37 protein-coding genes and 4 pseudogenes (1 of these 41 cut by a window edge) are annotated in these 45,354 nt (G+C 44.1%); 16 read left to right on the top strand and 25 right to left on the bottom strand.

Annotated elements, in window-relative coordinates:
* From BLO31_RS14275 to BLO31_RS14245, 7 genes are all read right to left on the bottom strand, one after another.
* Nucleotides 1-2,239 (bottom strand): RHS repeat domain-containing protein (locus BLO31_RS14275; protein WP_139159013.1); only part of this gene is annotated, 2,239 nt, incomplete at its 3' end.
* Nucleotides 2,236-3,948 (bottom strand): RHS repeat domain-containing protein, encoded by a 1,713-nt coding sequence (locus BLO31_RS14270; protein ID WP_070967917.1) that lies wholly within the window; start codon nt 3,946-3,948, stop codon nt 2,236-2,238. The genes BLO31_RS14270 and BLO31_RS14275, both read right to left, overlap by 4 nt.
* Nucleotides 3,942-6,344: a SpvB/TcaC N-terminal domain-containing protein gene (locus BLO31_RS14265; protein ID WP_070967914.1), complete on the bottom strand. Its 2,403-nt coding sequence runs from the start codon at nt 6,342-6,344 to the stop codon at nt 3,942-3,944. The genes BLO31_RS14270 and BLO31_RS14265 overlap by 7 nt, the downstream gene beginning before the upstream one ends.
* Nucleotides 6,341-6,883, bottom strand: a complete 543-nt coding sequence (locus tag BLO31_RS14260; protein WP_070967911.1) for a hypothetical protein — start codon at nt 6,881-6,883, stop codon at nt 6,341-6,343. The genes BLO31_RS14265 and BLO31_RS14260 overlap by 4 nt, the downstream gene beginning before the upstream one ends.
* The gene (gene lnt / locus BLO31_RS14255) at nt 6,876-8,420 is read right to left on the bottom strand and encodes an apolipoprotein N-acyltransferase (protein ID WP_070967908.1); all 1,545 of its coding nucleotides are present in this window, start codon (nt 8,418-8,420) and stop codon (nt 6,876-6,878) included. Before lnt ends, BLO31_RS14260 begins: the two co-directional genes overlap by 8 nt.
* 194 nt (nt 8,421-8,614) lie before the next feature.
* Complete coding sequence (locus BLO31_RS14250) at nt 8,615-9,052, bottom strand: DUF3859 domain-containing protein (RefSeq protein WP_070967905.1); 438 nt, start codon at nt 9,050-9,052, stop codon at nt 8,615-8,617.
* Complete coding sequence (locus tag BLO31_RS14245) at nt 9,028-9,423, bottom strand: ATP-binding protein (RefSeq protein ID WP_070967902.1); 396 nt, start codon at nt 9,421-9,423, stop codon at nt 9,028-9,030. Before BLO31_RS14245 ends, BLO31_RS14250 begins: the two co-directional genes overlap by 25 nt.
* A 249-nt stretch (nt 9,424-9,672) precedes the next feature.
* Here BLO31_RS14245 and metA point away from each other — a divergent pair, with 249 nt between their 5' ends.
* Nucleotides 9,673-10,614 (top strand): homoserine O-acetyltransferase MetA, encoded by a 942-nt coding sequence (gene metA, locus BLO31_RS14240; protein WP_070967898.1) that lies wholly within the window; start codon nt 9,673-9,675, stop codon nt 10,612-10,614.
* A 188-nt stretch (nt 10,615-10,802) separates the two neighbouring features.
* On the top strand, nt 10,803-11,528 hold the full coding sequence (locus BLO31_RS14235; RefSeq protein WP_070967895.1) for a hypothetical protein: 726 nt from the start codon (nt 10,803-10,805) through the stop codon (nt 11,526-11,528).
* Nucleotides 11,529-11,724: 196 nt separating this feature from the next.
* On the opposite strand, the pseudogene rlmF reads toward BLO31_RS14235, so the two are convergent.
* Both rlmF and BLO31_RS14225 read right to left on the bottom strand, forming a co-directional pair.
* Nucleotides 11,725-12,710, bottom strand: a pseudogene (gene rlmF, locus BLO31_RS14230) (23S rRNA (adenine(1618)-N(6))-methyltransferase RlmF).
* A 47-nt stretch (nt 12,711-12,757) separates the two neighbouring features.
* A complete protein-coding gene (locus BLO31_RS14225) occupies nt 12,758-13,264 on the bottom strand; it encodes a M48 metallopeptidase family protein (RefSeq protein ID WP_070967934.1) in 507 nt (168 codons plus the stop codon).
* 118 nt (nt 13,265-13,382) lie between these two features.
* Between BLO31_RS14225 and BLO31_RS14220 the strand changes: the two genes are divergently transcribed.
* Nucleotides 13,383-13,613: a glutaredoxin family protein gene (locus tag BLO31_RS14220; RefSeq protein ID WP_070967892.1), complete on the top strand. Its 231-nt coding sequence runs from the start codon at nt 13,383-13,385 to the stop codon at nt 13,611-13,613.
* Here the strand turns inward: BLO31_RS14220 and BLO31_RS14215 are convergent.
* Nucleotides 13,610-14,497: a LysR family transcriptional regulator gene (locus tag BLO31_RS14215; protein ID WP_070967888.1), complete on the bottom strand. Its 888-nt coding sequence runs from the start codon at nt 14,495-14,497 to the stop codon at nt 13,610-13,612. The genes BLO31_RS14220 and BLO31_RS14215 overlap by 4 nt on opposite strands.
* 98 nt (nt 14,498-14,595) lie before the next feature.
* Between BLO31_RS14215 and BLO31_RS14210 the strand changes: the two genes are divergently transcribed.
* Both BLO31_RS14210 and BLO31_RS14205 read left to right on the top strand, forming a co-directional pair.
* Complete coding sequence (locus BLO31_RS14210) at nt 14,596-15,819, top strand: MFS transporter (RefSeq protein WP_070967885.1); 1,224 nt, start codon at nt 14,596-14,598, stop codon at nt 15,817-15,819.
* Between the two features lie 51 nt (nt 15,820-15,870).
* A complete protein-coding gene (locus tag BLO31_RS14205; protein ID WP_070967882.1) occupies nt 15,871-16,425 on the top strand; it encodes a DUF1415 domain-containing protein in 555 nt (184 codons plus the stop codon).
* Nucleotides 16,426-16,470: 45 nt separating this feature from the next.
* Here the strand turns inward: BLO31_RS14205 and BLO31_RS14200 are convergent, their stop codons facing one another.
* The 3 genes from BLO31_RS14200 to BLO31_RS14190 form a co-directional block, all read right to left on the bottom strand.
* Nucleotides 16,471-16,860, bottom strand: coding sequence for a hypothetical protein (locus BLO31_RS14200; RefSeq protein ID WP_245688499.1), 390 nt, complete (start codon nt 16,858-16,860; stop codon nt 16,471-16,473).
* Nucleotides 16,844-18,475, bottom strand: a complete 1,632-nt coding sequence (locus tag BLO31_RS14195; protein ID WP_070967879.1) for a S41 family peptidase — start codon at nt 18,473-18,475, stop codon at nt 16,844-16,846. The genes BLO31_RS14200 and BLO31_RS14195 overlap by 17 nt, the downstream gene beginning before the upstream one ends.
* A 217-nt stretch (nt 18,476-18,692) precedes the next feature.
* On the bottom strand, nt 18,693-19,748 hold the full coding sequence (locus tag BLO31_RS14190) for a sensor domain-containing diguanylate cyclase (RefSeq protein WP_070967876.1): 1,056 nt from the start codon (nt 19,746-19,748) through the stop codon (nt 18,693-18,695).
* Between the two features lie 232 nt (nt 19,749-19,980).
* Here BLO31_RS14190 and BLO31_RS14185 point away from each other — a divergent pair, with 232 nt between their 5' ends.
* Nucleotides 19,981-20,556: a nucleoside triphosphate pyrophosphohydrolase family protein gene (locus BLO31_RS14185; RefSeq protein WP_070967873.1), complete on the top strand. Its 576-nt coding sequence runs from the start codon at nt 19,981-19,983 to the stop codon at nt 20,554-20,556.
* A gap of 361 nt (nt 20,557-20,917) precedes the next feature.
* Here the strand turns inward: BLO31_RS14185 and btuD are convergent.
* The 9 genes and pseudogenes from btuD to BLO31_RS14140 all read right to left on the bottom strand — a co-directional run bounded on the left by btuD (nt 20,918) and on the right by BLO31_RS14140 (nt 29,354).
* Nucleotides 20,918-21,672, bottom strand: a pseudogene (gene btuD / locus BLO31_RS14180) (vitamin B12 ABC transporter ATP-binding protein BtuD).
* On the bottom strand, nt 21,659-22,654 hold the full coding sequence (gene btuC / locus BLO31_RS14175) for a vitamin B12 ABC transporter permease BtuC (RefSeq protein ID WP_070967870.1): 996 nt from the start codon (nt 22,652-22,654) through the stop codon (nt 21,659-21,661). Before btuC ends, btuD begins: the two are co-directional and overlap by 14 nt.
* Before the next feature lie 101 nt (nt 22,655-22,755).
* A complete protein-coding gene (locus BLO31_RS14170) occupies nt 22,756-23,784 on the bottom strand; it encodes a succinylglutamate desuccinylase (protein WP_070967866.1) in 1,029 nt (342 codons plus the stop codon).
* Nucleotides 23,785-23,997: 213 nt separating this feature from the next.
* Nucleotides 23,998-25,794 carry a M3 family oligoendopeptidase gene (locus BLO31_RS14165; RefSeq protein WP_070967863.1) on the bottom strand — a complete coding sequence of 599 codons (1,797 nt, stop codon included), beginning with the start codon at nt 25,792-25,794 and terminating at the stop codon, nt 23,998-24,000.
* The gene (locus BLO31_RS14160; RefSeq protein ID WP_070967860.1) at nt 25,794-26,408 is read right to left on the bottom strand and encodes a histidine phosphatase family protein; all 615 of its coding nucleotides are present in this window, start codon (nt 26,406-26,408) and stop codon (nt 25,794-25,796) included. Before BLO31_RS14160 ends, BLO31_RS14165 begins: the two co-directional genes overlap by 1 nt.
* Nucleotides 26,401-26,940: a bifunctional adenosylcobinamide kinase/adenosylcobinamide-phosphate guanylyltransferase gene (gene cobU / locus BLO31_RS14155; protein WP_070967856.1), complete on the bottom strand. Its 540-nt coding sequence runs from the start codon at nt 26,938-26,940 to the stop codon at nt 26,401-26,403. The genes BLO31_RS14160 and cobU overlap by 8 nt, the downstream gene beginning before the upstream one ends.
* Nucleotides 26,937-27,713, bottom strand: a complete 777-nt coding sequence (locus BLO31_RS14150) for an adenosylcobinamide-GDP ribazoletransferase (protein ID WP_070967853.1) — start codon at nt 27,711-27,713, stop codon at nt 26,937-26,939. Before BLO31_RS14150 ends, cobU begins: the two co-directional genes overlap by 4 nt.
* A complete protein-coding gene (gene cobT / locus BLO31_RS14145; protein WP_070967849.1) occupies nt 27,713-28,741 on the bottom strand; it encodes a nicotinate-nucleotide--dimethylbenzimidazole phosphoribosyltransferase in 1,029 nt (342 codons plus the stop codon). The genes BLO31_RS14150 and cobT overlap by 1 nt, the downstream gene beginning before the upstream one ends.
* Before the next feature lies 1 nt (nt 28,742).
* A complete protein-coding gene (locus BLO31_RS14140) occupies nt 28,743-29,354 on the bottom strand; it encodes a flavin reductase family protein (protein WP_070967846.1) in 612 nt (203 codons plus the stop codon).
* A 418-nt stretch (nt 29,355-29,772) separates the two neighbouring features.
* Here BLO31_RS14140 and BLO31_RS14135 point away from each other — a divergent pair, with 418 nt between their 5' ends.
* From BLO31_RS14135 to BLO31_RS14120, 4 genes and pseudogenes are all read left to right on the top strand, one after another.
* On the top strand, nt 29,773-30,462 hold the full coding sequence (locus BLO31_RS14135) for an NAD(P)H-binding protein (protein ID WP_070967843.1): 690 nt from the start codon (nt 29,773-29,775) through the stop codon (nt 30,460-30,462).
* A gap of 186 nt (nt 30,463-30,648) precedes the next feature.
* Nucleotides 30,649-32,102, top strand: a pseudogene (locus BLO31_RS14130) (DUF3360 family protein).
* Between the two features lie 271 nt (nt 32,103-32,373).
* Nucleotides 32,374-33,459, top strand: a complete 1,086-nt coding sequence (locus tag BLO31_RS14125) for an iron-containing alcohol dehydrogenase family protein (RefSeq protein WP_070967840.1) — start codon at nt 32,374-32,376, stop codon at nt 33,457-33,459.
* A gap of 213 nt (nt 33,460-33,672) precedes the next feature.
* Entirely contained in the window at nt 33,673-34,452 is a 780-nt protein-coding gene (locus tag BLO31_RS14120) for an L-threonylcarbamoyladenylate synthase (protein WP_070967837.1), read from the top strand.
* Nucleotides 34,453-34,468: 16 nt separating this feature from the next.
* Here the strand turns inward: BLO31_RS14120 and BLO31_RS14115 are convergent, their stop codons facing one another.
* Nucleotides 34,469-35,377 (bottom strand): LysR family transcriptional regulator, encoded by a 909-nt coding sequence (locus BLO31_RS14115; RefSeq protein ID WP_070967832.1) that lies wholly within the window; start codon nt 35,375-35,377, stop codon nt 34,469-34,471.
* A 449-nt stretch (nt 35,378-35,826) separates the two neighbouring features.
* On the opposite strand from BLO31_RS14115, the gene BLO31_RS14110 reads away from it, so the two are divergent.
* Both BLO31_RS14110 and BLO31_RS14105 read left to right on the top strand, forming a co-directional pair.
* A complete protein-coding gene (locus BLO31_RS14110) occupies nt 35,827-37,194 on the top strand; it encodes an L-cystine transporter (protein WP_070967829.1) in 1,368 nt (455 codons plus the stop codon).
* Between the two features lie 244 nt (nt 37,195-37,438).
* Nucleotides 37,439-37,912 carry an ASCH domain-containing protein gene (locus BLO31_RS14105; RefSeq protein ID WP_070967826.1) on the top strand — a complete coding sequence of 158 codons (474 nt, stop codon included), beginning with the start codon at nt 37,439-37,441 and terminating at the stop codon, nt 37,910-37,912.
* Nucleotides 37,913-38,045: 133 nt separating this feature from the next.
* Here BLO31_RS14105 and BLO31_RS25215 read toward each other — a convergent pair.
* Nucleotides 38,046-39,460, bottom strand: a pseudogene (locus BLO31_RS25215) (putative bifunctional diguanylate cyclase/phosphodiesterase).
* A 1,247-nt stretch (nt 39,461-40,707) separates the two neighbouring features.
* Between BLO31_RS25215 and sbcB the strand changes: the two are divergent.
* The 4 genes from sbcB (at nt 40,708) to cdd (ending at nt 44,242) form a co-directional block, all read left to right on the top strand.
* Nucleotides 40,708-42,132, top strand: coding sequence for an exodeoxyribonuclease I (gene sbcB, locus BLO31_RS14090; protein ID WP_070967816.1), 1,425 nt, complete (start codon nt 40,708-40,710; stop codon nt 42,130-42,132).
* Between the two features lie 16 nt (nt 42,133-42,148).
* The gene (locus BLO31_RS14085; protein ID WP_070967813.1) at nt 42,149-42,514 is read left to right on the top strand and encodes a CidA/LrgA family protein; all 366 of its coding nucleotides are present in this window, start codon (nt 42,149-42,151) and stop codon (nt 42,512-42,514) included.
* Entirely contained in the window at nt 42,514-43,191 is a 678-nt protein-coding gene (locus tag BLO31_RS14080) for a CidB/LrgB family autolysis modulator (RefSeq protein WP_070967810.1), read from the top strand. Before BLO31_RS14085 ends, BLO31_RS14080 begins: the two co-directional genes overlap by 1 nt.
* 163 nt (nt 43,192-43,354) lie before the next feature.
* Nucleotides 43,355-44,242 carry a cytidine deaminase gene (gene cdd, locus BLO31_RS14075; protein ID WP_070967806.1) on the top strand — a complete coding sequence of 296 codons (888 nt, stop codon included), beginning with the start codon at nt 43,355-43,357 and terminating at the stop codon, nt 44,240-44,242.
* Between the two features lie 28 nt (nt 44,243-44,270).
* On the opposite strand, the gene BLO31_RS14070 is transcribed toward cdd, so the two are convergent.
* Nucleotides 44,271-45,354: the 3' portion of a cyclic di-GMP phosphodiesterase gene (locus BLO31_RS14070; RefSeq protein WP_070967927.1), read on the bottom strand. Its footprint extends 131 nt past the window's final position; only the last 1,084 of its 1,215 coding nucleotides appear in the window; its start codon lies beyond the right edge, outside the window; it ends in the stop codon at nt 44,271-44,273.

Genomic DNA, 45,354 nt, shown 5'->3' with positions numbered 1-45,354 from the left:
CCGCCGCTCCTCCTATGGCGGCAGCTTCCATCGCTTCACCTAAGTCTCCAGTAGCAATATATCCGGTACTAAATGATGTGGTCGCCCCGCTGGCGATTACTGAGCCCATTTCCCCTAAACTGCTAAACCAGCTCGTTGCGGCATTACCCATCAATAACCCTCCAATAACCATACCTGCCATTTGTATGTAAGGGTTCTCAAACGTTTGGCTGAAGATGGCAACGGCGGCACCAATTAGGAACCAAAAATGTCCTGTTGGGTCGGTGTACTTCACTGGATTATTTAACACATAAGAGTAGCGGTTAAAGCTCTGGCTTAAGCTTGGATCGGGGACTAAAGAGTCCGCACTTAGGAAGCGCCCTATTACTGGATCGTACAATCGAGCATTCATATTAATTAAACCGCTTCCGCCACCGACAGTTTCATGGCCTGTAAACCCGCGCATACTGGCACTAGTAAACAGTGGATTAGTTTGTAGTTCTGCGGCTGCCAGTTCTTCACCAAATGGCGTGTAACTTCGTTCAATTTGCGCTTGACCGTTTTGATCGGTGATATAGGTGGCAGTCCCTAATGCATCCCGATGCAAAAATGCCGTTTTGTCGACCTGTTTGTCATTGCCTATCAGAGTTTTTACATGCTCGGCAACGGCCTGATTATCCACTATAAAGCGGTGACGCATGGTCATCACACTTTCACCGTCACTGTTCACCGAACGTTCTAATTGATAATCAGGACTCACGTAGTATATGGTTTTTCCGTCGGCGACCTGTTTTACACGCTCGCGTTCTGCACCATATTCATACTGAACGACATTACCATTATCATTAATACTTCGAGCTTTGTTAAAGCTGTTCCAAGCAATGGTTCTGCCTCGTCCGGTAAGCATGTTGCCGTTAGCGTCATAACTGTATCCGGCACTTTGTAATTGGCCATTGCTAGCTACATCAAAACTGCCTTGTCCAGTCTTATAGGTAAGGTTGCCATAGACATCATATTGATAATCACGCTGAATCGTCGCTACAGTTTGATTATTTGATTGCGTCCAGTGCGTTAAGCGATCTAGCCCATCGTATTGATAGTATTCTTCTCGGTTGAGCACTTGGTTGATTTTACTGGTAACGTTGTTGCGTTGATCGTATTGATAGCGCACATCTCTGCGAAGGTTGGCACCAGTTCCTGTTGTTATACGAGTTACCGCACCCGTTGCACGATCGATTTCTCGTCGCGTTAACAACCCATTACCAAACAACTCCCCTCCAACTCGACCAAATTGGTCACGACTGGTTGCCATCCAAACGACTTGTGCTGTTTCATCATTTAATCTCTCGTCAAATATGCGTTCAATCTCATCATGAGCAGCAACTTGGTCTTCTAGTTCATCGGTGACATTTTCTAATAGGTCGGTTTGTTGACGGGCAAGTGAAGCGTATTTCTGAGCGAAGGTGGTCATTTGTCTAGCTCTCGCCTCCGCGTTATCAGCGAATCGCTGATAATCGTCTGACTTAGCACTATAGGCTGTCGCTGACGAAAAGGTAACATTGGCAATTTGCTGGTAGTAATTTGCCCAGTACATGGCAAGATTATGAATATTGATTGAATTTTTTGGTCCTGTGCTACAGGTTTGATAAATGTTCGATGAGCAGTTGTAAACATTCGAAATCATCCAATATGGGATTGGTTCTAAATATGTTTCTCGGTGTTTACAGCCCTTTATATTACTGCTAACACATCGGTCATATCGATAATAGGCATAACCATTTTGTATATGAGCAAGCGCAAATACCCGTCCCTGATAATGGTTCCAGAACCTCAGAGCCTCCGATCTCATATGATTAGCGTACGCAAGATGCGAGTTATATAGGCTTAGATACCATTCAGAAATGCGGTTAAACCTAGCCGCGTAAGTATCCAACCTTTGCGCATTTTGGTACAACTTCTGTGCGGACTGCCTATGTATTTCAGAAAGTCTAATATAGGTTTGCGCGTTTTGCTCAATGCTCGAAGCCTGCGCTTCTAACTCTAAAATACGCTCAGCCGTATCCTGCAACGCATTCTCTAACTGAATGTACTGGCTATCCCAGATATCTGAATATGGAATGCTCATTCGCTTAATCAAGCCGTTAATATCATAGGTATTATCTACATCCATTCCTGATGGATAACTCACCCTGCTTAGGCGCCCATCTTCGTTATATTGATACTCAGTAGTGAATGATTCACCATCTATGTTTAGAGTCATGGCCGTTTTTCTACCAAAACCATCGTAGGAATAGAGCGAGTTACATCGTTTGCAACAGACTGATCTAAAGAGCCTTTTATGTTCTGATCGTACTGCCACTCGTTGCTACCATCGGGCCGTACTTCGGTCAGTTTTCTGCCAATAGCATCGTAGGTATAAGTCGTACGTTGATTCTTAGCATCTTGTTGCCATATCAATTCCCCCCAGCCATTGAACCCATAACGCCAGTTACCCATTGCTGGGTCATTCATAGCAATTTTGTTGCCAAATTGGTCATAGGTAAGTGTGGTAATTAACCCATTGGCATCCGTTTGGGTTAGATTGCCCGCTGCGTCGTAAGTGTAATTGAGGGTGGACTGGCTGTTTTCGGTAATTTCAGTGGTTTGACCTAATCCATTGGTTGTTTCGGTTCGAACAAAAGAATCAGGACCGTTTGTTGTAGCCATTAAACCGCGATAAGTAATAGTAGTAACTCGGTCACCGTTATCTTCAGTTGGCTGCGTCTTTTTGACCACTCTACCAAGGGCATCGTATTCGGTTCGAACCCAGAAGGTAGCATCTCCAGCGAATAGACCTTCAAAGTATGGAATGGTTTCTCCAGCAACTTGCCCAAGTTCATCATAAGCAATATCAACAATCACTTGTTTACCGTCGCCATTTAAGGCTTTTCGCCTAACTTCTCTGCTTAGTGCGTCGAAATAGGTGGTTGTACTTCCCCCTTGTGAAGTTTGCTCTGTCACCATAAACACACTTCGGTCACCCAAGGTTAAATCAAACTGATCGAGACCGGCATCCGCACCATCACTCCAGTTGTAATGCTTGGAAACCCAGTTACCATCGGGAGCAACACGTCGTATTTCTCGACAGAACCCATCGTATTCAATCCGAGTAGTGAGGTTGTTGGCATCGGTAATCGCAGTTGGTAAGCCACATAATGTGTCATAGGATGTAGTCACACTGTGTCCAAGTGCATTGGTGTGACTTACCACTCTTCCTTGGCTATCATATGTGGTGTTGCTTCCTCTGCTTTCTCCTGAGCTCATCGATTGCTCAGCGGTTCTAAAGCCACGTCTATCGTAACTAAAGTGTTGCTCTACCGATAATGGGTGACTAGGTTCTAACGTTTGTTTTATTAAAGCCCCTGTCTCAACAGCGTATTCAAAGCTGGTATTACGGGTTTGGCTATCAGACGGAGATGTTTTTCGCACTGAGATAGAAGCGGGTTTGCCTAACAACCACCTTGAAGAATCATGCAGATAGTCGGTTGTCGTTTTCTCGGTGAAGGTTTCTCCATTGCCATCTAAGGTAGTTTTTGTCACTTCGCCAGCATAGCCATAGCCGTCATAACTCCCATATGACGTAGTCACGTCGATTAGTTTTTGTCCCGACAAGTCCCAGGTACGGCTAATCTGGTTGGTTAATCTTGGCCAAATTTTGTCTGCTACGGGCGCGTTAGCTTCTTCATACTGACTTAATGTTTCGGCAACTTTTTGGTGATTTACCCATGTTTCTGTTTTTGCAATATAGGGCTGCCAATTACCGTGAAAACCTGATTGAGTTATTGATTTGATATTGCTAGATAGATTGATGGATTCAACTTGACCAAAACCAAGTAAACCTTGCTCTTGGTGAGCAAAATAACCACGATAAGAATATTGTGTTGTATTTTCTCCCCCTACTCCATTGCCCTGCTTAACTTCTCTTACCACCTTAAGGTTGGGGGAAAGGCTGTACGCGCAACAGGTGCGTTGGATGGTTGAAATACGGCAGTGTTTCCAGTTACGTCATAGATAAATTCTGTTTTGGCACCAAGTCCAGACGTCACCGACTTTAACAATGCCAATGGCGAGAAGTGGTACTGCATACAAGTAATACCTTGCCCGCCACGGTAGCAGTCATTAGCCGTACCATCACCATCGACGTCTACACCTTTTCTGTAAGGTCCGTAGGCACTGTTTACTGATATGTAGTCTATGCGGGTTTTTAATCCAAAAACTTTTCTAACATAGTTGGAATAATGGACTTGAGAATCGTCTAAAACCTCTTGGTCGGGAAGTAGTGTTGTCAGAGCTTTAGGTTCACTAAACTGCCTACCATTGCCATACGCGCAATAAAATTTGTCTCCCGCTACGTAGCAAAAATCTGCAAGTCCATCTCGGTTACGGTCAGACAATAAAATCGATGACTCTATTTGAGCTGAGTTGTCGTACTCTGAGTCACTTATCTCAAAGTGGTGTTCTGGCAAGGTTAACCAACTCTGTGCATTAGCAAAACCACTCCCAGTATTGATATGACATTGATAAGTAAAGCCGTTTCGATAACACAAATCAGGCAATGAATCTCCAGATACATCAGTAAGTGTAACGGTTCTGGTCAATCGTTCAGTCACTTTGCTATCGTACTTGATTTGATCGATCGAATAGTCACTTGCCTCCCCTGTAATACTTCCTGTGGGTAGCCCAGAAACTAGCGCTCTCATCACTTCAAACTTTAGAGTGTTATCCTGTGTTTCTGTACCGTAAGCACAATAAAAAGTGCCATTAGATTTAATACCACAAAAATCCGTAAACCCGTCGCCATTAATATCGATAAACTGACTGGCGGGAAGACTTGCACTTTCTAAATCCATATTGACTAGACGGTGATTTTGAATATTGTCCGTCCAGTGATAAGTATTTGAGCCAACACCACCTAGATAGTTCTTTTCTAAAGGAAAGCCCTGATTGACTAAGACATATTCTTCGGAGAGTGCTGAACCTGTGTTGTTAGCACAAATGACTTGCTCATCTTCTACCCGACATATATCTATAAAGCCGTCTTGGTTTGTGTCTATTAGTCGCACCGCTTCTTCAATTGAGTAACTACTACTCCATAGCGAGGCGGAATTAAATCCACTGCCACCATTGTTAGTCGCACAATAGAAACCTTGCTCATTAAAACCACACACATCGACGTAGTTGTCATCATTGATATCTATCAATGCCAGAGACATATATTCTTGGGGCTCTTCCCACGCATTTCCCGAAAAGTCATTGCTCCATTTTACAGGTGAGGAGAAATGACCTGCCGACGTATTCAAGCTACAGTACAAACCCTCTTTTAAGTAGCAGATATCGGCTGTGCCATCTCGATTGAGATCTCCCGCTATAAATCCTTTGTAATCATCAATAGAAAAAAGCAGAGAAGGCTCTGGGATTATTCCCGATAATAGATTCGTTTGCCATTCGAACACATGTGGCCGCATACAGTTATTATTAGCGTCACATACCGTGACCGAATTTAGTCGTGTGTAACTAATGTCAGTCTGAGCGAAATCTGTATATGAAAGCTTGATTTGTCGTAGTAATGCACCGCTTCTATTGATATCAATGGAATCTAGTTTTTGCGCCAATGTTTGTTTTTGACCAAATCGATACGCATCGAGCAGATCATTTCTGGCAACGTAGTTAAACCTTATCTCAACGTCCGAATACGTGATTTTACTAGGATAAAATTTTCCCTGATGCTCGTCGTAGTAATAGATTAACTCGTTACCAAATCGATCCAACTGATTGGATAGCCTCCACTCTAACCCATGACCATTGTTGGTTGACTTGCTATCAGAGCGAGCACCATAAAAAGAAATGTAGCCTTCGGAACCATAGACCACCCACGACTCTGGCCCCGATAAGGTGTTTCCTACTGCCACAACCTTAGTTAGCCAGTCATTGTTAACTCGATATTCACTTCCTGCTTTGCCAAGTTGTCCAGATAACAGGAGCAACCTTTTTCCATCCAAACAGTAAACATCCGAGTCATCGAAACTGATTCCACCGACTTCACCATCTACAGATTGTGTTTTCGTACAACGATGAATCGTTGAAAACCCTGTTAGCTGCACACCTAAACCAAGCGGTCCATTCCCACTGCCTTGCTGATAGCTAATGCTTAAGTTTGGAACTAAACCATTGATACCCTCTGGAAGTCGAACAGGAATAGAGTACGCTGACTTCCCTTGATTCACGCTGTGCGAACCTGTCAACTCTCCAACCACTGATGCGGAACTCGCAAACGATGTTACCAAAAACGCCAAAGCAAAAATTTTGGATTTAGTTAGTATATTCATAACTTACCTCCCTGATTACTCATCAAATCGCGTAAGCGATGTTCTACATCGTCTACTCTTTTCTCTACCTCTTGAATCTCTCTATTCTTGTGTATGGTGCTGTTGGAAAAACTACTAAAATCTACTGGTTCGTAATCTAAGACGATACCCTGTGCTTCGAGTTCTTTGGTCATGGCATTAGCCTGAGCTAGCAAAACCTCAGGAGATTCCATCTCTGAGAGTTCTTTTTTAAAGCTCTTTTGTAATTCTTGTTTGGTACTTTCGATCTCTTGATTGAGACCTTGAAGATCCTTTGCAAATCGTTGTTGTAGGTATTCTTTTTCTTTCAAGGAGCGAGGCGCTTCTTTTACATCTTCCCAATTGAACTCTTCCGCTTCGAAAGAACTAATTGTTTGAATATCTTTCGCTTCCGAGTGATAGTGAGAGTTAGGTAGTCCAACTCGTTGTTCAGAAGTTGTTGAGTCATGATTTAAAGCTACCGTGCCGATAATCACTGCAATAAACACGGCAGCAACGATATTTATCCATTGCTTAGCCATATGTTTTTCCTTTTATTTTGTTAAAAACCTGAAGGTGTTCTGATCTAAATGAGAGGTATCGATTGATGTGTGCAATGAAAACAACAAGTCCACATAACCACATTAACCAGTGGTACTCGTGCTTGGTGTAAAAAGACTGCTGATTGTTAACGAATATAGTTGCGTTTAGCGCTTGGGTTCGATCACTCAAGACTTGTTTAACAACCGTTCCATTTGGACCAACAATGCTAGTTATCCCCTGATTGGATGAATAAAGGAGCGGTTTATTTACTTCTGCAGCACGAGCTCTGGCTACATCCAACAAACGTACTTTGAGCCAATGGTTTTCTAACCATTCGAGGTCGCTCATTAGAATTAGTAAACTTCCATCTGAGTTTTTTAGTTTTTCGCTGAAAACATCTGAAAATAAGGCTTCATAACATACCGCTACAGCTGCGCGAACTTGGCTCGGTGCCAACCGCAATAACTCTTGTGGACCTAACTGGTTAACGATTTCAGAACTTTTGGCGGTACTTCCCGACAATGGAACTTGGTCGTCTGCGATGTAAGAAAACCATCTTGGTATATACTCACCAAATGGGACCAGATGATGCTTAATGTAAAAAGGGTGAGCTTCTCGGTTTGAAAAAACCGCGTTTATTTGAGAGTCATTAGCTTCCCACTGTCCTCCCCAAACAGTGGTAATACCGCCCTCACTCATCCTTTGGATGTCATGAGCAAGAAACTGTTCGACGGTTTTAAAAGGGTACGATACGCTTGATTCCGGCCAAACCACCAAGCTCGCAGTTGGAAACTGAAGTGACAGTGATGCGTACCGATGAAATCGGTCAATAACTCTGTTTTTAGAGAGTTTGTCCTGACTATCAAACTGCCCATGAATGACTTTGACTGCTAACGTTTCAGTGCCTTGATTATTTTGGTGAAGATGGCTAGACCCTATATGTAAAACAGAGGCCAATGCCAATGTGGAAAAAATAGCCCACACAGCTTTAGATAACTTCTGTTGATTCACTAAGAGCAAACAATAGATTGAAAAGCTCACCAGCAGATAAACTAAAAAACTGACACCAAATGCTCCTAAGAAGTAAAACCAATGATTAATCCCAAAATCTACCAACAAGTAAGCTGGTAATAGCCAAGGAAAGGAATATACCGAGTGTTCAGAAGCAAGGTTCAAAAAGAATAAAGATATGGGCAAAACCACTAATGTTGCTCTAGTAGACAGCCGCCAACTGAGAATTGGAACTAGCGTATAACTCAAAGAGAGAATGATTAAGACTATTAACCTAGCCGAATCTAAATTAACACCAGTGCCTTGGTACTCCGTGGATATATAGCTACCTATCCAAGACAAACTTACTCCATAGAATCCCATACCAAAGAGGAACCACAGAAAGATGCGAAATGTTTGAGATTTAACAGTACAGTGCAGGAAGAATTGCAACGCGAGGGCAATAAGAAGGACGATAAAGCCGATCGAATCCAATCGATAAGCGTAACCGTATAACAAACCAACGAGTAAACCAAGAATCCACACCTGAGCAACTCCTAACTAGAGACTACTCTGCAGTGAATGATATTTTTACTAATATTTACATACAATTACGCAGGTTTTTGACTACATATGGAACAAATTAACGGTCGACCAAGTTACTAGAGTTTGGAAAATTCAGTTAGTCATCACATAAAGTATTTCAATGACAAAGCGCCTTCACCTATTAGGTGTTTTTATCAATACCCTCTTCGCTTCCAGAAGCCTGCTTCATCGCGGGGGTAAACATGGAAGGTTTTTTCGGCGATAATTTTGCTTTGTAAAGTCATCGTCATTCGCCACGGGCCTAGGTTAGATTCCAAGCCTCCATCGGGACATTTTAGCTGAATGGTGTCGCCCAAATAAAAATCCCAGTCGTTGCTGTTGATGTGAATATCACCATCAAATGGCGCCATCACTAAGCCCTTTTTGTTCAAGATCCCTGGGTGGTCAATACAGTAATCAAGCACTAGCCCTTTTGCTCTTTTAATATTGACCGTAAAGCCAAACTCTATTGATTCATCCGCGGGAACATCGGTCGTAAACTGAGTGATCTTTGGCAGTTGTTTCGATTTAGCATCCCATTGCGAGTATATGCCAAACGAGGTGATTTCTATCGCTGGTGTGCGTTTGGCCATGGTTGCCACCTTTTCCTCATATTGTCGATTGTCTCTTCGCTAACTTGGTGCACATTACCGTAGTTTTGATGACATTCAATAACGATAAATGTCGCTCCATATTTTGCTGCCATTTTTTGGTATGGCGCTATTTCCCAATGTTTGACAAAGGTATTAGCCACAACACAACTCTGATTTGATTTTAGACTTTTGCTGGCTTGTGTCTGACACCATTTGTGAGCGGCTTGCAGATACTCGGGGTTAAACAAGTATTCCCCTTTGCTATTGGTAAAGTACATATCGGCTTCAAAGTGGTTGATGCCTAATGTTTTTGCCAAGGTACTTTTACCAGAGCCAGGTAACCCTCTAATCAGCGTAAGTGTTAAAGCCATTTCTATCTTGCTAAAAAGGAAAAAGGGGATTCTAGCCTAATTAACCATGTGAGTCTTATTTCCTTCTAAATATGGATGAAAACCAGCCTGTTTTTACTAGTCGTCACCTCCTAAATAGACAGGAAACCACTAAAATAATTAGTGATACCAATACTCAAAACTCAACACAGTGCAATAAGCTATCGACAATTGGTTTTCTTTGCGTTAAGTTTAGAAGTATAGACGTCCACATAGCTAAGGGAGAAAGCTGTGCCAATTAGGGTTCCCGATCAATTACCGGCTACTGATGTACTGCGCAAAGAGAACATCTTTGTGATGCCTGTATCTAGGGCATCAACTCAGGAGATCCGCCCACTTAAAGTATTGATTTTAAACTTAATGCCAAAGAAGATTGAAACTGAAACTCAGTTTCTTAGGTTGCTGTCTAACAGCCCGCTTCAAGTGGACATTGAGCTATTGCGCATAGATAATCGCCCAAGTAAAAATACCCCCACTGAGCATCTTGATACCTTCTACCGCCAGTTTGAAACCATTAAAAACCGTAACTTCGACGGACTTATTATCACTGGTGCGCCACTAGGTTTAGTACAGTTTGAAGATGTCATCTACTGGGATCACTTACAAGCCATTATGAACTGGGCAAACGACCACGTTACGTCGTCACTGTATGTCTGCTGGGCGGCGCAAGCTGGTCTCAAGCTACTGTATGATTTGCCTAAAAAAACTCGTAAAGAAAAACTCTCAGGTGTTTATCACCATTCGATTCACCAGCAATACCACCCTATGCTACGCGGCTTTGACGATACTTTCTTAGCACCGCATTCGAGGTACGCTGATTTCTCACCGGAGTTTTTACAAGAGCACACGGATTTAGATATTCTAGCTACTTCAGATATTGCGGGTGTTTATCTCGCAGCCACCAAAGACAAGCGTAATGTGTTTGTTACTGGGCACCCAGAATACGATTCTCACACGCTCCACAACGAATATATTCGCGATTTGGGCGAAGGGATGGAGCCGGCAATACCGCTAAACTATTATCCAAACAACAATCCGGATAATCCGCCAGTAGCAAGCTGGCGCAGTCACGGTCATCTGCTGTTTAGCAACTGGCTAAACTACTGTGTTTACCAGCAAACGCCTTACGATCTTGACCAATTTAGCGAAGATAATTTCACCAAAACCGACTGATCTCACAAAGGCCACTTCCGTGGCCTTTTCTTTTTTTTTCAATAATTTGTGTTGTGTCTCGAATATCAAACTTAAACGTGGAAAATTTGTGTATCTTGATCATCATAGAGATTAAAGAGGTTTCAATTGGCTGCATTTTTAATTTGAAATCTATTAATTACAATAAGTTAGTGGTAGTGGAAACCTAGATGAATTTTTTGAAAGTGGCAGTACCACTCGTTTTTGTGGTTACAATCAGCAGTGGATGCATTCAACTGCCACTCGATCGCAGTGCGGTACCTGAGCAAGTTGAAGCTCGGACTCGACTTGCTATGGAGTATCTGAAAAAAGGAGATTTAGAGCAGAGCTTTGACAACCTTTTGATTGCTAAACGCTACGAGCCCGATGATATTGACGTCCTTCTCGGGTTCGCCCTGTACCATCAAACCGTCAAAAACGATTCTACCGCTCACTCATATTTAAAACGCGCAAGCACACTCTATCCTCGACACGGTAAAGTGTGGCATCAATATGCTCTTTTCCAGTGTCAAACCGGTAACTATCCTCAGGCTCAAGTTAATTTCAGCCGCGCCATTGCACAGCACGACTTTAACGCCTCCGCACAAACTTTCCTAACTGCAGGCCTTTGTGCCTATAAGTACCAAGATTGGGACTACGCGGAACAAATGCTAAATCGCTCTTTAAATTATCAGCCTAGACAGCAGTCTGTTGTTTTGCGCTTGGCGGATGTGGCGGTTCAAAAAAATGATTGTCCTCGAGCCGCAGAGTTACTGGAATATTATGAATCGGTCTATGGCATAGATAACCCGTGGCGCAAAGTTATCGCAGGGCTTCAAAATACAGGAGCCAATATCAGCGTCGATGCCGATGGTGAGTTCGACGCCGTTTCATTACGCTCTGCTTGCGTTGGATAGTCTTGTATTCTCGGTAACAGATGCGAATAAAAGCAATGATACCGAGGATAAACAACCCGCCGAAGAGAAATAGAAAGCTATCACATATCCAGCTCGGCTCGCACGGCATATAAATTTCAAATTCCATATGCACTCCTTAAGCACCAAGCAGCAATCTCCACATGATAAGTTTACATTGCGAAAATAGGCTTGGGCTCTATTTAAGTATGCGTTTATTCACTTGTTTTATCCAATCAGTCCGTTCTTCCTGAGTTAAAAAGGTCCACGCAATGAATCGGCTGGTCTTTTGTCCCTGCTGCATTTCAACTACTCTGGCTTCTTTGGCACCCGCTTTTTGCAAGTTTTTTCGCATCCAGCGAACGTTCTCTTTTTTGGAAAGCAAGGTACTGAACCACAATACTCGATCAGAAAAATCTCTACTTTCAAATGCCATGCGCTTAACAAAGGAGCTTCACCCCCGTCGCACCATAGTTCGTTGTGCTGCCCACCAAAATTAAGTGACGAGGTGGTTTTCTTATCGCCAAGTCCTTTCGCTTTTCGGTTGTTACTTAAATTACTTTGTTTGCGAACACTACTATTTATCGCTTCTTGCGCCGAGGCGTGAAACGGTGGATTACACGTCGTTAAGTGAAAGAAATCATTCGAACCGATAATTCCCTTAAAAAGGTATCGATTATTGCGTTGCAAACGGCACTCTATCTGACCGGAAGTAGAAGCGTTGCCATCGAAAATTTCCTGTGCGTTCTTAACAGATATTGGGTCTATATCACTCCCCACACCCTGCCAGCCATACACTCTATTCCCAATTAACGGATAAATACCATTGGCTCCAACACCGATATCAAGCGTGCGAACTAGGCTGCTACTTGCCATTCCTTGTTCAGCATTTAAAAGATCCGCCAAACGGTGAATATAGTCCGCTCTTCCAGGAATTGGCGGGCACAGGTAGCCTTTTGGAATATCCCAATACTCTATTTGGTAATGTTGCTTTAGTAGAGCTTGATTCAACAACTTTACTGACAAAGCGTCGCTAAAGTCGATGGTCATATCCCCTCTGGGGTTTGCCTTTATCCTACTCTGCAATGTGGGTACCAGCTTGGTCAGCACTTTGAAGTCATACCGACCACGATGTCGATTGTCTTTGTGAAGACCCGCTTTGCCTTTGAGTTTAAGAAACTTCATCTCTTGCGGTTTATTTGGCTTTTCTGCATCAGTACGCTTCTTGAGGTTCACTTTTCACCCTCTTGCAAAGTTAAGTAAATCATAAACAAACGCGCATCAAACTCTAACTGGTGATAGTCTGGCTCCATGTAAGTACAAAGAGAGTAAAAGGACTTGTTGTGCTCCTTCTCTTTAAAATGAGCAAGCTCATGCACCACTAACATTCTCAACAAAGCTTCCGGTGCATCTTTAAATACGCTCGCAATCCGAATCTCATTGCGCGATTTCACCTTGTTGCCATGAACCATACTCCGGTAGGTATGCAGTCCCAAAGCATTATTGATCAACTGAATTTTTGGATCGTAAATGGCTTTACTCAGTGGAGCGCTTTTCTTCATATATTGGTTTTTGATTTTCTGAACATAGTCAAACAAGGCGCGCTCACTCTTTATTTGATGCCTGTCTGAATAACGCTTGTCAAACCATTGGCAAAAACGTCCTGAGTCCACCAATGACTTTACCTGTTCGACAATATGCTCGGGATAACCTTGGATGCTAGAAAAGAGATCGTTCATAAATGGAGGAGGAAAATAGTTAAACGGCGAGTTTAACCGATTTGCACTTGCCATTCACGGCCTTTTCGCTACACTCCCAACCCCAGAAACCGATAAGCTCAATAATAGGTCAGACGCCATGCGACGTGTTGTACTCTACGTAAAAGACAAATGCCCACATTGTAAAGATGCTGAGCGTTACTTACAGTCTAAAGGCATTCCTTTTCGCCTTTGCAACGCTAAAATGCAACGTGGCCGAAAAGAGCTAGATGCCATTGGAGCGCGTTCCTTACCGGTGGTGAAAGTCGGTGACCGCTATATGATCGGTTGGAACCCTAGCAACTTTGAAAAGCTCTTTAAGGGCCGTTAAGCCAGTTTGCTAGACTCAGTATGCTCTTTTACAAAGTCTAGAAATGCTCTGTCTGCGAGCGATAAATACCCGCCTTTGCGCCACGCCAGAGAGAGCTCGATATTTACTGGCTCTTCAAAGGATACTGCCACGACATCCTGCTCGTGTTGCGTCACTAACTCTAGCAGTGCGGTGATGGCGTATTCATTTTTCACGATATTGAGGATCATCGGCAAAAGGTTAGTTTCAAAAGAACAGTTCATCTCTCTACGCACCTGTTGCGCCATGCTTTCGATGTATTCGCGATGAAAGTAACCCGGTTTAAACATCACCAACTCATTGGAAAAAAACGACTCGAAAGAGAGGCTTTTCTGCCCAGCTAACGGGTGAGTTTTACCCACCACCGCGACCATTTCGGCGTTGATGAGAGGATCAGTCTCGAGATCGTCAGAAATATCGTCATTCACTACCACTCCAATATCTAACTCTCCTTGCAGTAGCATCTCGCGTATAGAGCGCGTTCCTGCATCAACCAGTGTGAGTTTGAGGTTGGGGTATCTCGACTTAAACGCCATTAAAATCTCTGGAAAAAAATAGGAACCCAACATACTTGGGGCGCCTAATCGCACTTCACCTTTCTCTAAGCCACGAAGTTCATCCATCGCCAACTTAGCGTCTTCTACCTGCTGAAGCACTTTGTAAGCATGGACGAGTAAGACTTCGCCTTCCCCCGTTAACTCGATGCGACGGTCATCTCGCTTGAACAGCTTGAGCCCCAATTGCTGCTCAAACTTTCGTATTGAAATACTCAAAGCGGGCTGTGCAATATGCAGTTTCTTTGCCGCCAACGTGAAGTTTTTGTCCTCCGCGACTTGGACAAAATGTGTAAGCTGTTTAACGTCCATTCTCAATATATTTTTTATATTACAACTATATTTATAATATATTTTATCAATCCAGAATCAACTGCTACTTTGATCACATCATTGAATGAGGAGTATGTATGATTCAGTATGGTAGCCAGCAGTATCGCAAAGTGACCTTAGCCCTAGCCCTTGGGTCTTTCTTGGTATTCTGCAACCTTTATCTTTTTCAACCGATGCTTCCTGTACTAGCCTCTTCATTTTCTGTATCTGAAACTCAAATTAACTGGGTTTTTGCAGCCAGCACACTTGGCCTATCTATTTCTCTGGTTCCTTGGGCGGTAAAGTCAGAATCTGTGGGGCGGAAAAAAATCATGTTAATAGGTTTACTGGCTGTACCTTTAGTGGGGCTAAGTATGTTGCTTACCGACTCTATGTGGTTACTTGTCGCCGCCAGAGGGGCCATGGGCGTTTCTCTTGCCGCATTTGCTTCCGTCGCCGTTGCCTATATGGTTGAAGAGCTTGATCAAAAAGCGTTTCGCAAAGCGATAGGCAGCTATATTGCCGCCAACAGCTTGGGCGGTATTACAGGCCGAATTTTTGGTGGCGTTGTCACCGATGCTTATGATTGGCAAACCGCTGTTCTGGTTATGGCACTGTTTAGCCTTGTTGCTGCTGTTGTCGTTTTGCTTATCTTGCCTGACCAAAAGCACTTTCGCCCGCAATCTTCATCACTTCGTCATCAAAACAAAGCCTTGCTTACTCATTTGAAAAACCGCAAGGTCTGGTTTGCTATGTTAATCGGCGGACTTAACTTTGCTCTGTTTGTAAACCTGTATTCTGTTATGGCTTTTCGTTTGGTCGCTCAGCCACACTACTTGCCCGTTGGCGTCGCATCGCTAATATTCCTGTGTTATCTCGCCGGTACACTTAGCTCTAAACTCACCGGCCGCTGGACGGAACGCTATGACGGTGTTGCGGGAATGACCTTGGGCAGTACCATCAGTTTACTAGGTATGTATCTCGCCTATTTTGAATACATCCCCAGTATGCTTCTGGGCCTATTGCTGATTGGCTTCGGTGCGTTTTTTACCCATACCTTGGCCTACGCATGGGTGAGTGAAAAGGCCGTTCAAGGCAAAGCGACGGCAAACGCTCTTTATCTCGTTCATTACTACATTGGTGGAAGTCTTGGCGGCTTTTTCTTAATCTACTGTTGGCAACACGGCGCATGGCAATACGTCTTGTTTGGCGGTAGTGTTTTGTTTGCATTGAAGTTTGCTCTATTGTCATTGCTCAAACGCGCCACTGTATTGCCATTACATAACATCGAGACCACACCATCTCATGCACTAAACAAGTAATAGTTCTGGTATGATGTCGGCAATGATTCACCTTAGAAGTGAAAGTAGTATATGAGTAAAGTCGACAATCAAACCATTTATAATGAAGTCCATCGCTGGTTAAAAGATGTTGTGATTGGGTTAAACCTGTGCCCTTTCGCTGCTAAACCTGAGCGAAACAAGCAAATTGATATAGTGATCTCGGATGCCACCGCGGAAGAAGCCTTGTTAGAAGATATTTTAACTGAGCTGATTCGCCTAGAGCATTCAGAGCCCTCTGAGTTAGAAACCACTCTCGTCGTTGTACCTGAAATGTTGCAAGACTTTATGGATTACAACTTTTTTATCGAGTGGGTTGAAGCCCTCATTCGCCAGCAAAACTGGGAAGGGGTTTTCCAACTCGCCACATTCCACCCAGAATATTGCTTTGCAGATGCACATCCGGATGACAGCGAAAACCTAACCAACCGTTCTCCATACCCCGTCTTTCACTTAATCAGAGAGGAAAGCATGGAAAAAGTATTGAGACATTATCCAGATCCAGAATCCATTCCTGACAACAATATTCGTATGGTTGAATCACTGACCAGCGAGCAAAGGAAAAAACTGTTTCCATATTTGTTTTAAACGTTAAGCATTGAATAACAAGGCCAGTGCGTAACTGGCTTTGTTTTATTTGTATTTTTGGCAGGTTACCTTGTACAAACGAACAAACTTATCGCTTTTTTGGTAATACACACCGCAATTTTCGCCGCGAATTTGTAATTGATACGCCTCTGGCAAACGGCCGTGACGACCGTCGAGTAGCTTTCCATCTTCGTCTTTTACATTCCCATACTCTACGAGCAATATTGGCGAATGCTCAAACACATTGTCAGCGAGTCGGGGGACAAGCTTACCATTTTGAAACACACTAATTGCAGCTTGAATCTCTCTGACACCACTCGAGGTAATGTTGACGCTAATTGCTTCTTGGATAGGCAATGTAGTCACGCTGCAACCCATTACCCCGACTATCAATAGCATCCCTGCTAAACTCTCTACTCTATTCAAAATGGACATGGATTGCCTCACCTGTTAATGGTGGCGACCAATTGTGCATCGGAATACCTTCTTTGGCTGGTTGTGACTGAGCCGCTGTAGAAGCTGTATAACTTGGGCATGTTGAGCTGACCATATACTCGAGAGCCGCTGCCAACATACCTTCAGACTCATCCCCTAAAGGGTGAGAAAGATCGTCATTCACTCTACAGCCTTCTACTTTGTTATCGACACCGAGTGTCGAGGAGACCAACGATCTGTCTGTTGGTATTAACCCGTCGGCGTAGTCACCAAAGCCTTTTTCATTTTCAGCTTGGAACTCAATCGTATAATAAAAGGTTCCGCAGTTGTGTACGGGGGTAAAGCCATAAGGTTTACCGGTTGTTTCTGCACCGATAAGCACTACTTCTACATCAATACCACGTAAAGCGTTGATCAGCTCTTCACTTGCTGAAGCAGTGTTATGAGTGGATAAAACATAGACCCTGCTTACATTAATACTTGGTAGCATTTCATTCTGAAATTGATTGGTTTGCCAATTATAACTGTAACTTAGGAATGGATAGATTGTTCCTCCCTCTTCCCTCATACGTTTGTCATTATATACAAGCCGACTGAAAACTCGATTTTCTCCCGCTCCGGTTAACATATGACCAAGTTGCGCTGCCTGCAGTATTAATCCGCCACTGTTGTATCGAAGATCAAGAACTATTTCCTCTATATTTTGGTTGCGAAAATAGTTAAACGCATCAATCAACGACTCCTGAGCCAAAGCACTGAAAGCATTAAGCTGCAAATAGCCCACGCCTTTTCCATTGTGACGAATAACTTTTGCGGTCTTAATGTAAGAGCGGGGAACGTCACCTGCTGTGAGGGCAACCACTCTTTCAGCGCCGTTATTAGTTTGAAGAGTTAAATAGTAGGTTTTTCCATTCGTAGGAGAAGTTAGCGCTTGGTTTAGATATGCAATCTCTTGACTCGAGTTAGTATTGACCAAATCAATACCGTCTATTTCGATGACCCTATCTCCACGAGCCACACCGTGAACTTCTGCTTGCGAACCACTGTCCGTATAAACCACCCGAAGGTCCCTAGGTACATAATTGTTGTAAAACATCCAATGAATGCCGAATCCAGGTTCCATCCCGGACTGAACAGCTTTCATATAGTCGTCATAAGACACTGAAAAGTGGAAGCGATCCTTGTACCGACCACCGTCAGTCTTTTCGAACGATTTAAGGTTATTAAAATAGCTGATCACCGAAGAAAAAAGGTTGGGGTCCTCATCTGGAATTTCATCGTACCACAGGTAATTTTCGTTGCTAAACGCCCGTAAGTACATCTTTTCATGTAAAGCACTACCCGACTTGTCGGGATAAGAACGGTAACTGTTATAGGGATCTAAACCTAACCTTGGTTCTTCGCATAGGTTGGAAAAATCGTCAGAGGAAAGTGAGTAGTCTCCCAATTGCCAACTGAGGGCAGCCGCATCGGTGTCATCCGATTGAGCTTCGTTTTCATTACTTAAACCAGCCTCCGCCAGCTGCGGATCAGAATCACCCGAGCCACACCCTATCAAGAAAAGTGCCAACAGCATGACTACAAAAAATTGAATCCTTTTTTCCAACTTAGCCATCCTTGAGCACAAAGCTCCTAGTGCAATTACCTTGATGACCTATTAGAGTTGATTCATAACACTACTCCAATTGCAAACAGAACTAGATTGAAAACGGTGTGCCTCAGCGTCTTCGCAAACCGCAATCAAATCGCGGTCAACGCCAACACCAATGGTAGTCTGGGACAGATAAAAAAAACGGCAGCGAAATGCTGCCGTTGAGTGTTGTTGTTTACGACTATTTTGTGAACTCGCGATCCACAACCCGGTCTCTGCCCGACTCTTTTGCCTCGTAGAGGCATTCGTCCGCTAAGGAAATCATTTTATCTAAAGTACTTTTACGACAAGCATCTTCGGATAATGACTTTAACGAGAATTGGCAAGAGCCGATGGAAATGGTCAAGGGACGGCCTGTGACGTCAATGGATTTTACCGACTTGCGAAGTAATTCAAGCTTGTTCTGCCTTTGCGCCAAGTCCCCTTCCGGTAACCAAACCACAAATTCTTCACCGCCAAAGCGAGCCAAAAATTCATTGTCGCTTAACTGCGCTTTCAGAACTTGAGCTGTCTCTCTTAGCACATCATCACCGACTTGATGGCCGAAGTCATCATTGACTTGCTTGAAATGGTCAATATCGATAACCGCTATCGTTCCCTGCCCGCCATGGTGTTTGATTCGTTCAATTTCTTTGTGCATGGTTTTAAACAAGCAACGTCTGTTTGGCAACTGGGTCAAAGAATCATTGAACGCCTGAAACTTAAGCTGCTCATTTAAGTGTTGGAGCTCTTTTTCTTGCTTGCGTCGAATAAGTTCCACTTCAATCCAAGACGCCATAAGCTTCATAACGTCCACATCCTTGCGGTGGAACTCTCTAGGGTACGCCGTTGCCGATGAGAAATTTAAAGTACCGTAAACTTCATCATCAACAAAAATTGGAATACCGATATAAGACTCTAATCCAAACGCTTTATAAGCTGGGTGAGAAGCATACTTGTCATCTTTACCCATGTTTTCTATGGCAACAGGACCAAAAGAGCTACAAGTGATCTCACAATAAGTTGAGTCGTAGTCAAAAACATCGCCGACATTGAGCTCAACCCCTTCGGGAACGACACAATTTAATACTGTGTATTTACTTCCCTCGATTCGAGACAAAATACCAATATCTAGGTTGAACCTCTCCAAGCCCATCAGGATCAGTTGGCTCACTTGAATATCAAATCCCTTCTGATAATCATTAGTGATTTGATATAAGCTGCGAATGATTTTTTCGCTATCACTGATAGGTGCCATTGTTATTCCCATAGCTTGCAAACCTCTTTGGTTTTAGCTTGCCTTACCAATTAAAAAACGAACTACTGTTACTAGTAATTAAAGCGAAAACATGTGAAATTTCAATTATTTTTAAAGATATATGTACCATATAACTCTTTAGTGGTACAGCTTCACATATCTCAGGTTGGCACTATGATTCTGCGTTTGTTAGTATTGGCGCACATCATTTTCATATCGGAAGAAACGCCAGATGCAACTAACCTTACTGAGCCAAAAATTATTCGACCACCTATACCAAGACATCTCTGAGTTTCGCAGTACGTTTGACTTACCAGTCGCAGATCCTGCGTCACTTAATGAGCAGGCAGATACGCTACACACATCGCTCGCCATTGAAGAACTGACCGAACTGGCGGAAGCAGACTGCAAAATGGAGCAGGCCGATGCCATTGTCGACAGTGTTTATGTTCTTATGGGTAGATTGGTGCATTTGGGCGACAGTAAAGTTGAAGACAACCTCGCTATCAGCTATTTGATTGATCTACTACTTCACGTTGCAGCAAACCGCGGTATTGACTTTGTTCCGTGTTGGGATGAAGTCCACTCCAGTAATATGAGCAAGGTATGCCGTACCGAAAAGGAGTACCAAGATACTGAAGCGCACTACGCTAAACAGGGTATCGGTTTAAAAGCAGTCACTAAAGGCGATTACATTATTGCTAAGTGCGCACAAGACGTTGTCACTGAGGGCAAAACGATCCGCGAAGGCAAAGTATTAAAATCGGTCTACTACCGACCAGCTGATCTCGCAGCGCTTACCGCTTAAGCTATATCAAAAAAAACCGCCACCCTAGTCCTAGAGTGGCGGAAATGCCATCCAAAGAAGATGGAACAAGCCTAACAAGAACGAGATTGTTTCCTGCCACTTGCTCTTTGGGAAAACAACACAGCCTTAACTACGCCTATCACCATAGATCAACTGACACTCTTCGACTTTTAGTTTGCTAGCTTTATGCCATCTTTTATAACGCCATAACCCATTGATTTTATTTAAATCAAAAGGTCACACTTTGTGATGTGTGCACTTTGATGGCGCAAATTGCACCAAGATGATGCTTATCAACCCAATAGAGCACACTAGGCTAGATAAGCGTGAGAGATGGGCCAATGAATAAAAGTGATTGGGGTTAATCAAACACCAATAAAGAACGGTCTTCTAACTCAACTCTTTTCACTTGAGTTTTATAGACGTTGGAAAGGGATTCTGGGTCGAGAACTGCCTCAACAGGACCAAATGATACACATACTCCCTTATCAAGTAATAAGGCCTTATCCGCGTGTTTTAACGTGCGGTTAAGGTCGTGATTGGACATAACGACCGAAATCCCCATAGCAGCCACTTTATCGATTAATCGATACAAGAGCACCTCTTGGCCAATATCTAATGGCGCAGCGGCTCATCTAACATCAATACCTTTGCATAAGGGTTTAAACTCGGCCAGATTTGCAAGCAGATGGCACATAGCCGAACTCTTTGCCACTCTCCCCCAGACAAATGGTGTATCGGGCGTAGCAGCTTATCGTCGACGTCAAGCAGTTGAGTCAGCTCTGCAACCGCTGAATTCATCTCTTCTGTTTTAAGTCTGGCACTGGCTGGAATAGACAGGGAGAGAAATTGAAATACATCGATGTTAAAGGCGGGTCTACCGGATTGCGATAGGAAAGCTCGATATTGAGCGAGGCTTTCCTCAGAGTGTTCAGCGATCTCTGCGCCATCCAAGGTGACATGACCATCGTATTGCAGCAGACCAGAAATCGCCGTTAGCAAAGTGCTCTTTCCACTGCCGTTTGGCCCTATGATGTGTAAGATCTCCCCTGCTTCGCAAGTAAATGACAATGGCAGTAAACGAGAACCAATATTTAAACTATTAACGCGCAGCATGATTTTTTAATAACATCCAAATAAACACTGGGGCACCAATTGTTGTTGTGACCACACCAACGGGAAGCTCTGCCGAGTCCAAGACAGTTCGGGCAAGTAAATCACTAACCACCATAAGCGCCGCGCCACATATTGCAGCTGTTGGCAGTAAATATCGATTTTCACTGCCCAACGCCAAGCGGACCAAATGGGGTACAACTAAACCAACAAAGCCGATAATACCTCCAAGGGCAACCGCACAACCAACAATAATTGCGACAGCAATTATGAGTCGCCAACGCACCTTTTCAACATTCACGCCTAGTTGACGGGCGTGAACTTCCCCCATCATTAACTTGTCCAGTAATCGACCTTTTAAACAGAGCCAAACCGCTACCGGCAACATTACTATGGTCAGGATATGGTGATACCAACTGGCACCGCCCACACTTCCCATTAGCCAATACATTAATTGACGAAGACTTTGGTCATCGCTGAAATAAAATGCCCAAGTCACAACAGAACTAGACATGATGCCCAAGGCTACACCAAGTAGCAGTAACCGACTGGTTGTTAATCGCATCACTCTAGATATCGAAACCAATAAGAGTGTGAACAACATAGCGCCTATGATCGCTGCCAACATAAACCCGACTGGTGTCGCCATTAATGGGAAAAAGATAAGCAAACCCGCCATAAACATGCTGGCACCACCTGAAATCCCTAATAAGCCGGGTTCAGCTAAAACGTTACCCAAGAGAACCTGTAATACTGCACCAGAGAGCGCGAGGCCAGCGCCAATCGCCATTGCGGCTAATAAACGCGGAACGCGCAACTTCCACAACAACTGCTCCTCTAGATGGCTAAGGCCGCCCAAAGGCGAGATAAACACTTCTCCAACCATAAGGTAGACGATACCTATAAAAAATAGAGCTGCGATCATTATCCATTGAGCGCGCTGCCATCGGTATCTTTTGATATCAATGATTTGGGAGATATCCATCGAGTGCAATCTGTCCTAATTTAATCTGTATTCTGGTTATCATATAACAACAAGGCGCACCTGAGTGCGCCTTGTTTAATCTCTTGATTGAGACTGTATCATTAATCGTATACGACTTGATCGTTCTCGTAGCGTATTTTAACTGGGCAGACCATTAAGGCTGCTCGCTGGCCGACGGCAACATGACGATTTGGGAACACAATCGATTCACCTTCGTTTTTTGCCATCAAAGGTTTGTCTCCATCGTGACCAAATACTTCACCGTGCTTGAACGCAGTGAAATTTGCCACGTTATCATCAAACAAGAAATCAAAGTCATCGTTGAGGCGAACAATCGTTCTACTCACGCGGTAATTAATGGGTTTCTTAGGTAAGTGCTCTGGTTTACCATCGCTTATCAAGTCGCGAAGCGCCAAATCAAATCCCACGAGTTTGTCTAAATCGTTGTCACCATAACGCGCAACCCGACCTAACTCCATTGTCAGCGCTTGCGCAGCATAGTTTTCTGCGCTAAACCAGCTAAATGTACTCGATGGTGCATTGGAAAACAGCACCGCATCAATTTGAGCACTTTCGAGAAACGACATTAGCTCACGGCTGCGTGTTGCATGACGAACTTTTGGACTTACTGCAAAGGAGTAATGCTTGGAGTCTCTGATCGCACAATGCAAGTCCAAGTGCCAACGCTGAGTTGTCGCCGTGTCATGATAGAAGCTATCCACCAGCAACTTAAGCCAATTGGCAATCTCTAACTCTTGGCTCTCTTCGTAAGCCTTGTTGTCGAACAATCGATTTAGGTTTGTGTCAATAAAGCGGGTATGCGCATTGGTCGCGGCTGGATGAGCGACAACAAACAAGCATCGGTGCTTAAGAGGCTGGAAACCCGTTAACACGTCTTCAATGATTTTGTCGATCAACTCCATTGGAGCTGTCTCGTCGCCGTGGACACCTGTTGACACGAGAATGTGTTTTGTCTCAGGGGTGACCTGTGCTGGAACTATTTCCAACACACCCCTTTCATGCAGTGTCACTTTAGTACCCGATGCTGATATCACTTCACCGCCGTTCATTGGCTGGGATAAGTCCAGACTGTCTAAGACAAAAGACCGGCGAAACAGAGAATTCGTCATGCGCTACTCCTTTATTGCACAGCGGGTATGTTAAAGAATTGTTCACTGAAATATTGTTGCTGCGATCTCACTTATGCACAAGTATCTGGTGCATGAGTCTCAAAAGCGGATTTATGATATCAAATCACACTTGTCAAAACATGGCAAACCAGAATTATGTATATTTTTTAATCGCTTACATTGTGTACTCTGACATAATACCGTGAAAAACTATCACTGACTATCTAGCAGAGATTCAAAATAATCGATTTTTTTGCTAACTCGATCAAAACTTTGCTGCCAAAAATCTTTTTTACTCAAATCCATAGCCATGTGCTTTTCTACCACTTCTTCTGCGGTCATCGAGCCGGTATCTCTTAACAGGTTGAGATAGTCGAGATAGAAACTACTGCCTTTAACCTCGCGCTGTGCATAAACACCAGCAGAGAAAAGATAACCAAACAGATAGGGATAGTTGTAAAAACTGATGGATGACAAGCTAAAGTGCAACTTGCTTGCCCAGAAGTAGGGGTCAGATTCTGTCATCGAATCGCCGTACCAACGCTGCCACGTTTCACTCATTAAATCGCATAGTTCATCCGCAGTAAGTTCTTTGTCTGAACGACGCTGATAAAACGCTCGTTCAAACTCAAATCGAACCGGAATGTTGATCGTCAACGCATAACAGGAGGACAGTTCCTCCCATAGCATTTCGAGTTTTTCTCCGTCACTTGAAGCATTATCCAGAAGGTAGTCTCGCACTATATTTTCCGCAAATATAGACGCCGTTTCTGCCAGTGTCATTGGATAACGGGTTTTACACAGCGGTAAATCGCGCATCACCCAGTTGTGGAAAGCATGGCCTAGCTCGTGTGCTAAGGTAAGCAAATCAGAGCGACTTCCACCCCAAGTCATAAAAACAAGTGGAGAGCGAGTTGCTGCAAATTTTGTGCAATATGCCCCTAAGCGACGGTTCTCTGATGATGCGGCATCAATCCAGCCGTTTGCGATCATGGTATCGACGAACTCAGACATCTCTGGAGACACCTTTTCAAACGCGGCTTTGATCAGCTCTATGGCTTCTTCAAATGGATAAACTTTGGCTTGCTCCCCTTCTTTGGCAGGCATTCCCGCAAGGTGATTCCACGGTTTCATTTCTGACAGGCCATGAACTTTAGCCATTAAACGTCCCGCTTTCTGACCCAATGCTTTGTTGTCGTTAGCGCACTCCATCATTGCGTCAAGCGTATCCAAGGTAATTCGCGACTGGTGCAGAGACGGCTCTAGAAAATGAATATTGTCGGATTTTGAACGTTTTTGGTATTCAGTCAATCGCCAACCAGATATCGCATTCAGTATGGCGGCAAACGTTTCTTTATGCGTTGCCATTGCGCGCTGGATACCTTCCCAAACAGGTTGTTGCCTTTCAAATTCCGTCCCATAAAGCACACTTGCTGCCTGCGAAAAACCAAGCTGCTCTGATCTGCCATCGTCGTATTTGACATCGACTTTCAGCGTTCCAGTTACGTTGTCGTAAAGCTTACCCCAAGCATCGCGGCCATCGACTTCCATAGCACTCAATAGTTGCTCTTGTTCGATACTAAGACGGTTTTTCGCTTGCTTTCTCAGCCAGCGAATAGCAAAAGCTTGTCCCGCGACATCACCACTGGCGTGATTTAGCACATCATCAACAAAACTTTCGCTCGCTTGAATAAGTGAGTCTTGATATGGCGTAAAGGCTTGTGTCAGCTCGGCGCTGAGTTTTGCTATGCGCCCAAGTAGGGCTTTCGCATCGGTGGCAGAAGAGTCTACAGAAGTAATACAGTTGGCATAGGTACTGATTGTGGCTAATAACTTGCCCGCTGCTTCATTGGTCTGGATAGCGTTTTGCATTACACTCACCTGATCGCGACCGTTCTGATAGGAGCGCAAAACCTCTAAACACTGATTCACCAACTCGATGTCTTGTTCAATCTTGCTATCATCTAATCCCTGATAAGCAACGCTTAGGTTCCAACTAGGTACTGTCATTATATGTCCTCTACATCCAAGGGTTGTCCTACGGTTTTCACTTGAGAAAACTCACCCTCTCCACTTACCGAAATATGGCTTAAGCTATGATGGCCTAAGCTAAGAGTGGAAAACCACTTCGGGTTTTTCCAGTCGACGTCTAACTCATAGGCGAGGATCATGCGAATCGTGCCGCCATGTGCAATAATCAAGCTGTCTTGTGACGTCGCCTTTTTAATTTTTTTCCAAACGGCTACAACTCGCTGAAAAAAGTCCGTCAAAGACTCACCGTCCTTGAACTGACATGTTTGGGGATCTCGCCAAAAGGCTTCTAGCTCATCCCAACGGTGAGCCAATTGAGAAAACGGCACTCCGTCAAACTCACCAAAATTCATCTCCGCTAGGTCAGGCGCGATATCAAGTGGTGTATCGCTGTTTGTCAGCAAGTCTCCCAGATCGCGACATCGGCTTAATGGCGATGCATAAATCCTCTCATAACCTAGGTTTTTAGAAAGAATACTCTGAGCTATACTCCTCTGGTGTCGCGCATCGACTTTAACATCCGTCACACCATTTAATGCTGCTTCGCCTAGCGTTTTACCATGCCGAACTAAATAAAACTGAGTACTAATCATTTTTCAGTTCCATAGGCAACCCTGCCGTGACCAAAGTCACCCTCTGAGCGATTTGGGCGATGGCTTGGTTCATCCATCCAGCGTTATCGACAAAAAGTCGAGTCACCTTACCCAATGGCACCACGCCTAAACCCACTTCATTAGAGACAAGTACAATGTGGGCACTGGTGCTGCTCAAGGCATCGACTAACGCTTGAACGCCTGATTCAATTTGCTCTTGTGTTGCCTCGTCACCAAGATCAAACAAGAGGTTGTTTAGCCATAAAGTAAGACAATCCACCAAAATGACATCGCGGGAATCAAATTGAGTTAAAAGCGCACTGATATGCAGCGGACACTCGTGCTCAATCCATGCGTTATCGCGTCTTTTCTTGTGATGCTCAATTCGATTTTGCATCTCATCGTCTAACACTGTCGCTGTTGCGATGTAATGTCTTCTGCTGCCAACCTTAGCAGATTGTTCCAATACTCTCTGCTCAGCAAACTTTGATTTACCAGAACGTGCTCCACCAAGGACTAAATGGACTGTCATACCGCAACTCTCCACAAGGCAATCACCACCAGATAACAAAGTACTTCCATAATCTGTTGTGCAGCGCCTAGGCAATCTCCAGTGAAACCACCTATTCTGCGTTTAAGCCACCAACAAAATGCCACTCTAAACAAAATAGATGTGAAGGCCAGAGCAATAAAAATCTGAAAGCCCAACAAACTCGCTGCAATCAAGCCTGTCAAAATCAATAAAGCCAGTTCTTTTTTGCTTTGTCTCTGAGCCAATGGCTTGCTTTTACTATTGTCTAGGTCGGTGACATAAGGCATGTCATAAATAAGGGTTGCCGCTACGGCTCGACTCACCGCATAGACAGCGATCAGTACGATAGACAACTCGCCAATATTCGCTATTTCAACTAAAGAGACGTACTTTCCCAACAAAATCATGATTAAAGCACTCGCCCCATAGGTGCCTATGCGGCTGTCTTTCATTATGTTCAGTCGTTTCTCGCGCGTCATTCCCCCACCAATGCCATCGGCCATGTCTGTCAGGCCATCTTCGTGAAATGCTCCCGTCAGTAATAGACTAAACACCATGGTAATAAAAACCGCGATTTCCACTGGGAAAAGCCAAGCTGCGACACTATAGACGGCAGCGCAGCACACTCCGAGCAGAGCGCCGACCAACGCAAAGTAGCGCCCTGCTTGATTCATACGTTGTTCGCTGTATGGGAGATCTTTGGGAACAGGTAGCCTAGAGAAAAAGCCAAGGGCCAATAAAAATAGCTGCCATTGGTATTTCAACTCCTGCATTAAACCGTCACTCCTGCTTGCTCAAAGCTGGCCATATGGTTGTAAAACTCGACAGCAGCCCTAACAAGTGAAACCGCCAACACTGCACCCGTGCCTTCACCAAGGCGCATGGATAGGTCCAGTAGAGGTTTTGCTTCGAGCCTAGTCAACATGTGTTTATGCCCAGCTTCCTCAGATTGATGGGCAAAAATCATATACTCTCGGCACTCGGGGGCAATTTGACAAGCGACATAAGCTGCGGCGGTCGCGATAAAACCATCGACTAAAACGGGGACGCCCTCTTCAGCAGCCGCTAAAAAGCCACCTACCATTTGTACGATCTCAAATCCACCGACTTCCGCGAGAATTTGCTTAGGGGTTAAACCAGAGCAACGAGAGACCCCACACTCGACCAAGCTGCGCTTTTTGGCAAACTGCTGGTCGGTAATGCCTGTACCACGACCAACGCAGATCTCCACCGGCAGTTCTGACAACGCGGCCAGAAGCGCAGCAGCACTACTTGTATTTGCGATACCCATTTCACCAAACATTAAAAGGTCACTGCCCTCTTTAACTTTTTGGCGAATCAGTTTTTGGCCCAGTTCAATGCCTTTTTCAACTTGCTCCATACTCATTGCGGCGACCGTTGAAAAATCTTTGGTACCATTGCCAAGTGGTTGAGAAACCAACTGCGCTGAATCAGATGCCACTGGGAGTAAAATACCGCTATCGACGACATAAAACTCAACTTGGTTTACTCGACAGAAACAGTTAACAGCTGCACCACCCGCTAAGAAGTTCAGTACCATCTGTTGTGTTACTTCGCTTGGCGCAATACTGACACCGTGTTGTGCAATGCCGTGGTCTGCTGCAAACACAAGAATGGTGGGCTTGTTTAACTCAATACTTGTGACGGCGTCACCTTTTTTATTGCTTTGAATTAATGCTAAGTCATGAGCCAACTGCTCCAGTTGACCTAATGCACCTAAAGGTTTGGTTTTTTGATTAATTCGGTGCCAAATGCGCTCGGAATATTGACGGTCTAACATGTTATTTTGGTCTCGCTACGCTAAAAGTTTTTGCCAGTGTTACATACTCTGAGCCACCAAGACGTGCGAGTGGATCAACAGATTCTGCATTAATTTTTAAGCGTTCGGAATTTTCATCCACCACCGCGTCATCAATATAGATAGACTCGATTTGTGCAAAAACCAGAGTTTGCGGGGTATCGCCTATTTCTTTTACTTCATAAAGACGACATGCAAATGCGATGGGGCAGGCTTTTACTCTTGGTAAGTGGAAGCCTTGGATCTCTTCAAGCTCAACACCCGTTAAAGGGATTTCTGACTCACCGTGCTGCAACGTTGCCGAACTTTGTGTTACCTGCTCAGCTAAATCGGCGGAGGCAATGTGAATCACCATGCTTCCAGTTTCCAAGGCATTACGAGCCGTGTCTTTGGGCGAGCCATCTGGCTTCTTCCCCACTGAAAACATTAACAATGGTGGTTGACTTGAAACAGCGGTGAAATAGGAAAAAGGAGCGAGATTATAGTTTTGTTCACCAGAATCGGTTAACACCCAAGCAATGGGTCTCGGGATAATCGTTTGAGTCATTAAGTGATACACCTGAGTCGGTGCTAAGGTCGAGAGGTCGATATTCATTATCAATCCTTTGAATATTAAGCATTCCTAACAACAGTGTATCGCTTATCCCAGTGATAGACTATCCCCCACTCCGACTCTTTTTATCCTGCAAGTCGTCTCTCTCATAATGAGAGTCAATTTAATAGGAATCTCTAAGTATTAACGGATTTTACGTACCTAAAGCTGGCACAAGATATGCTTCGATGCTCTTCGTAACAGTGTTCATGTTTGAGTACTGAAAGGAGGCGCGATGATAGCGAACCAGAGACCGAAACCCCAAAAGCCAACGAAAAAAACACCCAAACCCCAAAAACGTGTGCCCTTTTCGCTGGCATAAAACAAAGGCTCCGAAAGGAGCCTTTTTCTTAGTTATCAGATCAAAGCTTTCCAAATTGATATCCACTATGCTGTTACTTCACGTTATTGGAGACGACTGATGGATATTAAGGATAACAAGCACGTTGCAATGATAGCAGGCGCAACGGGATTGGTTGGCAATGAACTTATAAAACAGCTTCTTGAAGAAGATGCCATTAGTCATGTGTATGCACTGACCAGAAAGCCACTGCCCTACTTTCATTCTAAACTTGAGTCCATCCAGACTAGTGACCTATCCACCCCTCATTGGCACGATGAAAACGCAAACCCAGATATAGGTTTTATATGCTTAGGTACGACGTTAAAACAGGCGGGAAGCAAAAAAGCACTGTTTGAGGTAGATTGCGAACTGGTTTGCAACCTTGCTAAACAGATGAAGCAACTTGGCGTAAAACGTTTAGCGGTCGTATCGAGTTTAGGAGCATCACATCGCTCTTTCTCCCATTATCTTCGATGTAAAGGGCAAATGGAGAACACCATCAAACCCATGGGGTTTGATCAAGTCACTTTTGTGCGTCCCGGTCCATTGAAAGGACTTCGTGACATACCAAGAGCTGATGAAACTGTCGTTCAAATGATACTGAAACTCTTACACCCCATCATGATTGGCAAACTCGCCAACTTCAATCCTATTGAAGCAAATGACGTTGCAAGGGCGATGTTACTGAGTAATCTCACCCGTTCACCGACACACTTTGTTACCCTCAGCACCATTCAGATACGGAATTTTATTCATTCTTACGCATAGAATGTAGGTATATAGCTCGAAATATGCAAAAACCTGACTATTGATAGAATAGTATTTTATAGACCTAGCTCGCATTTATCGTGCTAATAATCGATTGATTGGATGCATTACTGACCCATATCAATTTCTAATTATTAAGCCTCTCAATAATGACTCAGGTAATGGAATCCATCTATCGGAGATAATATGAGTCATAGGCAACAAACGTCATACCAGACGAAGCGCCGTAAAGCGAACGAGTTCAAATCTAGAGATGAATACCTAGAACACGAACTGTCAATTATGGATCTGAAACGCTGGAAGGTGCACCTTCCATACCGCGACTTCGGCATTGAGGTTGAAGATTGGGTTCCCGCACTTGCTGCTACCATAGGCAAAGTAGTTATGGTTACCGCTATGGTTGCGGCCTTCGCCGCTCAGTTTGGCCTTTCCCCAGAGTTTGTAGCGGAAAACGTACGCTTTGAGCTATTGATCGCAGGCTTACTTTTTGTTGTCTTCTTTTCTGCGATTCTCAATCCATTAACTAACCTTGCGGGTACACACGGCCCAATGATCCCGCTCATCCCTTTGGTCGCGGCTTCCGGTGGACACCCTCTTGCACTTGGTATCATGGTGGGTGTGTTTGGACTTATCCTCAGTGCAACCAAAGGTGGCTCTAAACTCGTAAAACTAACGGGAGAAGGCGTTCGCGGAGGCCTTTTGATTTATCTCGCGCCGTTGGGTTGATCAGCCAAATAGGTCGATTTGAATCATGGTCTGTTACAACAGGTTTTGACGCCGTATCCTTTGCTGTTATTTCTACCACAATCGTTATTTATGCTTATCTCGCGAAGATTGAAAAACGCTGGCTGGCTATCCCTCTGTGTTCATTTATCGCAGGTGTCGTAGCCTTCGCGATGGGTGTGCCGTTTGAGTTCACCAGCGAACCGGGTTTACCTAACATGAGTCCGTTTTACTGGTGGGGTGAAGACACTGGATGGCAATTGGGTTGGCCAGAGTTCGAACACTACATTGCGGTTATCCCATTTGCTATTTTAGCCGTCGCTATGTGGTCTCCTGATTTTCTTGGTCACCGCGTTTTCCAAGAGCTTAACTACCCTAAAACGGCCAAGAAAGCTCTTATGGACGTCGACGACACCATGGCGGTCTGTTCTGTTCGTCAGATTGTCGGCGCAGGTTTAGGTGGAGGCAACTTAGCATCGTCTTGGGGCACATATATGATCCCAGCTGCCATCGCTAAGCGTCCAATTCCGGGGGGTGCACTACTCACCGGTCTTTTGTGTATCTTTGCTGCTGTCCTTGGCTACCCAATGGATCTAGCAATGTGGGAACCCGTTCTTCGCGTAGCCCTGCTTGTGGGAGTGTTCTTGCCTTTACTAGAAGCGGGTATGCAAATGGTTAAAAACGCACGCGAGTCCCAAAGTGCAGGTATCTGTATGTTTGCATGCGCTTTGGTCAACCCAGTTTTCGGTTGGGCGATTACCATGTTACTCGACAACTTGGGCCTGACCGGTAATAAAGAGCGCAGCGACAGTTTAACCAAAACGGATAAGTTTGCGATTCCTTTGACTACTGCATTTATCTGTATCGGTGCATTAGCCGCTGTTGGTCAGCTTCCGGGTATTGTTGGCCTTATCTAACACTTGTCTTCTTGTTAAAGCCACTCTAACTAAGGGTGGCTTTACCCACCTTCTCTCCTATTTTCCGCTTTGTTGCCCATCTCTATTGTTCGCCATCCACTCAACTTAACCTCTGGGGCTAATAACATCCCCCGTCTAGCTGACGCCCCCCTTAACACATCATTAATGAATATTTATTTTTCCAATTAAAATAAATATTTACGCCCCAAGTGATAACCATTATCATTTTCTAATTTCCCCCTTTACTTCATCTCAAATGAAAGGAGTCATTATGAGTAATAATTGTTTGAGTATGTCATTCCCATCAACGATTTATCGAGGGACAGGCGCTGTTAGCAAAATTGGCGAAATTGCCGATGTGTTAGGCAAACGCGTATTCATTATCGGTGGTCACAAAGCACTTGAAGCTTCAATGCCTTTAATGGAAGAGCAGTTACAAAACTTGGAAGTAGTTGAAACCGCTTGGTATGGCGGCGAATGTTCTAAACAAAACTTTCAAATGCTAACTGAAAAGATCCAATCCCATAACGTTGATTTTATTATTGTTGTTGGCGGCGGTAAGGCGCTAGACACGGGCAAAGTGGTGGCCATAGACTTGGGGATCCCTTTTGCCGCCATCCCTACGATTGCTGCGACCTGCGCAGCGGTGGCAACAACCTCAGTCATCTATGACGATAAAGGCCACTACCTAGATTCATGGAAACTGAGTAAAGCGCCGGATTATGTCATTATTGATCCGCAAATCATTGCCAAAGCGCCACTAAAATGGCTGTCTGCTGGCTTAGGTGACACCTTGGCTAAGTTCTACGAATACCGCGTCATTTGTGGTGGAAAGCCAGATGGCAGTCTGAACATGGCCGCATTCAACAATGGTCAATTGTGCTTCAATGTTATTTCACGCTATGCAGATGAAGCCTGTAAGGGTGTTATCCAAGGTAAATCTACCTTTGCGTTAGAACAAGTCATGGACGCCATTTTTATCTATGCTGGATTTACTTCTATCATGGGTATCGGTAACCACTTAGCGGCAGCACACGGCTTGTACAATGGATTTACCGTCAATGACAAAGTACGTCACTTCGGACACGGCCTATTAGTGGGTTATGGAAACCTGTGTCTTTTAGCGCTGGAAAATCGCCAAGACTCTGAAATTGTAGAGGCCATTAAGCTCGCAAAATCTTGTGGTGTTCCAACCAGTTTAGCTGAGATCGCAGACCTCAGCGACGCAGAATTAAACGAGGTAGTCGACGCTTCGGTAAACAATCCTAACATCAAAAGTATGCCATTTGATGTCTCGCACCAAGATCTATTAAACGCCATTGGCCGAGTAAATCAATTATCGGACACTCTCAAGTAACCATATAAGAAATAAGGAGTTCTTCGTCTAAAGAACTCCTTATCCGTTCAACTGTTGCACCAGAGGAACAATCGCCCTACCTCATTGTATCCACCAAACTCGCGGTTAATATAAAAAGCAGATAACAGAGATTTGGCAGTGCTTTTATCACGCTGTGACAAAAGACCAAATCCAGAATACAAAAATTATTATCAGATTGAATTAGGTAGATCTATGAGTGAGAAAAAAATCATTTGGAATAAAGGCATTCAGCCCGAAGCTATCGATATTTTGTCGAAAAACGGTGGCATGATCGTCAGCCCGACAAAAGTTGGTTACATTATTATGACCTCCGACAAACAAGGTCTTGAGCGAAAATTCGAAGCTAAGCAAAGAAAGCGCAACAAGCCCGGTGTGGTACTTTGCGGTTCAATGGAACAGTTAAAGCAGTTGGCGCAAATGAATGACGAAATCGAAGCTTTGTACCAAAAACACTGGGATGAGGATGTCCTACTTGGCTGTATTCTTCCGTGGAAAAAAGCAGGACTTGATTTGCTTCCAGACGATGGAATCCGAGAGCTTATGATGGACAGTCGTCAAACGACCTGTTTTGTCATTCGCTTTGGCAAACCTGGAGAATTCATCGCCAAAGAACTTTGGGAGAAACACGGTAAGTTTTCCTTTGCCAGTTCGGCCAACCCTTCGGGTAAAGGGAATAGAGGCTTAGTAGAAAACATTGGCGAACGCATCGAAGAGCGTGCCGATCTGATTATTTGTGCCAATGACTATGTTAAGTCCATTCAACCTAATGAAGACGAACGTACTCGCTACGAACAAGGAGTAATGGTGTCCATGGTAGACGAGGATGGCAAACTGGTTCCTCTGCAAAACAATGAGCGCAAAATCAAGCCATGTCCTTCAGTGATCCGAAAGGGATTAGACATAAACAAAATCATGTCATTTATGTCGGATACCTTTATTAGCTGGGAATACAATCACGGCGACTATTACTAATCAAATCACACCCGAATTATGGGTCAATTCGGGTGTGCTCCATTTGGCGATTCAGTTGTTCAATAAAACTTCTTATACGCGGTGACAGCGCTTGCTCTTTTTTATACAAAACCCAGACTTTGAGTATGTCCATTGTCCATTCGGGAAGTAGTCTTACTAATTCACCTGTATGTAGGGCTTTTTGTGTAATATAGTCTGGCAGATAAGCGATCCCCGTCCCCGCCAGCGCAGAGTTGAGCACTGCTACACTGTTGTTTGCTCGAAATCGACTGCGAACCTCTATATCCATCTTCTGCTTATTTTTGCGAAACGGCAGCGAGGTTGTATGTGCCCTCCCACCAAACAGAATATAGTCATAACGTGGTAAATCCTCTGGGCTGTCGATGTTTTGAAACCGTGACAGGTAGTGGGGAGTTGCATAAAGACCCCAACTTATATCCGTAAGGTGAGTCGCGTAGGGGTGGTCGGGGGTGCCATTAGACGTGACGATAGCGATGTGAAACTGAGTTTCTTCCATATCCACTGGGCGATCTGTTAAATCCACTTCCACTTGCGTATGGATATTGCTTTTTACCATTTGGTTTAAAACCGGAACCACGCATTCGCATCCAAAATTAACAGGCGCAACAACCCTTAAATTACCGACCGGTTCTTCATGCAAATGTTGAACGAACTTTTCTGCTTTTTTCACTTCGTTTAACACGCCCGAGCAGTGTTGATAGTAGCCAAATCCAACATCAGTAACCGTGATTTTTCGTGTCGATCTGATGAGAAGTTGGACACCTAGGCGAGTTTCTAACTGGGTGATTTCTCTACTGACTGAGGACTTGGAGAGCTGCAATGACTTCGCTGCCTCGGTAAAACTCATCGTTTCAACAACACGAGCAAATACAACCATTGAGCTTAAATTGTCGATACTTTTCATCTGCATACCTGATAAATCTCTGCGCAAAGATGATAATAATTACCATTGTCATTTACAAGTTTGGCTTATGTACATAAAATGGTTAGGTAAAACAATGCCTACTCTAAGTTATATCAAATCCTATTTACCGTCTCTTGTTTATCATTTTCCTGAAGACTATCCATCAAATTCATAATTTACAATAAATCGATAACTGCAATTTATACAGTCATACATGCCGCCATCTTCCAAATTAATAGTCTATTGATCTGACTAAATAACATTTTGGAATATTAAATTCATATAGCCTATTTCCATAAATCACCGTTGCCCTATACCGTGTGTGGGCTTGGTTTTCTATCTCGTTGTTTCATATTGCCGAAAGTCCATTCTGTTTTGATTCACATCTCCGGCAAGCCGACTATGAGTCACCACGCAATACTATTTTTAACAAAAATAAGGAAAAAGTTATGTCAGTTGCAGTTATTGCTGCGCTTGCCCTATTTGCAGGTATTCTCGCTTTTCTCTATGTACAGCAAAAATCTACACATACCCTGTCACGTCAAGTTTTCACGGGTTTATTGCTAGGTAGTGCCTTTGGTCTACTTCTTCAATTCACTTTTGGCGACACAAGTGAGACCACTAAAGCTGTTCTAGAGTGGGTTAACGTTGTCGGTCGTGGCTACGTCGGTCTCCTTAAAATGATCATAATGCCTTTGGTACTTGTATCTATGATTGGTGCGGTGGTTAAACTAGAGAAAGGGGGAGCGTTAGGAAAAATATCAGGCCTTACCATTTCCGTTTTGCTGATCACAACCGCTATCTCAGCGATTGTTGGTATTGGTATTACGCAAGTGTTCGGTCTTACCGCTGAAGGTTTGACAGAAGGTGCGCGCGAAACCGCTAGAATAGCGGTACTTGAAAGTCGCTCTGATCGCGTCAGTGACCTATCTATTGCTCACATGTTGGTTAGCTTTATTCCGACCAACCCGTTTTCCGATCTCACTGGTGCTCGATCAACTTCCATTATTGCCGTTGTGATCTTTGGTGTTTTAATTGGCATTGCTGCTCGTAAAGTCATGGCAGAGCAAGAACAACTAGAAACGCCTATCCGCACCTTTGTCGAAGCTTCTCAGTCCATTATTATGCGACTGGTGAAAATGATTATGGCACTCACTCCATACGGTATCGCTGCACTGATGGCAAAGGTTGTCGCCAGTTCAAATGGCAGTGATATCTTAAACCTATTGGGCTTTATTGTTGCCTCGTATGTCGCAATTGCTTTGATGTTTGTTGTGCACGGTCTTTTGGTGTCCTTGGTTGGCGTCAACCCAAAAACCTACTTTAAGAACATTTGGCCAGTTTTAACATTCGCCTTTAGCTCTCGTAGTTCGGCGGCCACTATTCCTCTTAACGTGGAAGCGCAAATTACCAAGCTCAAGGTTCCACCAGCCATTGCCAACTTATCCGCTTCGTTCGGTGCTACCATCGGTCAGAATGGTTGCGCGGGCATTTACCCAGCGATGCTAGCCGTTATGGTTGCCCCAAGCGTAGGCATCGACCCAATGGATATCAACTTTATCTTGTCCTTAGTAGCAATCGTGACTATCAGTTCATTTGGCATTGCCGGCGTCGGTGGAGGTGCTACTTTTGCCGCTCTAATCGTATTACCTGCGATGGGTTTACCAGTGACGATCGCCGCCCTGCTCATTTCAATCGAGCCCCTAATTGATATGGCTCGAACTGCACTAAACGTCTCTGGAGCGATGACCGCTGGCACAATCACCAGTCGATTGCTCAAAGAGAAGCAAGGAGAAGTCGAATCCCAACACGCCTAGGTGTTTAATTAGTTTTAACTCTTCAACATTTGTTGTTTCTTGCCGGAGCGTATGCTCCGGCTTTGCTATTCAATATTCTTTCAATTCTTAGCTTGGCGAGCTTTTAATATTATTTAATTTGATTAAACTGACTCGCTCAAACATACCTTTTATCTATCCAATCATATCGTTAGTATCGAAATGACTAACCTGCTAGTAGATAAAACAACGTGTAGTAAGCTCAAAAAACCGTTAAGGAATAACGATGTCTCCTCTAGTTCAAGCCTATCTTGATAAATACCTTGCAACCCTACCGAAACAAGAAGTTTCAGCCATTCCTCAGATTACTGCGGAGTATTATTGTGCCGATGAATACAATGCCAATGAATGCGCCCGCTTGATTGACGCTGGTGTCAAAAGGGCTAGTTGTAGCTTGAAGTCGGCTTACGATATTGAACAAGAGCCCCTACCTGTCGAAGGACGGCTTACCGTAGTGCTAAATTGGAAAGAAGAACCCATTTGCATCATCAAAGTGAATCAAGTTGAGCTTTGTCCGTTTAACAAAGTCACACCTGAGTTTGCGGCCAAAGAGGGTGAAGGTGACTTGAGCTATCAGTGGTGGTACGACGCACACGTTGAATTTTTCACTCAATACGCGGCCGAAGTCGGTGCAGAATTCAACTTGGAGTCAGAGCTGGTATTAGAACACTTTGATAAAGTGTTCCCAGTAGAAAAGTAGCTCGATTTTCACTAGAGCTGCCGCCAAAGTAGCCTTGGCAAAGAAGTGAGCCTCAAGCTCACTTCTTCCTCGATTTACTGCATATACACTCTGGTCATCGGTGGTCGTTGCTACCGAAAAATCTTTAGTTGGGCTAAACCTCTTCACATAGCGCTTTAAAGCGTCTTTGCTTGTGAATGAATAGCTCAAAGGAATCAATGGGTAAAGGCTTGCTATATAGGTAACCCTGATAGTGTAGACAGCCCTGAGATTCTAAATAGTCTCTCTGCTCTTGTGTTTCCACCCCTTCCGCTATGGTGTACAGACCTAACGCTTCTGACATGGAAATAATAGTTCTCACTATAGACTGATCACTTTTATCCGATTTGATATCGTTAATAAACGACTTGTCTATTTTCAGCTGACTCAGCGGTAAACGCTTTAAGTACTTCAAAGAAGAGTAGCCAGTTCCAAAGTCGTCGAGGGAGAAGTGAACGCCCTGTTTCCGAAGTTCATTCATTCGTGCGATTGTCACTTCCATTTCATCAATCAACATGGTTTCGGTTAATTCGATACGCAGCTTGCCACGATGTAAGTCATACAGGTGGATTAGATGGCTTACTTTTTTGACAAAACTCGGTTCTATAACTGCTTGTAGCTGACGTTAACAGAGACTGAGAGATGACTAGTTTCTGGCCGACTATGCCACTGGGCCAACTGCTTACAAGCTGTCTCTAAAACCCATTCGCCAATTGGCAATATTAGCCCTGTTTTCTCAGCCACGGGAATAAAATTATACGGACCAACCAACCCTTTTTCTGGGTGCTGCCATCGGATAAGTGCTTCTGCACCCACCACGGTACCTGACTTATCAAGTTGCGGTTGATAATAAAGCTCGAACTCTTTGTTGATTATTGCCGCGCGAAGTTCGTTCTCTAAATCAAACATGCTTGTCACTTCTTTTTGCATATTTGGGTCGAAAAAGCACATCGAGTTTTTCCCCGTGCGCTTAGCCTTATACATGGCTATATCCGCTTGCTTTAACAGCTCTGATTTTTCGATTGATGCGTCGTTAAATAGAACGGCACCAATACTGGCACTACTGGTATAGCTATGAGGTTCCAATTGATACTCTTGTGACAAAGCTTCCAGTATTTTTAACGCCACCTCTTCCACTTGCAGCGCAGCTTCGTCGTAGTCTTTGGATAGGTCTGGCAATAATACGACAAACTCGTCTCCACCAAATCGGGTCAGAATATCTTTACTCGCAATACAGTTTTGAATGCGACACGTTGCCTCGCGTAATAGCGCATCGCCATACTCGTGGCCGTGTGCATCATTAATCGTTTTGAAATCATCGAGATCTAGGAACAGCAAAGCGTGATAGCAAGAGCTTACATAACTCTTTGAGATCGCCTCTTTTAGTTTGATCAGCAGTAATGAACGATTAGGCAAGCCCGTTAGCTGGTCGTGATGAGCCAATTGCAGCAACTCTTTCTGCTTTTGCTTTTCTGAGTTAGCAATTGAGCGAGTTAAGACATAAAGCACGCCATTGAAGATGAAAAACATCGAGAAGATAAAAACAAATCGACTCATAAAGGCATCTACAATCGATTGCTTTTCTATTTTAGAAATAAACCAAAAGTCGAGATAAGCATCGTAGTGAGAGACTATTTGAAAAGCCTCTTTCGAGTCTGATTCCTGATAGTCAAACACACTAAACGCCTGCCCTTTATTGGTGTTTTTCTGCAGAGCTTGGTAATAACTGTCCGAAACTGGCTTGGTGTATTCTGTATTGCCGTCAGTACTAAAGACTGGAAATCTATCTTTTCTGATAATTTCTACTTTATGGTGATCGTCTGCGGCATGACCACTAAAGATAGGGGTATTCTCTAATTTAATTCCCGCTGTCATCACTGCAATAGCTTGCGGAGCATCATGAGGCAAATAAATCGCCTTACGGATCGGCATTCCATACTCAGGTGTGCTTATCGCGTTGATGATATAGGTTGGGCCCGTGTGCATTTTGCGACTCGACCTCGCTTCACTAAACGATTGTCTTGTCTGTTCAAGCTCCATTAAGTTGGGCAGTTTAGTCAGATCAAAATTAGAACTAGTCACCAAGGCGCGGCCATCATACGCCACCAGACCCAATCCTAGAATGGCTGGGTATGTGTCCATGGTATTGTCTAGTACGACGTCGTGAATGGGAGCATCCGGCAGCTTGTGCTGGGTGATAAGATGAACACCGAGAACTTCAAGCAGCGAACCTTGCGAGTCTAAAAAACCACGAACTGAATTTCCCAATAGTTCAACGTGTGTCTGCTGCTGCTTTTGAAAGCTCTCGTTTATTGATACCCAGCGATAATAGATGGCACTGGAGAAAAACACCAACGAGGTAGCGAAGACAATAAAGAATATAATCCAGATATTGTTTTTTAGAGTGATGCTCTTATCCATGTGCTTCGATATCTATCTGATGTCCTTAATTAATCTTGCACAAGAATACCAAGGAATCTCAATGAAAAGAACTATATCCATGGTAAGACTTATCGAATATTGTTTTCATTAGGCATAAATTGACAAATTCTGCGTGCCACTACAAGTACTCACCCTCCACTATGACGGATAATTTCACGACTGTTGGTCAATTTGGCGCCGTTTTGAAGAGGATTTTCTTAACTATTGGCAAGGAAATACGGTTTATCGCGCGGTTCTTAATTGCTAAGCCCCGCAAGCAATGGTCTAATAGAGCTATTCTTCACCCTTGATTTTAGGTGTGTTTGTCTATTTTACGCACCTGTTCGGTAGTTCTTATGCAGAGTCAACACGCACAAACTTACTTTTTTTTCGACTATGAAACCTGGGGCACAAGTCCATCAGAAGATAGACCTAGCCAATTTGCGGGTGTGCGTACCGATATGGACTTCAATATCATTGGTGAACCTTTGGTGATCTATTGCCAGCCCCCGAGCGATTACCTTCCGGGGCCAGAAGCAGCTCTTATTACCGGAATTACTCCGCAGAAAGCACAAGCGGAAGGCTTAACCGAACCCGAGTTTATTCACAAAATTCACCAAGAACTTTCGACGCCAAATACCATCAGTTTGGGATACAACAGTATTCGCTTTGATGATGAAGTTACTCGGTATACCTGTTACCGCAACTTTATCGACCCATATGCGTGGAGCTGGCAAAATGGCAACTCTCGCTGGGACTTACTGGATGTGATGAGAGCCTGTCACGCCTTAAGACCTGAAGGAGTTGAATGGCCGACCAACGAAGAAGGTTTTACTAGCTTTAAACTTGAGCACTTATCCGTCGCCAACGGCATAGAACACGAAAACGCTCATGATGCGATGGCGGATGTTATCGCCACCATCGAAATGGCCAAAAAGATCAAAGCTGCTCAACCTAAACTGTTTAACTACTTTTTAGAAATGCGTGGCAAGCGCAAGCTCAATGAGCTCATTGATATTGTTAATCTGACCCCCTTGATGCACGTCTCGGCGATGCTTGGTCGCGAGTGTCAGTACACCAGTTGGATTGTACCGGTAGCGTGGCACCCAACAAACCAAAATGCGGTGATTGCCATTGATCTCGCCAAGGATCCAACGCCGCTATTAGACTTGAACCCAGACCAACTTCGCGAACGATTGTACACCAGACGTTCAGAGTTGGCAGAAGATGAGTTGCCCGTTCCTGTCAAATTAGTTCATTTGAACAAATGTCCAATCTTGGCTCCCGCCAAAACGCTCACCGCTGAAAATGCAGAGCGAATAGGTATCGATAGACAAGCCTGTCTAAACAACTTAGCAAAAATTAAAAACAACCCAGACATAAGGGAAAAACTGACAAAGGTTTATAGTCAAGAGCGTCAGTACGAAACCGACTCAAACGTCGACACTCAACTATACAGTGGTTTCTTTTCTCCGGCCGATAGGGCCGCTATGAACATCATTTTGGAAACTAAACCCGACAACCTTGCAGATTTAGATATTCAGTTTGACGACGAGCGCATTAAACCTTTGCTGTTTAAGTATCGCGCCAGAAACTACCCTTGGACCCTTGACCCACAAGAACAACAAAAATGGGCGAACCACTGCCGCGAGTATTTCGAAAGTCGTATTGAAGAGTACATGCTAAATTTGGAAAATTTGGTTCACGAACACGAAAGCGATGAGAAAAAAATTACAATACTCAAGTCAGTATATCGACATGTAGAGAGGCTTCTCTCTTAACTAGGTTAGGAATTCAATGGCTTCAAACGTATTAAAATTCACTGTATCTGTTGGTTTAATTTTTCTCTGCCTTCTGGCAGGGATTAACATTCAAGCACTTCTTGGCACTGCCATACCGGGCAGTATTATCGGCATGCTTATCTTGTTCGGACTTTTGGCAAGTGGGCTTGTTCCTTCCCAGTGGGTTCAACTCGGTGCAAATACCTTTATTCGTTACATGGTTCTACTATTCGTGCCGATAAGTGTCGGCCTCATGAACCATTTTGATAGCCTGATAAACAACGCTTTACCTATTTTAGCCAGTGCTGTTGGTGGAACCTTTATCGTAATGGTTTTACTCGGCTTTTTCCTTGACCGCTTACTGAAGAAAGGAAATAAATAATGTGGTTGTTCGTTTCTATTGCTGTATTTTTCACCGCCCGAGCCGTTAGTAAAAAGTTAAACTCACCTATTCTCAATCCTCTACTGCTCAGTATTGGTGTCATCATTCCACTGTTGGTCTACTTAAACATTCCTTTTGAACAATACTATCAAGACAACACTTGGTTGAACCTATTGCTGCAACCTGCTGTTGTTGCTTTAGCTTACCCACTTTATGAACAACTTCCCCAAATTAGGGCCAACTGGCGAATCATTATGTTGGCGTGCGGAGTAGGCAGTGTTATGGCTATGTTCACATCGACCATCATCGCAGTTTGGATGAACGCTGATCTTGAGCTTATCGCTAGCCTATTAGGCAAATCAGTAACTACTCCCATAGCAATGGAAGTATCCAGCAATCTCGGTGGACAACCTGCGATCGCTGCTATATTGGTACTTATCGTCGGTCTTTTCGGCGCTATCTTAGGTTACCCTATCTACTCCCTGCTTAATATAACGCACCCAATCGCTCGTGGACTTACAATGGGCACGGTATCTCATGCGTTGGGTACGGCAACTTGTGCTGAGAAAAACCCCCAAGACGCGGCATTTAGTTCTCTCGCTCTAGTACTTTGCGGGGTGATTACCTCGATTTTGGCACCGAGCTTTTTAACCCTAGCGATTTGGTTAATGACATAAAACACTATTCATGGTGTTTCATTTAGACACGCACTCTTTCTTGTGTGACCTCACCCTAATTGTGAATATGAAAATATCGTTGCATTCATTTTAAAGATCTCGATCACGGAATTATCCCCACCTTGACATAGAATGGAGTTCAATAAAGTCAAAAGGATTCACTATGAACAGTCGCATTAATAACGTACTAAAAGATATGCCTGTCGCTTTGACAACCGTTTTAACACCTATTGTCACTAGTAAAGATTTTGATGCCACGCTTTCCGCAGAGCAATTTGATAATTTAAGACGAGAAAGTCAGTTAAGCGATGCCGACCTAAGAGTCGCATTGTTGCCTCTCGCCGCCGCATTCTCTTATGCTCCTATCTCTGAATTTTACGTCGGTGCAATTGTACGCGGACTATCTGGCCGTCTCTATTTTGGGGCTAACGTCGAGATTTCTGGAGCCCAACTTGGACAAACCGTCCATGCAGAACAATCAGCCATCAGTCACGCTTGGATGAAAGGTGAAAAAGGACTCACCGACATCACCATCAACTACAGCCCGTGTGGCCATTGTCGTCAGTTTATGAACGAACTCACCACGGCCAATGAACTGGTCATTCAGCTACCAGAACGAGACGCCAAGCCTTTGGGTGAATATCTTCCAGAATCGTTTGGACCTGCCGACCTAGGGATCACAACTGGATTGATGTCTAGCGTCGATCATCAACATTCAACTGAAGACCCTGATCCGCTAGTACTGCAAGCTCTCGCCGCTTTAAATATGAGTCATGCGCCTTACACCCGCAATATCAGTGGAGTGGCGTTGCAAACTAAAGATGGAAGAACATTTAAAGGTGCTTATGCTGAAAATGCCGCTTTTAACCCTAGCCTTCCTCCCCTGCAAGTCGCCATGATACAAGTGCTCATGGCGGGATACTCGTTAAAAGAAATCGATAACGCAGCCTTGGTGGAGCTAGCCGAAGGCAAGATAAGTCACTTGTCTGATACCCAATCAACCCTTGAGGCTGTTGACCCTGATATCCCACTCAGTTACCTCACCATTTAATTGAGAAAAGCGCCTTTAGGCGCTTTTTTTAGGTTTCGTAAAACGGCGTCGCATCAACTTCTAACTGGCATGGGGCGATTGCTCGCTCAATTTTTACCCGACCAAATCGCAAATCGACATAGGAAACATCGACAAAGTGTTTGTGTTTGCGCGAATAAAAGCACTTCACTTGTGGTTTAACAGGATTTGATTCATTGATGCTCCATACGATCGCCACTTTACCATCGCTCAGTTCGACAATAGAGCCAACTGGATAGACTCCAATACAGTTAATAAACTTGTACACCAATTGCCTGTCTAAATGTGCCGGAGTCAGACCGAGTAAAACCTTAAACGCTTCGGCAGGACTCATTCCCCGTTTGTAGCAGCGATCAGCGGTCAGTGCGTCATAGACATCGACAATGCCACTCATCCTGCCGTGCAGCGGGATCTGCTCTTCTTTTAAACCCAATGGATAGCCGTTTCCGTCTAACTTCTCGTGATGCATCAAACACACATCTCGACTGACTGGCGAAAGCCCTTTCACATTTGTGATGATATCTTTGGCGTACACTTGATGAAGCTTCATATGAGCAAACTCTTTCTCGGTGAGTTTGGCTGGTTTATGAAGGATCCTATCATCCACTTTTACTTTGCCGACATCGTGAATGATGCCCCCTATCGCCAATTGCTTTAACACATTACGCGGCATACCTAAGTGTTTGCCAAACGTCACCAGTAAGCAGGCAACGTTGACAGAATGCTCAAGTAAGTAGGCATCTTTTTTCCTCAACGCAGAGACACACTGAATGGCGTCTGAGTTAATGAGTGCCGCTTCGATGAGATCGTCTGCCCAGTGTTCGATGTCCTCAACGTGAATTTCATTTCCTTCAAAGGTTTGATGGATAATTTTATGAGCTAGCCCTTTCGCTTCTTTGATAATTTTGTTGGCGCGCTTTTGCATATCATAGCGGCTGGTCGAACTTTTAGCCCTAGACGACGGCTGGCTTTCACTCGCCACTGGCTCGGGATTGGAAGGAGCTTCTTCCACTGGTTTAAATATACAACCGTCTTTTGACAGACCTTTATCTACCCACGCGAATCGGATTCCATTCTTTTTCAACTGTTCGATA

Source organism: Vibrio sonorensis (assembly GCF_001854765.1).
In the GTDB taxonomy this organism is placed as follows: domain Bacteria; phylum Pseudomonadota; class Gammaproteobacteria; order Enterobacterales; family Vibrionaceae; genus Vibrio; species Vibrio sonorensis.
The sequence above is the reverse complement of the archived record's forward strand: the minus strand, read 5'-3'. Positions and strand labels throughout refer to the sequence as shown.

What these genes read in the sequence shown, in the direction of transcription:
- BLO31_RS14265 (WP_070967914.1), bottom strand. Translation starts at nt 6,344, where the DNA reads ATGAATATACTAACTAAATCCAAAATTTTTGCTTTGGCGTTTTTGGTA.
- BLO31_RS14260 (WP_070967911.1), bottom strand. Translation starts at nt 6,883, where the DNA reads ATGGCTAAGCAATGGATAAATATCGTTGCTGCCGTGTTTATTGCAGTG.
- BLO31_RS14250 (WP_070967905.1), bottom strand. Translation starts at nt 9,052, where the DNA reads ATGGCCAAACGCACACCAGCGATAGAAATCACCTCGTTTGGCATATAC.
- BLO31_RS14245 (WP_070967902.1), bottom strand. Translation starts at nt 9,423, where the DNA reads ATGGCTTTAACACTTACGCTGATTAGAGGGTTACCTGGCTCTGGTAAA.
- BLO31_RS14235 (WP_070967895.1), top strand. Translation starts at nt 10,803, where the DNA reads ATGAATTTTTTGAAAGTGGCAGTACCACTCGTTTTTGTGGTTACAATC.
- BLO31_RS14225 (WP_070967934.1), bottom strand. Translation starts at nt 13,264, where the DNA reads ATGAACGATCTCTTTTCTAGCATCCAAGGTTATCCCGAGCATATTGTC.
- BLO31_RS14220 (WP_070967892.1), top strand. Translation starts at nt 13,383, where the DNA reads ATGCGACGTGTTGTACTCTACGTAAAAGACAAATGCCCACATTGTAAA.
- BLO31_RS14215 (WP_070967888.1), bottom strand. Translation starts at nt 14,497, where the DNA reads ATGGACGTTAAACAGCTTACACATTTTGTCCAAGTCGCGGAGGACAAA.
- BLO31_RS14210 (WP_070967885.1), top strand. Translation starts at nt 14,596, where the DNA reads ATGATTCAGTATGGTAGCCAGCAGTATCGCAAAGTGACCTTAGCCCTA.
- BLO31_RS14205 (WP_070967882.1), top strand. Translation starts at nt 15,871, where the DNA reads ATGAGTAAAGTCGACAATCAAACCATTTATAATGAAGTCCATCGCTGG.
- BLO31_RS14200 (WP_245688499.1), bottom strand. Translation starts at nt 16,860, where the DNA reads ATGTCCATTTTGAATAGAGTAGAGAGTTTAGCAGGGATGCTATTGATA.
- BLO31_RS14195 (WP_070967879.1), bottom strand. Translation starts at nt 18,475, where the DNA reads ATGGCTAAGTTGGAAAAAAGGATTCAATTTTTTGTAGTCATGCTGTTG.
- BLO31_RS14190 (WP_070967876.1), bottom strand. Translation starts at nt 19,748, where the DNA reads ATGGCACCTATCAGTGATAGCGAAAAAATCATTCGCAGCTTATATCAA.
- BLO31_RS14185 (WP_070967873.1), top strand. Translation starts at nt 19,981, where the DNA reads ATGCAACTAACCTTACTGAGCCAAAAATTATTCGACCACCTATACCAA.
- btuC (WP_070967870.1), bottom strand. Translation starts at nt 22,654, where the DNA reads ATGGATATCTCCCAAATCATTGATATCAAAAGATACCGATGGCAGCGC.
- BLO31_RS14170 (WP_070967866.1), bottom strand. Translation starts at nt 23,784, where the DNA reads ATGACGAATTCTCTGTTTCGCCGGTCTTTTGTCTTAGACAGTCTGGAC.
- BLO31_RS14165 (WP_070967863.1), bottom strand. Translation starts at nt 25,794, where the DNA reads ATGACAGTACCTAGTTGGAACCTAAGCGTTGCTTATCAGGGATTAGAT.
- BLO31_RS14160 (WP_070967860.1), bottom strand. Translation starts at nt 26,408, where the DNA reads ATGATTAGTACTCAGTTTTATTTAGTTCGGCATGGTAAAACGCTAGGC.
- cobU (WP_070967856.1), bottom strand. Translation starts at nt 26,940, where the DNA reads ATGACAGTCCATTTAGTCCTTGGTGGAGCACGTTCTGGTAAATCAAAG.
- BLO31_RS14150 (WP_070967853.1), bottom strand. Translation starts at nt 27,713, where the DNA reads ATGCAGGAGTTGAAATACCAATGGCAGCTATTTTTATTGGCCCTTGGC.
- cobT (WP_070967849.1), bottom strand. Translation starts at nt 28,741, where the DNA reads ATGTTAGACCGTCAATATTCCGAGCGCATTTGGCACCGAATTAATCAA.
- BLO31_RS14140 (WP_070967846.1), bottom strand. Translation starts at nt 29,354, where the DNA reads ATGAATATCGACCTCTCGACCTTAGCACCGACTCAGGTGTATCACTTA.
- BLO31_RS14135 (WP_070967843.1), top strand. Translation starts at nt 29,773, where the DNA reads ATGGATATTAAGGATAACAAGCACGTTGCAATGATAGCAGGCGCAACG.
- BLO31_RS14125 (WP_070967840.1), top strand. Translation starts at nt 32,374, where the DNA reads ATGAGTAATAATTGTTTGAGTATGTCATTCCCATCAACGATTTATCGA.
- BLO31_RS14120 (WP_070967837.1), top strand. Translation starts at nt 33,673, where the DNA reads ATGAGTGAGAAAAAAATCATTTGGAATAAAGGCATTCAGCCCGAAGCT.
- BLO31_RS14115 (WP_070967832.1), bottom strand. Translation starts at nt 35,377, where the DNA reads ATGAAAAGTATCGACAATTTAAGCTCAATGGTTGTATTTGCTCGTGTT.
- BLO31_RS14110 (WP_070967829.1), top strand. Translation starts at nt 35,827, where the DNA reads ATGTCAGTTGCAGTTATTGCTGCGCTTGCCCTATTTGCAGGTATTCTC.
- BLO31_RS14105 (WP_070967826.1), top strand. Translation starts at nt 37,439, where the DNA reads ATGTCTCCTCTAGTTCAAGCCTATCTTGATAAATACCTTGCAACCCTA.
- sbcB (WP_070967816.1), top strand. Translation starts at nt 40,708, where the DNA reads ATGCAGAGTCAACACGCACAAACTTACTTTTTTTTCGACTATGAAACC.
- BLO31_RS14085 (WP_070967813.1), top strand. Translation starts at nt 42,149, where the DNA reads ATGGCTTCAAACGTATTAAAATTCACTGTATCTGTTGGTTTAATTTTT.
- BLO31_RS14080 (WP_070967810.1), top strand. Translation starts at nt 42,514, where the DNA reads ATGTGGTTGTTCGTTTCTATTGCTGTATTTTTCACCGCCCGAGCCGTT.
- cdd (WP_070967806.1), top strand. Translation starts at nt 43,355, where the DNA reads ATGAACAGTCGCATTAATAACGTACTAAAAGATATGCCTGTCGCTTTG.